The 57,671-nt window shown below is 69.8% G+C and carries 51 protein-coding genes and 1 pseudogene (2 of these 52 running past the window's edge); 25 read left to right on the top strand and 27 right to left on the bottom strand.

Annotated elements, in window-relative coordinates; translation table 11 throughout:
- Window positions 1-6,101: the 5' portion of a LamG-like jellyroll fold domain-containing protein gene (locus EDC02_RS35530; protein ID WP_148083768.1), read on the bottom strand. It extends 229 nt beyond the left edge of the window; only the first 6,101 of its 6,330 coding nucleotides appear in the window; its start codon is at window positions 6,099-6,101; its stop codon lies off the left edge, out of view.
- Between the two features lie 152 nt (window positions 6,102-6,253).
- Between EDC02_RS35530 and EDC02_RS35525 the strand changes: the two genes are divergently transcribed.
- Together EDC02_RS35525 and EDC02_RS35520 are read left to right on the top strand one after the other, a co-directional pair.
- Window positions 6,254-9,919, top strand: coding sequence for a helix-turn-helix domain-containing protein (locus EDC02_RS35525; RefSeq protein WP_123606495.1), 3,666 nt, complete (start codon window positions 6,254-6,256; stop codon window positions 9,917-9,919).
- A 182-nt stretch (window positions 9,920-10,101) separates the two neighbouring features.
- Complete coding sequence (locus EDC02_RS35520) at window positions 10,102-11,493, top strand: NAD(P)/FAD-dependent oxidoreductase (protein ID WP_123606494.1); 1,392 nt, start codon at window positions 10,102-10,104, stop codon at window positions 11,491-11,493.
- Between the two features lie 45 nt (window positions 11,494-11,538).
- Here EDC02_RS35520 and EDC02_RS35515 read toward each other — a convergent pair whose 3' ends face one another.
- A complete protein-coding gene (locus EDC02_RS35515; protein ID WP_199758040.1) occupies window positions 11,539-12,405 on the bottom strand; it encodes a S1 family peptidase in 867 nt (288 codons plus the stop codon).
- A 164-nt stretch (window positions 12,406-12,569) separates the two neighbouring features.
- The gene (locus EDC02_RS35510; protein ID WP_123606493.1) at window positions 12,570-13,115 is read right to left on the bottom strand and encodes a DinB family protein; all 546 of its coding nucleotides are present in this window, start codon (window positions 13,113-13,115) and stop codon (window positions 12,570-12,572) included.
- A 187-nt stretch (window positions 13,116-13,302) separates the two neighbouring features.
- On the opposite strand from EDC02_RS35510, the gene EDC02_RS35505 reads away from it, so the two are divergent.
- Complete coding sequence (locus tag EDC02_RS35505) at window positions 13,303-14,523, top strand: hypothetical protein (RefSeq protein WP_148083767.1); 1,221 nt, start codon at window positions 13,303-13,305, stop codon at window positions 14,521-14,523.
- 105 nt (window positions 14,524-14,628) lie between these two features.
- Here EDC02_RS35505 and EDC02_RS35500 read toward each other — a convergent pair whose 3' ends face one another.
- Complete coding sequence (locus tag EDC02_RS35500) at window positions 14,629-15,933, bottom strand: ABC transporter permease (RefSeq protein WP_123606491.1); 1,305 nt, start codon at window positions 15,931-15,933, stop codon at window positions 14,629-14,631.
- Window positions 15,930-16,628: an ABC transporter ATP-binding protein gene (locus EDC02_RS35495; RefSeq protein WP_123606490.1), complete on the bottom strand. Its 699-nt coding sequence runs from the start codon at window positions 16,626-16,628 to the stop codon at window positions 15,930-15,932. Before EDC02_RS35495 ends, EDC02_RS35500 begins: the two co-directional genes overlap by 4 nt.
- A 172-nt stretch (window positions 16,629-16,800) precedes the next feature.
- Between EDC02_RS35495 and EDC02_RS35490 the strand changes: the two genes are divergently transcribed.
- Genes EDC02_RS35490 through EDC02_RS42475 form a run of 3 tightly spaced genes read left to right on the top strand, consistent with a single transcriptional unit; the run spans window position 16,801 to window position 18,839 of the window.
- Entirely contained in the window at window positions 16,801-18,006 is a 1,206-nt protein-coding gene (locus EDC02_RS35490) for a sensor histidine kinase (protein WP_123606489.1), read from the top strand.
- Window positions 18,003-18,686 (top strand): response regulator transcription factor, encoded by a 684-nt coding sequence (locus EDC02_RS35485; RefSeq protein ID WP_123606488.1) that lies wholly within the window; start codon window positions 18,003-18,005, stop codon window positions 18,684-18,686. Before EDC02_RS35490 ends, EDC02_RS35485 begins: the two co-directional genes overlap by 4 nt.
- 30 nt (window positions 18,687-18,716) lie before the next feature.
- Window positions 18,717-18,839: a hypothetical protein gene (locus EDC02_RS42475; protein ID WP_255500618.1), complete on the top strand. Its 123-nt coding sequence runs from the start codon at window positions 18,717-18,719 to the stop codon at window positions 18,837-18,839.
- A 34-nt stretch (window positions 18,840-18,873) separates the two neighbouring features.
- Here EDC02_RS42475 and EDC02_RS35475 read toward each other — a convergent pair whose 3' ends face one another.
- From EDC02_RS35475 to EDC02_RS35460, 4 genes are all read right to left on the bottom strand, one after another.
- On the bottom strand, window positions 18,874-19,557 hold the full coding sequence (locus EDC02_RS35475) for a hypothetical protein (protein ID WP_148083766.1): 684 nt from the start codon (window positions 19,555-19,557) through the stop codon (window positions 18,874-18,876).
- Between the two features lie 286 nt (window positions 19,558-19,843).
- On the bottom strand, window positions 19,844-20,809 hold the full coding sequence (locus EDC02_RS35470; RefSeq protein WP_123606486.1) for a hypothetical protein: 966 nt from the start codon (window positions 20,807-20,809) through the stop codon (window positions 19,844-19,846).
- Window positions 20,806-21,798: a hypothetical protein gene (locus EDC02_RS35465; protein WP_123606485.1), complete on the bottom strand. Its 993-nt coding sequence runs from the start codon at window positions 21,796-21,798 to the stop codon at window positions 20,806-20,808. Before EDC02_RS35465 ends, EDC02_RS35470 begins: the two co-directional genes overlap by 4 nt.
- Complete coding sequence (locus tag EDC02_RS35460; RefSeq protein WP_123606484.1) at window positions 21,799-22,440, bottom strand: hypothetical protein; 642 nt, start codon at window positions 22,438-22,440, stop codon at window positions 21,799-21,801. It abuts the gene before it with no gap.
- A gap of 139 nt (window positions 22,441-22,579) precedes the next feature.
- On the opposite strand from EDC02_RS35460, the gene EDC02_RS35455 reads away from it, so the two are divergent.
- Window positions 22,580-23,968 carry an IS1380 family transposase gene (locus EDC02_RS35455; protein ID WP_199757464.1) on the top strand — a complete coding sequence of 463 codons (1,389 nt, stop codon included), beginning with the start codon at window positions 22,580-22,582 and terminating at the stop codon, window positions 23,966-23,968.
- A 141-nt stretch (window positions 23,969-24,109) separates the two neighbouring features.
- Here the strand turns inward: EDC02_RS35455 and EDC02_RS35450 are convergent, their stop codons facing one another.
- The 4 genes and pseudogenes from EDC02_RS35450 to EDC02_RS43005 all read right to left on the bottom strand — a co-directional run.
- Window positions 24,110-25,672 carry a GTPase domain-containing protein gene (locus EDC02_RS35450; protein ID WP_123606483.1) on the bottom strand — a complete coding sequence of 521 codons (1,563 nt, stop codon included), beginning with the start codon at window positions 25,670-25,672 and terminating at the stop codon, window positions 24,110-24,112.
- Between the two features lie 263 nt (window positions 25,673-25,935).
- The gene (locus EDC02_RS35445; RefSeq protein ID WP_233606608.1) at window positions 25,936-26,223 is read right to left on the bottom strand and encodes a UvrD-helicase domain-containing protein; all 288 of its coding nucleotides are present in this window, start codon (window positions 26,221-26,223) and stop codon (window positions 25,936-25,938) included.
- 124 nt (window positions 26,224-26,347) lie between these two features.
- Window positions 26,348-26,809 carry a PIN domain-containing protein gene (locus tag EDC02_RS43010; protein WP_370461598.1) on the bottom strand — a complete coding sequence of 154 codons (462 nt, stop codon included), beginning with the start codon at window positions 26,807-26,809 and terminating at the stop codon, window positions 26,348-26,350.
- Window positions 26,810-26,868: 59 nt separating this feature from the next.
- Window positions 26,869-26,988 (bottom strand): annotated as a pseudogene (locus EDC02_RS43005) (type II toxin-antitoxin system VapB family antitoxin); the annotation flags it as partial.
- A 299-nt stretch (window positions 26,989-27,287) separates the two neighbouring features.
- Between EDC02_RS43005 and EDC02_RS35425 the strand changes: the two are divergent.
- Entirely contained in the window at window positions 27,288-27,644 is a 357-nt protein-coding gene (locus EDC02_RS35425) for a PadR family transcriptional regulator (RefSeq protein WP_233606607.1), read from the top strand.
- A 355-nt stretch (window positions 27,645-27,999) separates the two neighbouring features.
- On the opposite strand, the gene EDC02_RS35420 is transcribed toward EDC02_RS35425, so the two are convergent.
- The 3 genes from EDC02_RS35420 to EDC02_RS35410 form a co-directional block, all read right to left on the bottom strand.
- On the bottom strand, window positions 28,000-29,487 hold the full coding sequence (locus EDC02_RS35420; protein WP_370461507.1) for an ISKra4 family transposase: 1,488 nt from the start codon (window positions 29,485-29,487) through the stop codon (window positions 28,000-28,002).
- An 860-nt stretch (window positions 29,488-30,347) separates the two neighbouring features.
- Window positions 30,348-30,554, bottom strand: coding sequence for a DUF397 domain-containing protein (locus EDC02_RS35415; RefSeq protein WP_123606481.1), 207 nt, complete (start codon window positions 30,552-30,554; stop codon window positions 30,348-30,350).
- On the bottom strand, window positions 30,551-31,474 hold the full coding sequence (locus EDC02_RS35410; RefSeq protein ID WP_199758037.1) for a helix-turn-helix transcriptional regulator: 924 nt from the start codon (window positions 31,472-31,474) through the stop codon (window positions 30,551-30,553). The genes EDC02_RS35415 and EDC02_RS35410 overlap by 4 nt, the downstream gene beginning before the upstream one ends.
- A gap of 109 nt (window positions 31,475-31,583) precedes the next feature.
- Here EDC02_RS35410 and EDC02_RS35405 point away from each other — a divergent pair, with 109 nt between their 5' ends.
- The 3 genes from EDC02_RS35405 to EDC02_RS35395 are packed head-to-tail and all read left to right on the top strand — an operon-like array spanning window position 31,584 to window position 33,291.
- Window positions 31,584-31,913 carry a hypothetical protein gene (locus tag EDC02_RS35405; protein WP_123606480.1) on the top strand — a complete coding sequence of 110 codons (330 nt, stop codon included), beginning with the start codon at window positions 31,584-31,586 and terminating at the stop codon, window positions 31,911-31,913.
- A 2-nt stretch (window positions 31,914-31,915) separates the two neighbouring features.
- The gene (locus EDC02_RS35400) at window positions 31,916-32,545 is read left to right on the top strand and encodes a hypothetical protein (RefSeq protein WP_123606479.1); all 630 of its coding nucleotides are present in this window, start codon (window positions 31,916-31,918) and stop codon (window positions 32,543-32,545) included.
- Window positions 32,476-33,291 (top strand): DNA-processing protein DprA, encoded by an 816-nt coding sequence (locus EDC02_RS35395; RefSeq protein ID WP_123606478.1) that lies wholly within the window; start codon window positions 32,476-32,478, stop codon window positions 33,289-33,291. Before EDC02_RS35400 ends, EDC02_RS35395 begins: the two co-directional genes overlap by 70 nt.
- A gap of 305 nt (window positions 33,292-33,596) precedes the next feature.
- Here the strand turns inward: EDC02_RS35395 and EDC02_RS43000 are convergent, their stop codons facing one another.
- The 6 genes from EDC02_RS43000 to EDC02_RS35365 form a co-directional block, all read right to left on the bottom strand.
- Window positions 33,597-33,962, bottom strand: coding sequence for a DUF5615 family PIN-like protein (locus EDC02_RS43000; RefSeq protein WP_123606477.1), 366 nt, complete (start codon window positions 33,960-33,962; stop codon window positions 33,597-33,599).
- Window positions 33,959-34,282 carry a DUF433 domain-containing protein gene (locus tag EDC02_RS35385; protein ID WP_199758036.1) on the bottom strand — a complete coding sequence of 108 codons (324 nt, stop codon included), beginning with the start codon at window positions 34,280-34,282 and terminating at the stop codon, window positions 33,959-33,961. The genes EDC02_RS43000 and EDC02_RS35385 overlap by 4 nt, the downstream gene beginning before the upstream one ends.
- Window positions 34,279-34,773: a hypothetical protein gene (locus EDC02_RS35380; RefSeq protein ID WP_148083765.1), complete on the bottom strand. Its 495-nt coding sequence runs from the start codon at window positions 34,771-34,773 to the stop codon at window positions 34,279-34,281. The genes EDC02_RS35385 and EDC02_RS35380 overlap by 4 nt, the downstream gene beginning before the upstream one ends.
- Window positions 34,770-35,117, bottom strand: coding sequence for an NUDIX domain-containing protein (locus tag EDC02_RS35375; protein ID WP_233606606.1), 348 nt, complete (start codon window positions 35,115-35,117; stop codon window positions 34,770-34,772). Before EDC02_RS35375 ends, EDC02_RS35380 begins: the two co-directional genes overlap by 4 nt.
- Window positions 35,118-35,142: 25 nt before the next feature.
- The gene (locus EDC02_RS35370; protein WP_158632423.1) at window positions 35,143-35,862 is read right to left on the bottom strand and encodes a hypothetical protein; all 720 of its coding nucleotides are present in this window, start codon (window positions 35,860-35,862) and stop codon (window positions 35,143-35,145) included.
- Between the two features lie 329 nt (window positions 35,863-36,191).
- Window positions 36,192-37,433, bottom strand: a complete 1,242-nt coding sequence (locus tag EDC02_RS35365; RefSeq protein ID WP_148083764.1) for a hypothetical protein — start codon at window positions 37,431-37,433, stop codon at window positions 36,192-36,194.
- Between the two features lie 277 nt (window positions 37,434-37,710).
- Between EDC02_RS35365 and EDC02_RS42605 the strand changes: the two genes are divergently transcribed.
- Together EDC02_RS42605 and EDC02_RS35355 are read left to right on the top strand one after the other, a co-directional pair.
- Window positions 37,711-38,967, top strand: a complete 1,257-nt coding sequence (locus EDC02_RS42605; protein ID WP_123606471.1) for an alpha/beta fold hydrolase — start codon at window positions 37,711-37,713, stop codon at window positions 38,965-38,967.
- 50 nt (window positions 38,968-39,017) lie between these two features.
- Window positions 39,018-39,941 carry an NAD(P)-dependent oxidoreductase gene (locus tag EDC02_RS35355; RefSeq protein ID WP_123606470.1) on the top strand — a complete coding sequence of 308 codons (924 nt, stop codon included), beginning with the start codon at window positions 39,018-39,020 and terminating at the stop codon, window positions 39,939-39,941.
- A 39-nt stretch (window positions 39,942-39,980) separates the two neighbouring features.
- On the opposite strand, the gene EDC02_RS35350 is transcribed toward EDC02_RS35355, so the two are convergent.
- On the bottom strand, window positions 39,981-40,604 hold the full coding sequence (locus EDC02_RS35350; protein WP_123606469.1) for a hypothetical protein: 624 nt from the start codon (window positions 40,602-40,604) through the stop codon (window positions 39,981-39,983).
- 257 nt (window positions 40,605-40,861) lie between these two features.
- Here EDC02_RS35350 and EDC02_RS35345 point away from each other — a divergent pair, with 257 nt between their 5' ends.
- The 12 genes from EDC02_RS35345 (at window position 40,862) to EDC02_RS35295 (ending at window position 54,712) form a co-directional block, all read left to right on the top strand.
- Entirely contained in the window at window positions 40,862-42,226 is a 1,365-nt protein-coding gene (locus EDC02_RS35345; RefSeq protein WP_158632422.1) for an efflux RND transporter periplasmic adaptor subunit, read from the top strand.
- Between the two features lie 80 nt (window positions 42,227-42,306).
- Complete coding sequence (locus EDC02_RS35340) at window positions 42,307-43,515, top strand: efflux RND transporter periplasmic adaptor subunit (RefSeq protein WP_123607404.1); 1,209 nt, start codon at window positions 42,307-42,309, stop codon at window positions 43,513-43,515.
- Complete coding sequence (locus tag EDC02_RS35335; protein WP_233606605.1) at window positions 43,512-44,270, top strand: ABC transporter ATP-binding protein; 759 nt, start codon at window positions 43,512-43,514, stop codon at window positions 44,268-44,270. The genes EDC02_RS35340 and EDC02_RS35335 overlap by 4 nt, the downstream gene beginning before the upstream one ends.
- Window positions 44,258-45,478 carry an ABC transporter permease gene (locus EDC02_RS35330; RefSeq protein WP_123606467.1) on the top strand — a complete coding sequence of 407 codons (1,221 nt, stop codon included), beginning with the start codon at window positions 44,258-44,260 and terminating at the stop codon, window positions 45,476-45,478. The genes EDC02_RS35335 and EDC02_RS35330 overlap by 13 nt, the downstream gene beginning before the upstream one ends.
- A gap of 32 nt (window positions 45,479-45,510) precedes the next feature.
- Window positions 45,511-46,002: a hypothetical protein gene (locus EDC02_RS35325; RefSeq protein ID WP_123606466.1), complete on the top strand. Its 492-nt coding sequence runs from the start codon at window positions 45,511-45,513 to the stop codon at window positions 46,000-46,002.
- Between the two features lie 106 nt (window positions 46,003-46,108).
- Entirely contained in the window at window positions 46,109-48,268 is a 2,160-nt protein-coding gene (locus EDC02_RS35320; protein ID WP_199758035.1) for a molybdopterin oxidoreductase family protein, read from the top strand.
- Window positions 48,269-48,282: 14 nt separating this feature from the next.
- Window positions 48,283-48,630, top strand: coding sequence for a molybdopterin oxidoreductase (locus EDC02_RS41110; protein WP_199758034.1), 348 nt, complete (start codon window positions 48,283-48,285; stop codon window positions 48,628-48,630).
- Between the two features lies 1 nt (window position 48,631).
- On the top strand, window positions 48,632-51,118 hold the full coding sequence (nirB, locus tag EDC02_RS35315; protein ID WP_123606465.1) for a nitrite reductase large subunit NirB: 2,487 nt from the start codon (window positions 48,632-48,634) through the stop codon (window positions 51,116-51,118).
- Window positions 51,115-51,549 carry a Rieske (2Fe-2S) protein gene (locus tag EDC02_RS35310; protein ID WP_233606604.1) on the top strand — a complete coding sequence of 145 codons (435 nt, stop codon included), beginning with the start codon at window positions 51,115-51,117 and terminating at the stop codon, window positions 51,547-51,549. The genes nirB and EDC02_RS35310 overlap by 4 nt, the downstream gene beginning before the upstream one ends.
- 202 nt (window positions 51,550-51,751) lie before the next feature.
- Window positions 51,752-53,116 carry a NarK family nitrate/nitrite MFS transporter gene (locus tag EDC02_RS35305; RefSeq protein WP_123606464.1) on the top strand — a complete coding sequence of 455 codons (1,365 nt, stop codon included), beginning with the start codon at window positions 51,752-51,754 and terminating at the stop codon, window positions 53,114-53,116.
- An 11-nt stretch (window positions 53,117-53,127) separates the two neighbouring features.
- The gene (gene purD, locus EDC02_RS35300; protein WP_123606463.1) at window positions 53,128-54,372 is read left to right on the top strand and encodes a phosphoribosylamine--glycine ligase; all 1,245 of its coding nucleotides are present in this window, start codon (window positions 53,128-53,130) and stop codon (window positions 54,370-54,372) included.
- Between the two features lie 64 nt (window positions 54,373-54,436).
- Entirely contained in the window at window positions 54,437-54,712 is a 276-nt protein-coding gene (locus EDC02_RS35295; protein WP_123606462.1) for a DUF2795 domain-containing protein, read from the top strand.
- Between the two features lie 30 nt (window positions 54,713-54,742).
- Here EDC02_RS35295 and EDC02_RS35290 read toward each other — a convergent pair whose 3' ends face one another.
- The 4 genes from EDC02_RS35290 to queE all read right to left on the bottom strand — a co-directional run.
- Window positions 54,743-56,323, bottom strand: a complete 1,581-nt coding sequence (locus EDC02_RS35290) for an AMP-binding protein (protein WP_123607401.1) — start codon at window positions 56,321-56,323, stop codon at window positions 54,743-54,745.
- Between the two features lie 96 nt (window positions 56,324-56,419).
- The gene (locus EDC02_RS35285) at window positions 56,420-56,872 is read right to left on the bottom strand and encodes an SCP2 sterol-binding domain-containing protein (protein WP_123606461.1); all 453 of its coding nucleotides are present in this window, start codon (window positions 56,870-56,872) and stop codon (window positions 56,420-56,422) included.
- A 309-nt stretch (window positions 56,873-57,181) separates the two neighbouring features.
- Entirely contained in the window at window positions 57,182-57,538 is a 357-nt protein-coding gene (gene queD, locus EDC02_RS35280; RefSeq protein WP_123606460.1) for a 6-carboxytetrahydropterin synthase QueD, read from the bottom strand.
- Window positions 57,538-57,671, bottom strand: the 3' portion of a protein-coding gene (gene queE, locus EDC02_RS35275) for a 7-carboxy-7-deazaguanine synthase (protein ID WP_123606459.1). Its footprint extends 514 nt past the window's final position; 134 of the gene's 648 nt are visible here — the last part of the coding sequence; the start codon falls outside the window, past its right edge; it ends in the stop codon at window positions 57,538-57,540. Before queE ends, queD begins: the two co-directional genes overlap by 1 nt.

Raw genomic sequence — 57,671 nt, 5'->3', positions numbered from 1 at the left:
TGCTCCATCGTCAGGGTGCCGACCCCGTCCCAGGCCACCGCGATCTCGCCGGTCTCGTGCAGGACGACCTGGAAGGAGGCACGCGGGTACGGATCGGCGTCCATCATCATGTCGCGCCACTCGACGACGAACTGCCGGTGCGGCGCGGTGCCGTGCAGGCCGGTCCGGATAGTGGCGCCCTGGATGGCCATCCACTGTGCCCAAAACGGGTAGATGGCGGCGTTGGTGGTGGCCCACCCGTCCGGTGACGGGATCGGCGTCACGTTGTCGATTTCGCCGACGGGCTCCTGGAAGGTCAGCACGCCGTCGATGTCCGCCCACGCGGTCTCGTAGGTCTCGCCGTACAGGGCGACCGGGAACGGCAGCGTCAGCTCGGTGTTGCCGTAGTAGCCGCTCAGTGGCACGACGTCAGGAGCGGGCAGGAAGGACCTGGGTCCCTCGACGCAGCCGGGCCGATCCGTACCGTCCTCGGGCGCGACGACCACGTCGGCCGTCGCCGAGCCGCCGCTGGCGACCTGGACGACCGCGCTGGCACCGGGGCCGGCGCATCGGCCGTCGAGGTCGGACGCGACCACCCCGTGGGTGCCCGCCGGGACGGCGGTGAACGCGTACCGACCGTCGTCGTCGGTGGCGGTGGTGAACCCGCCGGGGTTCAACCGGACCAGTGTGTCGGCCAGCGGTGCGCCCGCCGCGTCGGTCACCACGCCGGTGACCGCCCCTGGGTCCGGCGGAGTGAAGGTGACGCCCTGCCCGCTCGCGAGCGACGGGCTGAACTGTGAGTACGCCAACGCCTCGGTGCCGTCGACGTTCTCGATCCCGACCACGGCCCCGGTGCCACGCTCCACGGGCACCTTGGGGTCGATGTCGTCCCAGGCGAAGCTGATCTGCCCCGACTCGTGCAGCACCAGTTGGAAGGAGACCCGGATGGACGGGTCATGCGGTGTCGTCACCTGCCGCCACTCGATGACGAACCGCCGGTCGGGGACGGCACCGGTCAGCCCGGTACGTACGCTGGCCGCGCCGTCAACGTGCCAGTCGTACCAGAACGGGTAGACCGCCGCGTTGGCCATGCCCCAGTGGTACGGCGACGGAATCGGGTCGACCCAGTGCACGGACACCTCCGGCTCGATGAACGTCAACGCACCGTTGGTGTCGACCCACGCGGTGTCGTACCCCTGCCCGTACAGCCAGACGGGGAACGGCAGGTCGACCTGTGCCGTCTCGTCGTCGCCGCTGAGCGCCAGCACGTCCGTGGTCGGCGCGAACACCCGTTGCCCGGACCCGCAGGTGTGTCCGAAGGCGTCTTGCCCGCAGGTCGCGCCTGCCGGCGCGTACCGGGCGGTGTAGCTGGCTGCGGTCGGCGGTGCGGTGATGGTCCGGTCCGGGTCGGCGTCGTCGGCCCAGTTGAGGAAGTCGTGCCGGGTGCCCCCAGACTCCTGGGTCTCCGGCGCCCGCACCTCGACGCCGGTGCCCTGGATGACGGTGCGGGTGAACGGCGCCACCACGGACTCACCGCCGACGACCAGGGACAGCCCGGCTGGTTCGGTCCGGAAGGTGAGGTCGACGGTTGCCGGGTCGAGTTGGATTGTTTCGGTTGCTGGGAATCCGGTGCCTCGGTCGGCGGTGAGTTCGAGTTCGAGGTGTGCCGGGTAGGCGACGTCCGGTGTGACGAAGGTGCCGGTTGCCGTCTGGGACCAGTCGTCGAGTACCTCGGACTGGCAGGGTGCGACCGTGCAGTCGACCAGTCGTAGTTGCCAGTTGAGCGCGTCGGCCGGCAACGCACCCTGGTCGTCGGAGGCCGTGCCGGCGAACTCGATCTCCTCACCCGCGCTCCACCGCACGCCGGCCGCCGGGCTGTCGATCACCACTGTCGGCGTCTGCTCGGACTGCGGCAGGTAATGGGCGGTGTATCCGGTCGCCGTGTCCGGCGCGGTGATCTCATGGGTGCTGTCCCCGCCGTCGGACCAGGAGCCGAACACGTACGACGTACCGTCCGAGGACTGGTCGGTTGGTGCGTGCATCTCGACTCGTGAGCCGCGTATCACCCGCTGTTCGAAGGGCGCCACCCCCGTGTGTGGTCCCACCGACAGCGTCAGTCCGGCTGGTTCGGTCTGGAAGGTGAGGTCGACGGTTGCCGGGTGGAGTTGGATTGTTTCGGTTGCTGGGAATCCGGTGCCTCGGTCGGCGGTGAGTTCGAGTTCGAGGTGTGCCGGGTAGGCGACGTCCGGTGTGACGAAGGTGCCGGTTGCCGTCTGGGACCAGTCGTCGAGTACCTCGGACTGGCAGGGTGCGACCGTGCAGTCGACCAGTCGCAGTTGCCAGTTGAGCGCGTCGGCCGGCAGGGTGCCCTGGTCGTCAGTGGCCCCACCGGTGAAGGTGATCTCCTCGCCCGCGCTCCACCGCACGCCGGCCGCCGGGCTGTCGATCACCACCGTCGGCGTCTGGTCGAACTGGTCGGCGTACAGGTCGGCGACCTGGGCGCCGGTCATCGCTCCCTGGTACGCCCGGACCAGGTCGATCTCACCGGCGAAGTGGTCGGTGGAGATCCCGTCGGACTTCGTGTGGACGATCCGGCCGACGGTCATCGCCCCGTCCGCCCGCCACGGCGGATTGTTGTACTGGGCGGTGGCGGCCAGCTGCCCGTCGACGTACAGCCGGATCTGCAGTGCCGCCGCGTCGTAGACCCCGGCCAGGTGCGTCCAGCGGCCCACCTCGGGGGCGGGTCCGCAGGCCATGGTGCTCGCCGCGCCGATGGCGTCGCCGTGCCGCATCCGGAAACACCAGGCACCGGTGGACAGCGCGTACTCCAGGCGGAACGCGCTCATCAGCTCGCCGTCCTGGCCGAGCACCGCGTGCCAGCCGTCGCCGTCGGCGAGCCGGGCCCACGCCGACACGGTGAACGACTGGTCGGTGAGCAGCACCGGACCTTCGGTGTGCAGCTCCCCGGTCGACCCGTCGAAGGTGGCCGCCGTCGTGCCGCCGTACCCGTCCGGTGTCCAGCTCACCCCGCCGGAGAGCGTGGCGTGGCTGTTCAGCCCGGAACTGTCGGCCGCGCTGCTGCCGGTCCCCTCGTCGAGGTCCCATGCGCCGACCAGGACCGGCTCGGTGACCGGTGCGACGTCGGGGCAGGTACCGAACCGGCAGGACGCGTACATCTGCGCCACGTCGGATGCGGTCAGCGCCCGCTGGTAGGCGCGGACCTCGTCGATCCGGCCGGCGAACCATTCGGAATGGTCAGGGGTGCGGCGGCCGACGGTGAACCTCCCCGACGACGCCAACAGCGTGGGTGCGTCGGCCTCGTCGGTGCTGCCCTGACCGAACTCCGGGTCGATCATGTCCGGCCCACCGTTGACGTGCAGCCGGATCTTGCCGGCCGGGCGGTCGTAGACCGCGACCAGATGGGTCCAGACCCCGACCTGCGGGGGCCGGGCCGCGCAGACCGCTGAGTTGCCGGCGGTCGTGCTGTCGGCGTGCGGCATCCGGAAACACCACTGGTCCGTCTCGGGCTTGTAGTAGATCCGGTACGCGTACGTGTGCTCGCCGCCCTGGCCGACCACCGAGTGGTAGACGTCCAGCCGGTCGGGCCGTACCCACGCCGACACGCTGAACCCGGCCGCGTGGTTGGTGGCCAGCACCCGGGGCATCTCCACGTAGTCGTCGACCCCGTCGAAGGAGACCGCGGTACCGGACGCGGCCGGGTCGGTCAGCCCGAGCTGCGAGTCCTCCCACTGGGCGCCGCCGTGCAGGACGCCGGCGTACGCGGGGTCACCGGTAGCGGTCGTCGCCGTGCCGCCGCTGCCGTCGTCGAACTTCCAGTAGGCCACGTCCACCGGCTGCGGCCGGACATAGAACGGGTACGGCCGCCAGCCGGACGTGTTGCCGGCATGGTCGACGCTGCGTACCTCCAGCAGTTGCTCCAGGTCGCGTTGCGGAACGATGTCGCGGGCATGGCCGGCCCCGGCCGAGACGTGCACGGTGGACACCGATCCGCCGTTCGTTCGCCACTGGTAGGACACCACGTCGTCCGACCCGTTCGGGTCGAAGGTGAACGAGCCGGGCTGGCCCACCCCGCCGTTCCAGGTCCCGGAGTCCTTGTGCTGGTACGGATCCCCGGCCACCACCGGGGTGTTCGGAGCTTTGGTGTCGACGGTGAACTTGTAGTAGCCCGACCACGGCCCCCAGCCGACGTGATCCTTGGCGCGGACCCGGAAGTGGAACGTCGACTCCTGCGGCAACGTCGGGGTTCGCCAGGTCGGCGACGACCCCGACTTGACGTTGGTGACCTGCTCGGTCGAGGCGACCACGGACGACTTCGCGGAGTTGCGCACCTCGAAGCGCACCCGCATGGTGTCCTTGTTGGGGTCGGTCACCTTGGCCCGCAGGGTCGGCCGGCGGTTGCGCACCATCGCCGGCGACGAGCAGGCACCCGGGTAGCAGTCGCCGGTGATGGCGAGACTGGTCGGGGCCTTGGGCTTGAGGTTGTAGTCGGCGGTCAGCTTCGCCGTGCCCGGCTTGAACCGCTTCCACTGGTACTGGTCCGACTCGTTCGGCGCGCGCAGCCCGAAGGTGAAGGTGCTGTTCGACGTGTCCATCGCGGACTGGAGCCGGGATTTGATCTTCGAGTTGGAGAACTCGACGGACGCGTCCGGCTGCAGGCTGCCGCAGCCACCGGCGTCGTTGGCCCGGGCCGATTTCGTCTGCAACGGCCCGCCGTGCAGCCATTTGCTCTTCATCCCGTTCCAGGTCACGTTCCCCGACGAGCCGATGGTGTTGGTCCGCCACAGCTCGACCGGGGTGGAGTTGCACGAGGCGGAGTGGGCCAGCGTGATGATGAAGCTCGGGTTGCCGACCAGGTCCTGACCGGCCATCGCCGAGATGCTGAATCGCAGATGCGACCGGAACACCATGCTCGGCTGCCCCCAGGTCGCCCCGACCCGCACCCAGTCGCGGGGCCAGCCGGAGCCCGACGGGTAGGAACGGTTCGGGTCGGCCCGGTTCACCGGCGACCAGTTCGCCGCCTTCTTCGAGAACGACGGGTCGATCATGACCGGGAAGGTGGTGTCGGGGTGGCGCAGCATCTCCTGGTCGGGCCGCACCACGAGCCGCCCGTCAGCGAGCCGTACCGGCATCTCCCGGACGGTGCCGGGCGGCGCGTCCGCCGCCGGGCCGCCGGGCGGCGCGTCCGCCACCGGGCCGGTTCCTGCGCGGGCCGCACCCGGTGCCGCCGCTGGCGAGTCCCACATCAGCGACGGCGGCGCGGTGAACACCACCCGGCCGGCGTCGTCGACCACCTCGACCACGCCGCCGTCGCGGGTACGCAGGTCCAGACCGTCGGTCGTGACCTGCCAGCCGATTTCGGCCAGCCGTGGATGCGTCGCGGCCCGACGGTTGCGCACCACCAGCATCTGGGCGAACGACTCCGGCTCGGCCCGTACCAGCAGGTCCACGTCGGGCAGCACGTCAGGGTAGGTGGCGGTGTCGCCGCGCAGCACCGGTTCCGGCAGCGGGTCCGGCCACGACAGGGCCAGGCGCGCGGCACCGTCGGTCAGCTCCACCAGCGGCCCGGACCCGCCTGCGGAGAACGACATCCGCAGTACGGTCGCCTCCGGCACCACCCGGGTGCCGCCGCGGCGCAGTGTCGCGTCGACCGGCACCCAGCCGCTGTCCCGGCGTACCCGCTGCGGCACCACGTGCTGCTCGAAGGTCATCACGCCGTCCGGCTTCGCGAAGTGCCGGGTGTGCTCGTCGGTCAGGCCGGCGACGGCGACCCGTCGACCGCTGGCCCGGGCACCCGCCGTCGCGGTGTCGACGTCCGGTGCGGTCAACTCCCCGTCCACCCCGACCGTCACGCCGGCCGGCCACGACCCGGCCGGTCCTGCGCCGCCGGCCCCGGCGTGCCCGACCGTCGACCCGCTCTCCGGTGCGACCGCAGCGACAAGACCGGCGACCATGACGATCGCGAGCAGCCCGGGCAGCAGCCGCGTCCGGCGTCGCCGGACGGTCCGTCGGCCGGGGCCGGGGCCGGTGCGCAGGTTGTCGTTGCCGAGGTTGCCGTTGCGGAGGTCGTACGGCAGCGCCATGTCGGTGTCCTCCCGCGCCAAGCGGTCACAGTGGATCGGGCAAGCCGAGGAGCCATCTTCGTGTCGATGGCACCGGGTCCTGTGTAGCCGTCCGCGGGTTGTCAGGCATCCGATCTGTACACCGAACAATCAACGCCAGACAATGGGCGTGCCGACGACCCGGGGGTGAGGACATGGCACGGCCCGAACGCGCGCTGCGCGGCGACGGGGGGCCGATCGAACAGTTCGCCATCGACCTGCGGCAACTGCGGGAGGCAGCCGGTCACCCCGGCTACCGGGAGCTGGCGCGGAGGGCGCACTTCTCCCCGGCCACACTCTCCGAGGCCGCCGGCGGCCGGCGGTTCCCGACGCTGCCGGTCGCGCTCGCGTACGCCACGGCGTGCGGTGCCGATCCGGTGCAGTGGGAGGCCCGGTGGCGGGCTGCGGCGGCCCGACTGGCCGACGTCGGGTCCGACACGACCGGCGCCGACCCCGACGAGCCGCCGCCGTACCTCGGGTCGCGCGCCTACGACAGCACCGACGCCGAGTGGTTCTTCGGCCGGCGGCGGCTCGTCGCCGAACTCGTCGACCGCCTCGCGCACCGGCGTCTGCTGGCCGTCGTCGGCCCGTCCGGTGTCGGGAAGTCCTCACTGCTCCGCGCTGGTCTCGTGCCGGCGGTACGGGACACGTCGCCGTCCGCCGACGGGCCGGTCCGGGTGGCCGTGCTGACCCCGGGGCCCGAGCCGATGGCCAGGCTCGCCGAAGCGCGGCAGCCGCTGGCCGCTGCTCCGTCCGCTGCTCCGCGCCGGTCGCTGCTGGTCGTCGACCAGTTCGAGGAGATCTTCACCAGCTGCCCGGACGGTACCCAGCGGGACCGCTTGATCGCGACGCTGCTCGACCTCGCCGGCGCAGCCACCGACGAGGTCCGCATCGTGCTCGGGATCCGAGCCGACCAGTTGGCGCACTGTGTGGCTCATCCGGGGTTGGCGGCGGCGCTGGCGGATGCGGTGGTCCGGGTCGGTCCGATGACCGCGGTCGAGCTGCACGACGCGGTGACCGGGCCGGCGCACCGGGCCGGCCTGCGACTACAGCAGGAACTGGTCAGCACGATCGTGAGCGAAGGCGCCCGGCGGGCCGGTGCGCTGCCGCTCGTCTCGCAGGCCCTGCTGCAGACCTGGCAGCGGCGGCGGGGCAGCACCCTGAACCTGGCGGACTACCACGCCGACGGCGGGATCGGGCGGCTGGTTGCCCGGCAGGCGGAGGACCTCCACTGCGGGCTGGACCCCGACTCGCGGCGGCTGCTGCGCGACGTACTGCTGCGCCTGGTGGACCTGGACGACGTCGGTGAACCGGCTCCTCGCCGTGCCGAGCTGGCCGAATTCGGGCCGGACCGGCACCGGTCCATGGTGGACCTGTTGGCAGCCGCGCGGCTGGTGACTGTACACGAGCATACAGTCGAGCTGGCCAACGACGCGCTGCCGTACACCTGGCCGCGGCTCGCTCGGTGGCTGGCGGTGGATCGGGCCGGAATCCGCCTGCACCACCGGCTCGGTGCGGCGGCCCGCGAGTGGTCGACGTCGGGCCGCGACGGCGGCATGCTCCTTCGCGGGACCCGGTTGGCCGCTGCCCGGCAGTGGGCCGCCCAGCCGGCCCACGCGGCCCGGCTGAGCCGCGCCGAACAGGAATTCCTCACCGCCAGCATCGACCAGCAGCGCCGGGACCGCCGCCGGACCGTACGTGGTTCCCGGCTCTCCCACGCCCTGACCGCCAGCCTGCTCACCCTGCTGTTGGTGGCCACGTCGGTCAGCGTCTCCGCGTCGCTGCAACGCGACGAGGCGGTACGGGCACAACAGAGCGCCATTTCCCGGCTACTGGCCACGCAGGCGTTGTCGGTGGTCGATTCACAGCCGGACACCGGAGTACTGCTGAGCGTCGAGGCGTTCCGCGTGGCCCAGACGACCGAGGCCCGCAGCGCGTTGCTGAGCATGTCCGCCCACCAGGCTCACCTGGGCAGGCTCGGCGGGCATCAGGCGGCCGTCACCGACGTCGCGTTCGATCCCGACGGCGAAGTGCTCGCTACCAGTAGTCATGACCATACGGTCACTTTGTGGGACAACCGTCGGCGCGAGCCGCTGACCACGCTCACCGGACACACCGCACCGGTCAACGGCGTGGCGTTCAGCCCGGACGCGCGGCTGGTCGCCTCGGCCAGCGACGACCACACGGTGATCGTCTGGGACGTCGCCCGGCGTGCGCCGCTGACCACGCTGACCGGGCACAGCCAGCCGGTTCTCGACGTCGCCTTCAGCCCCGACGGGAGCCTGGCGGCCACCGCTGGCGCCGACGGCACGACCCGGCTGTGGGACACCGCCCGATGGACACCTCTTTCGGTCCTCGACGGGCACACAGATCGGGTCAACAAGGTGGCGTTCAGCCCGCAGGCGCAGCTGCTCGCCACCGCCAGCGACGACCACACGGTGATCGTCTGGGACGTCGCCCGGCGCGCGCCGCTGACCACGCTGACCGGGCACAGCCAGCCGGTCCTCGACATCGCCTTCAGCCCCGACGGCTACCACCTGACCACCGCGAGCCGGGATGGCACCGTCATCCTCTGGGACTGCTCCGGGAATACCCGGTGGACCTGGTCGGAGACGAACATCGGCCAGGTCACAGCGATCGCGTTCAGTCCGGACGGCAGCACCATCGTAGCGGCCGGCCGGGACCGGGTGGTGCGCCTGTGGGACACCGCGCACCAGACCGTCCGGGCCCGGATGGCCGGCCACGCCGACCGGATCAACGCAATGGCCGTCGACCCGCGTACCGGCATGATCGCCTCCGCCGGGGAGAGCCACACCACCCTGCTGTGGGACCCCACCGGGCCGTCGCTGGCCCTGCCCGAGCCGGCCGACCGGTACGACGACGTCGCGTACAGCCCGGACGGCCACGCACTCGCGACCGCGAACGGCACCTCGGTCATCGTCTGGGACGGGCGGCGACGCGTACGGGGTGTACTCGGCGGCCACCCAGGCCGGATCGACACGATCGCGTTCAGCCCGGACGGCCGGGTCCTCGCCGCCGGCGGCCGGGACGGCACGATCACCCTGTGGAACCCGACGAAGCGGATCCGGCTGGGCGCGCTCACCGGCCACGACGACCGGATCCTCGACGTCGCGTTCGCCCCCGACGGTCGTACGTTGGCGTCCGGTTCGGCCGACCGGACCGTACGCCTGTGGGACCTGACCGACCACCGCCCGCTGGCCACGCTCACCGGACATCAGGGTTCGGTCGACGACGTCGCGTTCCACCCGGACGAGCCGATTTTCGCGACCGCCGGTCACGACGCGACCGTCCGGCTGTGGAGCCTCACCACGCGCAGCCCGCTCGGCATACTGGCCGGTCACACCGGTGCCGTCAGTACGGTCGTGTTTAGTCCGGACGGTCGTACGTTGGCGTCCGGTTCGATCGACCGGACCGTACGCCTGTGGCAGACCGACAGCCGGGCCCTGCTGGCCACCCTGGCGGACCACAGCGGTGCGGCCAGCGGCACAGGCTTCAGCCCGGATGGTCGGCTCCTCGCTCACAGCACCACGGGCGGCGGCGTGCAACTCTGGGACGTCACGCAGGACGCCCCGGTGGCCAGCCTGACCGGTCACTCCGCGCCGGTCACCGCCATCGCCTTCAGCCCTGACGGTCGTACCCTCGCCTCGACCGGCCTCGACCAGAGAGTGATCCTCTGGGGCACGGACCCACAAGCTGCGGCCAGCCGGGCCTGCATGGCGCTGATCCGCAACCTGACCAGGGAGGAATGGCGGCAGTTCCTGCCCGGGATGGGATATCAGGAGACCTGCCGGCCCGGTTGACCCACCTCCGGCGGCGCGACCTCAGCCGATCCTCAGAAAATCCTCAACCCGCCGTCAAGCGGCGGCGCCGGCCTGGCCCGACGATCACCCGGTCGGGACTTGCCGACCTCCACTCACGGTGGGCGCAGCTTCGACGCGAGCGAGCGGAACCGGCTGTTGGCGACACCGGAGGTCGGGCGAGGATGAACGAAGCAGACGGCACCAACGCGATCGTGATCGGGGCGGGGATCGCAGGCCTGATCGCCGCCCGGGTGCTGAGCGACCACGTCGATCGGGTGACGGTCCTGGAACGGGACCGGCTGCCCGACGAGGCAGTGCCGCGCCGGGGCGTCCCGCAGGGCCGCCACGGCCACCTGCTGCTGGCGGCCGGTCGACGGCTCCTGGACGGCTGGTTCCCCGGGCTGACCGGGGAACTGGCCGCCGCCGGTGCCGTCCCGCTGCACGGCGCGGACCTGGTGCGGCATCAGGGCGGCGGCTACCGGGCCCGCCCCGACCTCGGCTTCCTCGCCATGTCGGCGAGCCGGCCGCTGCTGGAGGACACCGTCCGCCGGTGCCTGCTGCGGCAGCGGCGCAACGTCACCGTCGTCGACCAGACCGCGGTCGACGGCTTGGTGGTCGCGACCGACCGGATCGCCGGTACCCGGGTGGACGGGGTCGAGCACCGGGCCGACCTGGTCGTCGCCTGCACCGGTCGCAACACCCACTTTCTGGACCAGCTGGCCGAGTTGGGCTTCCCGGCACCGGAGGTCGCGGCGGTCCGAGTCGACGCGGCGTACGCGTCGCAACTGGTCCGGCGGGGTCCGGACGACCTCGACGGTGCCCTTGCGGTCGTGGTCGACGACCGGGCCGGCGGCCACCGGACCGGCACCATGGTGCCGGTGGAAGGCGACCGCTGGCTGATCACCATCGGCTCCCGGCACGGTGAGGTGCCGCCGAGTGACCCGACCGAGTTCGAGACCTTCGCTCGGGAGCTTCCATCGCCCACCATCGCCGACGTGCTGACCAAGGCCGAAGCGCTCAGCCCGGTGCTGACCCACCGAATCGCCACCGATCAGCGCCGGCAGGTGGAACGGCTGCGCCGTGCCCCGGCCGGATTCCTCGTCCTGGGCGACGCGATCTGCAGCCTCAACCCGATCCACGCGCAAGGCATGACGTCCGCCGCGCTGCAGGCCCTGGCGTTGGACCGGGCGCTGCGGCGGTACGGGCCGACCTCGCCACGGCTGCCCGGTGCCTTCTATCGTCGGGCCGGCCGGGCGGTCGACGTACTGTGGCGCACCGCCGTCGGAGCCGACTTCGCCGACCCCCGGACCACCGGCCGTCGGCCGGTCGGAACCGGCCTGGTCAACCGGTACCGGAACCTGGTGTCACGGGCCTGCCACACGTCGCCGGTGGTGGCCCGGCAGGCGCTGCTGGTGCAGCATCTGCTGGCCCGGCCGGTGTCGTTGGCGACTCCGGCGATGATGCTGCGGGTGCTGCTGGCCACCCGACGTCGGCCGGGCCACCCGACGTCGGCCGGGCCGGTCGCAGGAGAGCACACCCTCCGGCGACCGGCCCGGTCGCGGGTCGATCGGTAGCGGTGGCCGCCGGTCGCGATCAGCGGCGACGGCCACCCGGGCCGATCAGTAGATCGTCACGTCGTACTCGTCGACCGCCTCGCGGACCGGCTGGTAGAAGGTCGTGCCGCCGGTCCGGCAGTTGCCGCTGCCGCCCGAGGTGAGGCCCAGCGCGGTCGACCCGGAGTAGAGCGGGCCGCCGGAGTCGCCCGGCTCGGCGCAGACGTTGGTCCGGATCAGACCGCGGACTACTCCGCTGCCCAGGTAGCGGACCCGGGCGTTGAGCGCGGTGACCGTACCGCTGTGGGTGCCGGTCGTCGAACCGGTGCGGGTCACCGACTGCCCGACGAAGGCGTCGCCGACGCTGAAACCACCCGGGTGGCTCTGCGCCGGGTTGTCGTAGCGGACCAGCGCGTAGTCGTCGCCCGGGAAGCTGTAGTCGATGGTCGGGCCGATCAGGTTGGTCTGCGCGGAGTTGCTGTACCAGGTGCTGACCACCTCACCGCAGTGCCCGGCGGTGAGGAAGTAGTAGGTGCTGCCGCGGACGGCGTTGAAGCCGAGCGAGCACCGGCCGCCGCTGCCGTAGATCGGGTCGCCGGAGGAGACCAGCCGGGTGAAGACACCGGGCGTACGCTCCACCCGGATCGCGCCGGCCTTGCCGCGTGCGGTCAGCCGGATCTTGGCGATCTCGGCGCGGGAGACGCTGCTGTCGGCGGTCACCACGACGCGGCCGGAGGCGCTGTCGACGTGCCAGGCGATCCCTTCGACGCCGGAGGCTTCCACCAGGTCGCTGACCTGGGCGAGTTCGCTGGCGGTGTAGACCACTGGGGCGGCGGCCCCGGCGGATGGTAGGGCGAGCGCGCCGGCGGTGACCACGCCGACGGCGACGGCGAGCAGCCGGGTGGCCCGGCTGGTCGTGTGGCTGATCCGCACTGTTCCCTCCTGGATGGGACTGGGGATCTCAGGCTTACTGGATATTGACAGTTTTGTTGTCTGTCGATGTTGATGCAAGCGCTAACATGGCAAGATTACTTAGACAATAGCCAATATGAAAAACAATTCTGGCAGTTGTCTGGCTTGGCGGGGTCCCGCACCGGTCAGAAGGTGGTCCGGTCGAGGTCGCCATGCGCCGCCCGGAGCATCCGGAGCTGGCCGATCTCCGCAGCGTTCTTCATCAGTTCCGCGTTGACCCAGCTGCCCAGGTGGGCGAGGCTGAGCCCGGCTTCGGCGGGCCACGGATAGGCCGTCGGGCGGTCGAGGTCGGCGTCGGCGAGTCGGTCCAGCACGGTCGTCCAGGTGGTACGCAACGCCCGCAGCCAGCCGATGGTCGCCGCACCGCTGCCCGGCCAGCGGATGTCCGCGCGGTCGTGGGGCGTACGACCCTCGACGTGGTCGATGGCAACAGTCCACCACCAGCCGATGTGCCAGGTGAGCCAGGCGATCGTCGGCACCGGGACCGGATCCGGTTCGGTGTCTGCCCAGTCCGGCACCCAGCCGCCGTCGTCGGACGGTCGCAGTGTCCAGCACGCCGGTGCCGGCTCGGCGAGGAAGTCGTCGGGCTGTAGCCGCTCCAGGTGGTATTCGAACAGCGACCAGGTCAGATCGAACTGCCACCGCAGCAGTTCGGCACGGGAGGACGGCATCGGACGATCATGTCACCCGCTGGTCTGGTGTCCAATGAATTACTGACACTGCCCGTCTCTTGCTTGAGACTCGCGGCCATTCTACAACTGCGGATCCTGGTAGCGTTTCCGAGTCGACGCAGATAGATGCATTTCGATCATGAAGTGCATTGTGTCGATCCAGTTCTTCGTCGAGAGGATCTCACGGATGTCCCGTCCTGCCCACCTGACCCGGCGCGCCCTCGTCGCAGCGGTCGCCGGTGCCCTCGTCGCCACCCTCGCCCCCGGAACCCCGGTCTCGGCCGCCGACCGACCCTTCACCTACCAGGTGACCCCCGGCACCGCGCAGTGGCGCGCGTTCAGCGGCCACCAGGAGATGGTCGACGCCGTACAGATGCCGGACAAGACCGCCGCCGCCCTGCGGACCCCGCTGCTCGTCGACGCCGTCCTGGCGTACCCGCTGCTGCCCGACGCCCTGGCCTTCAACAGCGTCCAACAAGGTTTCGAGACCGTCACCGCCCGCTTCACCGGACTCCAGGAACTGCTCCGCCGCCCCGACGCCGGCCAGGAACTGCTGAAGCGCTACCGGACTCTCAACGTTGCGGCCCGCCACGGGGAGACGCTCGATGAAGCAGCTGACCGGGTCATGACCGCCTGGAAACTGGAAACCGTCCTCGCCCAGCCGCAGGTGCTGGGCACCCTGACCACGGCGCAGTCCGAGGAGCTGCTGCACGTCGGACTTGCCGTACACCGGGCCAAGCAGGCCGACGCCGCGACGTACGGCCAGGCCAGCCTGGAACCGACAGCGGTGCTGCTGGGCCGCACGCTCGCGATCCGGGAGAACTGGGACTGGTCCCGCTCGGAGCTGCTGCGGGAGGGCCTGCAACTGCGGCCGGGCGCGGTGGAGACCACCGTCGCGGCCGTACGGGCACACCTCGCCGACCCCAGCGTCGACCATCCGGTCAGCGACGACGTCGGGACGCTGGACTACTACAGCACCGTCTACACCCCCAACGGCACCCCGGTCACGGTGATCACCAGGACGTACGAGCTGACCAGCGCCGAGATCACCGGAGCCAACAACTTCGTGGCCGACGCCTATCCGTCGGCCACCCGGGAACGCAACGCCTCGCGCAAGTACAACTGCCACTCGTACGCCTGGTACAGCACCTCCACCGCGAACAACCGGTGGATGAACAGCCCCGGTGACGACCAGTACTGGCTGGACGGCAGCTACATCCGCTGGCAGATCCCGTACCAGGTGTTCCCCAACATGAAGCTGTCGTACTCAAGTGACGATCACTCCGGCATCTGGGTCGGCACCGGCCGCTACGTACGGTCAAAGTGGGGCCAGCTTCCCCTGATGTATCACTACTGGAGCTACTCCCCGTACGTAAGCACGACCACCGAATCGTACTTTCCGTCCTGAACCATCGTCGGCCTGGCCGACTCCTTCGCACGGCGACGTGCCTGGCGGGAACGGATGCCCGCCAGGCACGTGGTGCATGCCGGCCGCCTACCGGTCGACCGCTGCCTACTCGTAGCGCAGCGAGTCGACCGGGTCGGCCCGGGCCGCCCGCGACGCGGGCAACGTGCCGGCCAGGAACGCGATCGCCATCACCAGGCCGATGATCACCGCGATGGAGATTGGCTCGAAGGCGATCAGCGTGAGCCCCGGCAGGTCCGACAGGAAACCGCCGGACAGCGCACTGCTGATCGCGGTACCCGCCGCGATCGCCAGCACCGCGCCGATCGCGCTGCCGAGGAAACCGATGACGGTGGCTTCCAGGCTGAACAGGCCGAACACCTTGCCGGAGCCCATGCCCATCGCCTTCATCAGGCCGATCTCGCGGGTGCGCTCCTGCACCGACATGAACAGCGTGTTGACGATCCCGAAACTCGCCGCCAGCAGGGCGATCACCGCGAAGGCGTTGAGCACCCAGACGATGCCGTCGATGACGGTCCGGAACGCCCCGAGCTGGTCGGCGACCGTACTCCCGGTGTAGCCGGCGTCGGCCAGCCGATCCTTCAGCGCGCTGATCTGCCCGTCGGTCGCGGCCGGGTCGAACCAGATGCTCGCCTGGGCGTACCGCTGCGCCTCGGCGGCCGGGACACCGGTGTTCTGCGCGTCGAACAGCGCGTCGGTCAACGCGTCGTTGGGCACGACGCCGCCCCCGGTCGCCAGCGTCTCCTCGGCCACCCCGACGATCGTCGCCTCGATCACCTGCTGGGTCCGCTGCGCGTCGGTGACCGCGATCGAGACGGTCTGCCCGACCGCCGCCGCGTCGTCAGCGAAGCCGAGGGGCTCGACGTACGACGTCGGGAGCGCGAGCTGCAGCTGCGACGACGCGTCGTCCGGCTCGGCCCCGGCGGCCAGCGGGGTCCGCTGCCCGGCGACCAGCCCGCCGACGTCGACGACGTACCGCGTACCGTCGCCGACCTGGATGTAGTCGGCGCTGATCGACCTGGTGGCCTGCACGTCGAGGACGCCGTCGATGTCGGCCAGCGTGTCGAGGTCGGCCGGGGTGAGCGCGACGACCGTCTGCCCGGGTGGCCCGTCCTGCCCGCTCGACACTGTGTCCGGGTCGTACTCGGCCGGTCCGGCATCGGCGGCACCGAACCCGTCGTCGGTGTCCGGGGTCTTGATGACCGTCATGACGTCGGACGCGCCGATCGCCGTCACCGTATCGTCGATGTACGCGTTGATGCCGGTGCCCAGCCCGCTGGTCAGCGTCAAGGTGAACGCGCCGATGAAGATCGCCAGAATCGTCAGCAGCGTACGGGTCTTCGATCGGAACGTGTTCGCGGTGGCCGAACCGACCAGGTCGGAGATCTTCATGCTGGCACCGCCACCGAGTCGCTGACCAGCTGGCCGTCCCGGACCAGGATGCGACGGTCACAGCGCGACGCGAGCTCCTCGTCGTGAGTGACGACGATCAAGGTGATGCCGTTCTGCCGGTTGAGTCCGAAGAGAATGTCCTCCACGACGGCGCCGGTGGCGGAGTCGAGGTTGCCGGTCGGCTCGTCGGCGAAGATGATGCGCGGGTTGTTCACCAGCGCCCGCGCGATCACGACGCGTTGTTTCTGCCCACCGGAGAGGTTCGCGGCCTTGTTCTTCGCCTTGTCGGCCAGCTCCAGTTGCTCCAGGGCTGCCATGCCGCGCCGTCTACGCTCGGCGCGCCCCACGCCGGCGATTTTCATCGGCAGTACGACGTTGTCGAGCACCGAGGTGTTCGGGGTGAGGAAGAACTGCTGGAAGACGAACCCGAACGTCTTGTTCCGGGTCTGGTTGAGCCGGCTGCCGCGCAGCGTACGGGTGTCGACCCCGCCCAGCGTGATCGTGCCCGACGTCGGGGCGTCCAGCAGCGCGAGGATGTGCATCAGGGTCGACTTGCCGGATCCGCTCTTGCCGAGGATCGCGACACTCTCTCCGTCATGAATTTCGAAGTTGACGCCTTTCAGCGCGTCGAAGCTGTTCGTGCCCCGACCGTACGTCTTTCGTACGTCGACAGCCGAGATGACAGGGCTTTCCATCGGACTCCTCGTGTTCGGGGGCAGGCCGCTTTCCGGCCAGTGTCTCCATCGTTGCCGGCCGCCTGGTCCGGCGCGTCACTCTGTTGCAGGAACCCGCGTACCGCGTTCGCGGTACGGGGGATTACCGCGCCAGGTGGACCTGCCTGGTCACGGCGGCCGGCAGACTGGGGCCATGACGACCACTGCGGCCGTGCCGGCGGACCCGAGGCACCGGCGTCCGCGCGTACCGCCGTGGGTCGGTGACCTCGTCGCAGCGGTGATCATCGTCGCGATGGCGCTCACCCCGTTCAAGGTTCCCGAGCACGAGCAGGCCGGGCCCGTCACCGTCGCCCTGGCGATCGTCCCGGCCGTGCTGCTGCCGCTGCGGCGGCGCTGGCCGCTGCCGGTGCTCGCCGGCTGTATCGCGATCTACGGTCTGGTGGCGGCCACCGGGGCGCTGGAGCCGGGCGTGGTGCTCGCCGTGTTGATCGCCATGTTCGGGGCGGCGAACCGCACGGACCGGCGGACCACGCTCACCACGGCCTGCGCCGCCGTCTTCGCGACGACCCTGCTGAACCTCCTGACCGCGATCGGTAGCGTGTTCGATCCCCGGGCCTTCCAGGTCACCGTCCTGGTCGCGTTCGCGGCTGCCGTCGGCGACGGACACCGGTCCCGGCGGGAATACCTGCGCGCCATCATCGAACGCGCCGAACGCGCCGAGCAGACCCGCGAATCGGAGGCACGCAGACAGGTCACCGAGGAGCGGCTGCGGATCGCCCGTGACCTGCACGACGTCGTCGCCCACCAGATCTCCGTGATCAGCCTCAACGCGGGGGTGGCGTCGTCGGCGCTGCAGACCCGCCCGGAGCGGGCCCAACAGGCCCTCGGTGCCATCCGTGGGGCCTCCCGGACGGTGCTCACCGAGATCGGCGACCTGCTGCGGGTGCTGCGTACCGAGGACGACGACCCCGTCAACGGGGCGGCGACCGCCCCGCAGCCCGGTCTGCACCGGCTCGACCAGCTGGTCGCTGGCTTCACCGGGGCCGGCCTTCACGTGTCGCTGCGTATCGACGGGGATCTGGCGGCGGTCACCGGCGCGGTCGACGTGGTCGCGTACCGGGTCGTCCAGGAAGGTCTCACCAACGCCCACAAGCACGGTGCCGAGCATCGCGCCCACGTCCTGATCGAGGTTGACGCCGATCGGATCCACGTAGTGGTCACGAACCCGGTGTCCGGCCGACCGGCCGACGACCGGCCCGAGATGCCCAGCGGCGGGCACGGCCTGGTCGGCCTGCGGGAACGGGTCGCCTCGGTCCGGGGCATCGTCGAAACTGGCCTGTCCCCGGGCGGCCACCGTCTTGCCGCCACCCTGCCACTGCCCAAGGAGGATCCCCGGTGACCAGCGTGCTCGTCGTCGACGACCAGTCACTGATCCGGCAGGCCGTGACCGACATCCTCGCCGACGACGGCGGGATCAGCGTCGTCGGCGAAGCCGTCAACGGTACGCAGGCCGTCGGGCTCGCCGGGTCGCTGCGCCCCGACGTCGTCCTGATGGACATCCGGATGCCGGAACTCGACGGCATCGGCGCGACGGCTGCCATCTGCGCCGATCCGGCGCTGGCCGGGACCCGGGTGTTGATCCTCACCACGTTCGAGGAGGACGAGTACCTGGTGGCGGCGCTGCGGGCCGGTGCGAGCGGCTTCATCGGCAAAGGGGCGGAGCCGGAGGAGATCGTCCGGGCGGTGCGAGCGGTGCACGCCGGCGACGCGCTGCTGTCACCCGCCGCGACCCGCAGCCTCATCGAGCGGTACGTCCTACCGGGCTCGGGTCCGGGCACCGCCGGCGGCTCGCTTGCGGTCCCCGAGAGCTTCGGGCAGCTGACCGACCGGGAACGCGAGGTGCTGTTGCTGGTGGCCCGCGGCCGGTCGAACCAGCAGATCGCCCAGGACCTCGTGATATCGCCGCACACGGCGAAGACCCACGTCAACCGCATCATGACCAAGCTGTACGCGCACGACCGCGCCCAACTGGTCATCCTCGCCTACGAAAGCGGCCTGCTCACTCCCGGCCAGACCTGATCAGCCGTGCATCGATAGAGTTTGATGATAATGGTTGACGGGGTTATCCGGAGCTGGAACGTCGACGAGGGCTGGGGCGTCATCGACTCGGCAGAGACCCCCGGCGACTGCTGGGCACACTTCAGCGCTGCGGCGGGCGCCGAGCGAGTGTGACCTCGAGTACTAGAACGGCAGGGGAAGTCTCACGTCAACTGGACCCGCCCTGCCGGCCAGGCTGCCCGAGAGCCTTCTTCATCAGGCTCTTCCATAGGCGCCCCGAGCGTATCTCGGCGGTCCGTCGCAGCAGCGCGGCCAACCAGACGACCACCAGTTCCGAGGTCACTGCCTCATCCGGAGGGCCGCCGAATCGGTCAGGCAGTGGGCCGGCGAGTTCCCGGTGCAGGGCTCTCAGCTGGAGGTATCCATCGACCAACTGGTTCGCCGTGAGCTCGCCGCCGTAACCGTGCAGCACATGCCAACCATCGAGGTACTTGTCGTCATCGAGGCTGTCGGGGCTCGGACGCGCAATCTTTGAACGGCGGCGTTTCGCCTTTTGGGACAGCATGATCCATCGCTCGCCGGGCGCTGCTGCGGTGATCTCCTTCACCCGTCGACCGCCGCGAATTCCCGGCGGGTTGACTATCGTTTGATGCACCTGGTCCGGGTATGGTGCCGGCTCCGCTTCGCGTAGCGGTCCACCCCAGAGGTGACGTCCGTCGCCCAACTGCTCTGCCAAGCCGGCAGGCAGCATCGACTCTGGCCCGGTCACCGGGATCACCGTACGCCCGTCGAGGTCCCGGCGCAGCCGGCGCAGTTGAGTGGAACCCGTAGTCTCGGCCGGCCAGATCCAGATCCGCACCGGGACGCCGCCGGTGTTGATCGCGGCACCCACCACCGGTCCACCTGCGGATGCCCCGGTCCGGATGATGCTGACCAGGAGTGTTCCGGCCGTCGGCCGGTCGGTCAGGGCCTGCAGACGCTTGCGCACCGCGCTCATGTCGGCCTCGGGCAACTGGTCGAGCCAGGTCGGCCCGGCGGCGCCCAACTTGTTGGCGACCTCGGCGAGAATCAGCCCGTCCGGTTGGCGGTCGTGTCCGCCGCCCGGAGTCGGCCAGCGTGGTGCAGCGCCGAGCCCGCACTCCTGCCAGAGGTCGGCCAGCAGCGGCCAGATGCGGGGTTCAGCCGGACGCGACGTCCCCGTGGTGGTGCCCCGATCCGGGCTGGAGTCGGCATTGCGCTGCTTCGGGTCGCCCATCGTCGGCCCGGGCGACTCCGACTCCGATCCCGTCCGGTACGGCTGGGTAGTCGACGCACTCGATCGGGGCGGCCCGGCTGCCGGCGGGTTCGGCGATGATGCCGCCGTTTCGGAGGACGGCCCAGACGAGGACGACGAGCCCGAGCCCGGCCAGGATAAGGAGAAAGGTAACGAGAAGGACGAGTGCCCTTTTGTCCTCCTTGAACTCTTGCGCCCGGGCCAACTGCGACGAGGCCGCCCGCCACGGCCGCCGCTCGGCGATCTGGTCGATGGGCAACAGTTCGTTGACCAGTATCAGGAGCCGGTCGGCCGGAAACCGGTGCAGGTCATCCCTTGACACGGCGGCTAGGTCGCGAGCAATCCGTGCGCGCTCTCCCAGCGGCAGTCCGACGCTGCCCTTCACATCCGCCCGGTCGCGCACGGATGCCAGGGCTGGTGGGGTCCATGGCATGGATCGCGGGTCCACGACCGGTGCGGAGTCCACCCAGCGCAGCGGCAGCCTGGCTACCAGATCATCGTTGACCGCTGCGGCTGCGGCGGCCAGCAGAGGGCGCGGATCCGCCCCACTCGGCGCATAGCCCAGCAGGGTTGTGCTGATGGGTCGCCCCTGGTAGTCACCTTCTGCCGGGGCCTGGGGATGGCGTAATCCGTCCACACAGAGCAGGTACGACCGGTCAGCCCGGCGGCCGAGCACCACCGACGGTGCGCGCTCGGAGAGGAACTCGACCAGCCGCCGACCACCTACCGGCTGGTACGTCAGGGTCTTGGGCAGGGCCTCGTCGCCAGCACCATCCAGGGAGAGCCAGCGGTATCCCTGGTCCTGGCCGACCCCGGCGGTTTGCACGAACCATTGGACGCCAGCTTGTGCGGTGGAGGTCGGGGTGTTCACGGCAGCTCCAAATAGGGGTGGTTGACCAGGATCTCGAAGCCGTCTTCCCGTTTGCAGTCGGCGCTGAACTGGCGCATCGCGGCGTTGAGCGTGAGGTCGGTGTCGTTCCACCAGTCGATGAACTTTTCGCCGAACGTCTTGTCGCGCTTCTTGTAGGCGTTGACCGCGAAGCGCAGCATCCAGCGCACCGGCTGGTCGTTGTCCTTCGGGGCGTAGCTGGCCCCGATCCGGGTCGGCCGGAAGATCTCGCGGAACTGACCCACGTGGTCCGGATCGGGCTCGAATCGAGAGAAGCGCATCGATCCGACCGTCTGTACTGTGGTGAGCACCGCGCCGCACGGCACTGCAGCCTTCGTGATCGTCTGGAGCAGCGGCTGGTAGGCGTCCCGGACGGCGGCCGAGAGCTCGCGGACCCCGTTCGGCGCGGCAACGTACTTCTCGCACTTGAGTGGTACGAAGACCACCAGACGGTTACCGCTGACCTTCAGCGCATCCCTGACGAACTCGGAGACGTGCACCGGCTTGTTGGTTTCCTCGTTGTACCGGCCGCTCCGCTCCATCAAGGCCGGGCTGTCGATGGCCAGGAAGATCACGGAACTCTGGGCCAGCGCCCGATCGAGCATGACCCGTTCCGTGTCGGCGACGGCAGCGTTCAGTATTTCGCCGGGGATGTCAGTGAACCGGAGGGTCATCTGCGGTTTCGGTCGCCCTCTGGTACCCAGTCCGAACAGATGGCTGCGGACCAGTTGAGTAGCGGCTACTCCACTGTCGCGGCCGATGCCCTTGGCGAACCGGCGCAGATCCTCCCGGTAGCCCTGCAACGTCGCCCGCGTCGCCGGGTCGGTGACCGACATCTCCAGCTGGCTGGTACCGACCACGTCTTGAAACTGATCATAGAGGGAGACCAGCAGCGAGGTCTTACCCACCCCGCGCGGACCGAGCATGGTGATGTCCATGACCCGCCCGAGGGCGTCATCCTTGATGAACACTCAGATCACCGTCTCCTGGCCGGCTCCGGCGTCGGTACGGGCGACAGCAGCGATCTTCTCCACTGCCCGAATCCAACGGTTAAACGTTTCGGTCTTCTCTGTCAGGGCCGCGAACTCGTCCGACCAGACGTCGTCGCGGAGCGCTTCGTAGATGGTCCGCCACTCGTCCTGAGCACCCTGGGACCGCAGCACGCGGTCACGGAACTCCTCGGCCACGGCGAAGACCGCCTCGTGCGGCTCGTACAGCGTCCCGGACAGCTCGGTCTCGATGTCGAAGAGCGTCTCGCTGAGCAGCTCCTCCAGAATGTAGCGAATCTCCGTCGGCCCAGTGTCGGCCGGGAACGAAATGGTGTCCGGTGCGAGCTTGTCCAGCACCCGCCTGACCCGGTGCTGGATCAGCCCTCGGTAGTTGAGCCGGAAATCGATGAGGAACGCAAGTGCGTAGCGCACCTCGGAGGCGCTGCTGCCCTGTGGCAGCCGCTCGACGAGCAGCACCAAGAAGTCCAGGCCCCGCGCGGCGTCGAACAGGTCGAGGCGTCCGGCAACGGTCAGCACCTCGGCGATGTCCCGGTGCATGCCGTCCACCACGTCCCGCAGCGCGCCGTCCAGCTCCAGGAACTGACGGGAGATTCGGGTACGCAACTCGTCGACCAGCTTGCTGAGCCTCGATCCACCGATGAAGGTTTGACCGGCAGGACTCCGGCTACAGAAAGTGCCCTCTGAACTGGAAGGATAGGAGTTCTGACGCTTCTATCACTCGGTTCGAGAGGGCACCTCGCAGGTGAGAATACGCCAGGACGCGCCGGTGGTGCGCGCGACGTTCGACGATCCGAATCTGGTGTCGTGTGCCGGTCTCGTTCCGGTGATGCGCCTTGCCGAGCAGGCCGGTCTGCACGACGCGGTCGCAGACCGGGTCAGGCTACCGACGGACAAGGGCGCGAACCCGGCCGGCAAGGTCGCCACGATCGTGGCCGGGATGCTCGCGGGCGCGGACAGCATCGACGACCTCGACATCGCCCGGCACGGCGGCATGCGGTCGCTGTTCGGCGGCGTGTACGCGCCGTCGACACTCGGGTCGTTCCTGCGTACGTTCACCCACGGGCACGTACGGCAGTTACAGGCCGCCGCCCGCGACACCCTGATCGGTCTGACCGGCCGGGCACCGATCCTGACCGGCGCCGACACCCTGTGCTTCGTGGACATCGACTCCATGCTGCGGCGGGTGTACGGCAAGCAGAAGCAGGGCATCGGGTTCGGCCACGCCAAGGTCGGCGGCTACAACGTCTACCTGCGCGGCTACAACCCCCTGGTCGCGACGCTGTCCACCCCGCTGTCCGCGCCGGTGATCGCCGCCACGAGGCTGCGGTCGGGTAACGCCGGCTCGGCCCGGGGCGCCGCCACCATGATCGCCGAGGCCATCACGACCGCCCGGGCATGCGGCGCTTCGGGGGAGATCATGGTGCGAGCGGACTCGGCGTTCTACGCCAAGACGGTGATCAGCGGCTGCCGGCGTCGTGGCGTGCGGTTCTCGGTCACCTGCCGCATCGACCCGAAGATCCGCGCCGCGTGCGACGGCATCGCCGCCGACCAGTGGGTCGACATCACCTATCCGCAGGCCGTCTGGGACGAAGACGCCGGCCGGTGGATCTCCGACGCGCAGATCGCCGAAACCACGTACACCGCGTTCGCCGGCACCCGACACGAGGCGACCGCCCGGCTGATCGTGCGCCGCGTCCGCCGCGACGACCCGCAACAGATCCCCGGCCAGGACGAACTCCTGCCGACCTACCGGTACCACGCCGTGTTCACCGACAGCCCGTACACCCTCGTCCAGGCCGAAGCCCAGCACCGGCAACACGCGATCATCGAGCACGTCAACGCCGACCTGATCACCGGGCCCCTCGCCCACCTGCCCTCCGGACACTTCAGCGCCAACGACGCCTGGCTGACCTGCGCCGCGATCACGCACAACCTCACCCGCGCCGCCGGACACCTCGCCGCGGGCACCTGGTCGACCGCCAGACCCGCCACCATCCGGACCCGGATCATCACCGTCGCGGCCCGCCTCGCCCACCGGGCCCGCACCATCCACCTACACCTGCCCGAGTACTGGCCCTGGCAGGCGGCGTTCGACAACCTGTTCACCGCCGTCCAGCCGGCACCCGGCTGACCACACCCCACCAGCCGAAACCAGGCGGCCCGACCACAGGCCACAATCCCCGTTCCACCTCGAACCCTCACCCTCGGAGCAAGCCGATCACGTGATCGGCGACTCCCTCACGCCCGCCCCACCACCCCAATACAGAAATGTTCAACCAACATTTAGCGGCAACCGCGTCGGTGGATCGAGGCTGAGTGCCGCCGCGTAGCTCCCCTCCACCGCACGCCGGGTCTTGATCTCCTCGATACTCGGCGCAACGATCGTTGTCCGAGCCTGTCCGATCGCGGCCTCGATTTCGGCGGCCAGCCGGGGGGCGCTTTCGGTAGTACGCTCACACAACTCATCGACGAGCTCGTCGAGGGCAACGGCCAACTGCTCGTAGGTGTGGTTGAACAGCTCCTGGAACCTGAGGAACCAGGAGCCGCTGGGCACCGCTCGGCCGGTGACCGCCCTGGCCTCGCTGACCAGCAGCACCGCTTCGGCCAGCAGCGCGGTCACATCCTGGCGGCGCCGGGCGATCAGCGTCCGGTCCAACTCGTCGACCACCCGTACGGCCTGTCCGACGATGGTGTCGAAGGTGGCCGCGACCTCCTGCGGGCTCGCGCAGTTGGCTTCCGCCACGTCGATTACCCGCAGCCCGGAACGGCGCAACACCCCCGCGTAGCGCGCCAATCCGGCGGCATTGTCGCCGTCAGGACCGTCCACCCGATTGAGTACGAAGAAGGACCGCTGCTCGATCGGTAGCTCCGGTAAGGCCGAGCGGGCGACGTCGTAGAGGGCGACGTCGTAGTCGTGCACATCGTCGCGGATCGGGTCTGGTCGCCGGATGAAGAGCACTACGTCGACTTCACCGTCGAGCGCCTGCCGCAGCAGGTGTTCGTCATGCAGGTTGGTGTCACCGAGGCCAGGCAGGTCGATGACCGCAAGACTCTCGAGATCCTGCTGGGGAAACGGGGCGGTGACACGTACCCGCCGTACCGCGCGGAAGTCGTGGCTCGGCTTGCCTGCCTGGTCGTGCTGCGCGACGTAGCGCAGGATCTCGTCCGGCGCGATCGGTACTATCCGGGTCGGCGATTCCAGGTGCTGGCGGTACTCAGGTAGATGTTCGTGATAGCTACGCAGGTGGGCGTAAGCGTGGCTGTGCCGGTTGCTGGCGTCGGCGGCCAGTGCCGGCAGCGGGTTACGGGCGAACGCGTCGAGCGAATCGGGCCGGGTACCCAGCCCGAGCTCGGCATAGTAGGGCGAGAGCACGTCGCTGATGAACGACGTCTCATCGTGCAACTCCACCTCGGCAACGGTCGGTCCGGTTGCCGGTCGGATGATGCTCGGCACACCGGTCATGAAGCCCCCACGTGCGGCAGGGATCTCCTGATCGGTAAGGCCCGTGAGGCTTTGCAGGAAGCGGCTCTTACCCTGGCCACTGCGACCCACCGCGCCGATGGTGATGTAGGGACGCCGGAAGCGGGCGTCCGTGCGGGCGTTATCGCGCCGGGCAGCGTCGACCCGGCGCAGCAGATCACCGGTGGCACCGGCGATCTGCTCCAGCAGGAGACCCGTCTCCGGATCGACCCGGGACCGGATGGTCGCCTGCAGCGTGTCCAGTTCGGTGAGGCCCTCCCGAAGGCGAGCCACCGTGTCGTCAAGTCCGTCCAGCTCATCCGCACGGTCGCGGCGTTGCTCCAGAATCCGACTGATTACCTGTGCCCGATTCACAAGGTTTCTCCTGCTGATCCACAGTCCTACGCCAATGGCTACCCCTGCCATGGCTACCTGACGGACAGCCGGCATCAGCCTATGGAGAGAACCTCGCCCTCACGGCGAGTGACAAGTGGGTGTCCAACAGTCCGGTGAGGACTATGCCGCGAAGGTCCTCTGTCCGACCTGGGTGTAGCATGCCGGTTCGCATGTGCCTTATGTCCAAGAAGGACCTATTTGGTCGGTAGAGTCGATCACGATCCCGTGCTCGGCCGGTGTGATCAACGGGTGGGCTGGTCGTCCAGCCCGGTCGGCTGCACGCCGGTGAGTAGCCGCACCGACCAGGCGAGGATCTCCTGGGTGGTGCGGTAGTTGATGGTCAGCTTGCGGCTGCGGCCGCGGATCCCGACGCCGAGGCTGCCCAGCGACACATGGTTGTCATAGATGCGCTGGTGCGGGTCGGCGACGATGAACAGGTCGTCGGGGCCGGCGGCGACGGCGGCCCGCAGCAGCCGCCACTGCGCCGGGTGCAGATCCTGGCCTTCGTCGACGACGGCTGGGGTCGGCAAGACCTCGCTGGCTGTTCGCTGGGCGCACCGGGTCAAGGCGCGATACCCGGAGGGACAGCTCTATGTGAGCCTGCGTGGATACGATCCAGGACCGCCGGTCGAGCCGGCCAAGCGCTGCCGCAGTTCACCCCGCCGCTGGATGTACATGCACCCGTCGTTCGGCGAGATCTGGAAGGTGCCGTGCCGCAGTGACGAAGTCGTTGTCATCGTGCAGGATCACCAGTCCGTTGACAGCGGCACATGCGCACACCAAAAGATCCACGCAGGACAGGGCGCGGTGTACGCCGGCCCGTAGCAGCCGGTACTGAGCTGTTTCCACCCACCGCCATGCTGCCTTTGGGACAACAACATCGGGGTACAAATCGGCGAACATGTCATTCATTTGGTCATACTCGTCCAGATTGCGAGCGGAACGCCGAAACTCTGTGCGCTGTGGCTGGCATGAGCCGATCGCATGATCGGAGATGACGCTAGCCCATGCGGCTCGCGCGGCAGGCTCACGTAGTAGGCGCCAGAGCGCCGAGGAATCGACCAGGTACCGGATCGCGCGGCTGGTGCCTTGCCTGCTGCGTGGAGGTCCTGCCAACCCTCGTAGTCCCAGCCCTGTGCGACTGTGGCGTGGTGATCGAGTGCCGCGATGCGTCGATGCCGTGCAGCGTACTCGCGCAACGCGAGGTTCACGGTTTCCTTCTTGCTCCTGGCCCCGGACAGGCGCATCGCCTCGGCCAACGCCTCGTCGTCAAGGTCGATCTGCGTGACGGTCATCGCTGCCCCCATCATGTATGAGCCTTCCCAACATCACCAACATACCCTGGTTCAGGCGGCCGTGGGTGCCGCTAGACCACCGGCAGCGCGCCGATCCCGGAGCCAGACGGGTACGAAGTACTGAACTGCCGGAGGGTGCTGTCCCCTCAACCTGAGAGACGGCCGAGCCTGTCCGGGCATCGGCCACGTCGTCCGGCGGAAATCCGCCCCGCACCACAGGCGCGTCAACGGCGACGAGGACTGGCAGTGGCGCGGTAGGCTAGGTTGTGTGCCTAACTAGTTAGCGATACAGTTGTCCAGTGGACGGCAACAGGCAGTGGCCGACAGAGTGGATGCGTGGTGCGCTTGCGCTCTGCGTGCTCACGATGGTCGCGGAGGGGGAGATCTACGGCTACGCGATTGCACAGCGTCTGCAGGGCGCTGGTCTGGGAGCTGTGAAAGGAGGGACGCTTTATCCCGTTCTTGCGCGCTTGGAGGTCGATGGCCTAGTGATCTCATCCTGGCGTGCGGGTGAGGCAGGTCCAGGGCGCAAGTTCTTCGCAATCACCGACGCTGGCCTCGAAGAGTTGCGAGCGCGAATTGCCGATTGGCGAACATTTACTGACAGGGTGGCTTCGGTAATCAAAAAACTCGATGCACATTCTGTCGACGATTGAAGCTTGTGGCGAAGGGAGCAACGTCGGATGGTAAGTCGCCCTCTGGTTAATCCTCAGTAAGATCGGCGGTCTGACGGGACAGTGATGCATCAGATTGTGAATCTCAAATTTGAGAGATACCAGCAGGAGTTATTGCTGGCGCTGCGGATGTGTAAGCTACCTGCGCCACGTATAGCAGAGGCGCTCGCTGAGGTGGAGAGCCATGTCATCGAGAGCGGCGAGGACCCTCGGCTTGCGTTCGGTGAGCCGGCCGAGTACGCAAGTGAACTGGCTCGAGTGCTCGGTCGTCGGCGGGGCGGATGGAGGACTTCCTTTGAGTCGCCAACGGGTGCGGCTCTTTTGGAGTGATGGCTGGTCATCCGGCGAGGGTGTAGCCCTCCCGTTGTTGCTGGTATCTGTTCTGGTGTATGCGTTGGTGTTCTTGTTGCAGGTGGAAGGCCCAGTAGGCGTTGAAGTCGCCGTTGGCGGATACGGCGCGTAGCTTGAGGATGGCTTCGGCGGTGTCCAGTCCCCAGCGGGCGCCGGTGATGTCCATGCGGTCCTTGACCAGATGCCGGCAGGCGCCCTCGATCACGCCGGTGGCGATCGGCCACCCCGCAGCCAACGCGGTGTGGTAGTCCAGGTAGGGCTGGTGGCGGGTCAGGTAGTCGGCGCACTCGTCGGCGCCGGCGCGTTCCCTGGCCGAGTATCCGTACCGGGTGGCCCGCCGACGGATCCCGGCCGCGACCTGCCCGGCCTTGCCGGACAGGATCTTGACCGCCTGCTCGCCGACCCACGCCTCGGCGGCGGGGTCACCGGTGTAGAAGAACGCCCACGCCGCTTTCCACACGTACTCGAGCACGTGGACGAAGTCCAGCACGATGTGGACCTTCACCTGGCGGCGGTCCGCCTCGGCCCGGACCGCGTCGATCTGGGCACGGTTACCGTCAACGAGCACGACCCAGGTCCGCGCCTGCCGCGGGTCACGGCGACACGCCTCGTCGAACCCGGCGGCGACGACCGGGGCGATGTCGTCGACCACGGACGCCGTCAACCACCTGGCCTGGGCGACCGGACCCCGCCGACGCCGGCCGTCGTCACCGGTGATGATCTCGGACGGGGTACGCGGCACCGGCGCCGCGTCGTAGACCACCGCCAACTCCGCCATCCGTTTACGGCCACGTTTCTCTCCCGGCGACAGCCGGGTGGTCAACCTACGGCCTGTCCGGGCGGCGGCCTTCGCGGTGGCGTCCCGTAACGCGGACGGGATCATCACGACACCCTTACCGTCGAACGACAGCACCAGCAGCCAGCCATCGCCGACCGGCCGGTGCGATCGGGTGTCGTAGAACGCGGCCACGTCCACAGCGGCGGCCACCGCCAACTCCTGCACCTGCCGTTTCCCCACACCCACCCCGCACGACCGGTCGATCGCGGCGACCGCGTCGTCGAACGATCCCCGTACCGACTCCACCGCCGCCAACCGGCGCAGCCCGTGCGAATGCCTCTCCACCGGCAGGTTCAACACCGCGTCCGCCGGATACAGGTTGGCCACTCCCGACGCCCGGTACGCCATCCTGGTCACCGTCACCGCACCGAACACCGTGCCCAGCCCCCGACCATGCCCCACCTCCACCCGGGAACGGACCACCTCATCGGCACCGACCACCCGTTCCCGGCGCACCTCCCGCGCCGCCCGCAGATCCACATGGTCCTGCAACAACAACCGCAGCAGCTCACGACCCCGCACCGCGAGGCGGTCCTCCAACTCGGCGTGCGTCAACCCGTCACTGTCCGAGCCGGCCAACCCCTCCACCAACTCCTCGAAACACTCCCGCGACCGGTCGAACGCCCCCGCCACCACGTACCCTGACACCCGGGCTCCTTCTTCGGTTGTGGATCTAGACCACCCATCAACCTACGAGAAGGAGCCCTTCAACCTTCCAACCGACCCAAACACCCCCGCGACCACTCCCCGCAACCACTCCGCGACCATAGGCAATCACCGCCTCACTCCAGAAGAGCCGCACCCGTCGCCAACTCGGAGCGCGATCGCTGCTGCGGTGCTGTTTGCTGCCGCTGTGGCGCTCTTGGTCCGAGGTCTTTATCATCTGCTGACTGGACAATCTGAGGTCGTTGGATCTCCTGAGCTTCTTTCGGTGATACTGGGCCAGGTCACTCTGCTGTCTGTCGCAATGTGGTTGATAGTGCGGAGGCGCAAAAAGAGCGATCGAGTCATCGATCCACGGACTGGCACGGAGATGGCGCCGCCTGTGCCGCAGTCTGCAATCGCTATTATTGCTGCCGGTCCACTCGTCCTGGTCTTAGTGGCGCTCTTTCTGGTCGCTTCGAATGCCTAATTTACCTGAAATCCATTTTTGAAACGTCAGGGCGTAGTTGCATTCTACTCGGATGCGTTGGTGGTACCAGCGGGTGCGGGTGGTACTGCCGTGCTAGGTGAGATGCTGATACACATCGCTGTACAGTTTCGAGCGACTCGGCGTCGGTGCGTCCTTGGTACGGGTGTGTCCATCTGACCGCTAGCGAACCTCGCCGGGGGCGAGTTGGGCGACGACGTGAACCGTTCCTAGTCTCAACTGGTCATCCCGATCTCCTCAACGACTCAGCTGAGTAGTGCTAAACGGGGGTTGGGTGGGCTGACCCGGGTTTCCGGACCAGCCCTTGCGGTTGACATCGGGGGAGCCAGCGGAGCAGGGCGAGTCGTCAGGGCTGGGTGGGGGTGTGCTTGAGGCCGGTGACGAAGCTGGTCCAGGTGGTGGCATCGAAGGCGAGCGTCGGGCCGGTGCGGTCCTTGGTGTCGCGTACGTCCACCTGGCCACCACCGAAGCGGACCTCGACACAGAGAGCGTTGTCGGAGCTGCGCGACGACGTGAACCAGTCCCGGTCCGGGGTGCTACTCTGAGGGGTCATCTCATCTCCATGGCGATCTCGCGGATCAGAGCAAGTGAGTCCTGCGAGCTTAACGCGCGCTCACGAGCTTCCGCGAAGGTCACCACGTAGTCGTTCACCTGCACCGACTGGTCGACGATGTCGATGAAGGTCAGGATCTCCTGCCAGACCAGGTCCGACAGCCGGGGCGAGGCGAAGGACAGGATCTGGTACGGGCCGCCGAATGCCGGGTGCGCACCGGCAGTGAACGGCATCACCCGGATCTCGATCTGCTCCGGCCGCTCAGTCATCAGGGTGACGAGGTGGTTGAGCTGGTCGCGCATCACCGCTGGGCCGCCAACCTGTTGACGCAGCGCGCCTTCGTTGATCACCGTGCTGAGCCGGATCGGATCGTCGCCACCGAGCCGGATCTGGCGAGCCATCCGTACGGCGACTCGCCGCTCGACCTCGGTGAGACGCACAAGAGTGTTGCCGCCACGGATGACCGCGCGGGCGTACTCCTCGGTCTGCAACAGGCCGTGGATGGCCTCGGAGTGCAAGCTGCGGATCTGCGACGCGCCAGCCTCGTAGCCGAGAAAGCGCAGGAACTCGTTCGGGAAGAGCTTGGCGTAGTCCTGCCACCAGCCGCGACGCGCGGCGCCCACTCGTAGCGCCTCCAACTCGGCGGCGTCGTCCGGCTCCAGCTCGTAGATGTCGATCAGCTGCGCCAGCCGCTTCGCCGGCAACTTGACTCGGCCGGCCTCCACGCCGGACACGTACGCCTGGATGATGCCGGCGGCCTTGCCGGCCGCAGCGGCGGTCATGCCGATCTCCTCGCGGCGCTGCCGTAACCGCAGGCCCAGCTCCCATGCCTGCACGACCGGCGAGCCCTCGGTCAACGGATCGGCCTTGCGCTCCCGGGTGGTCCCCTTTGGTGGCACCGGTGTCAGCTCCTCTGCCATCAGCCAATGTGGTCCCGTTCTGAAGTAAACACCCTCGGCTACTTGATATCAACCTCGCCGGCCCTCATCCTTGGGGAAATCCGAGTAGGACCGATGCCAGGAGGTTCCCGTGTACCGATTCGGAAAGTTGATCTACCAGCAGGAAGAAGGGGAGCGGTGCGGCTTCTCACTGTGCCGCATCGACAACGCCGGCACGCGCGACCAGACGTACGACCTGCTCGGAGTCATCCGGGTCGCCGTCGACCCGCGTCAGCCGGAGAAGTTGGGGGAGAACCTGCGCGGCTGGGCGATCGCGACCCTGACCGCCGGCGGCCACGGGTTCGGCTGCTACCACGCCGCCTTCAGCACCCTCGACGAAGACGACCAACCCGAGAGCGACCTCGGCAACCTCGACATCAACTGGTCCGGCTCGGAAGTCCTCGTACCCGCCGCCGAATAGCCGTGTTCACCGAAGCGGCAGCGGCCCGGCTGCTCCGCGTACCGCCATCGACCTTGCGCCGCCGGCTGGCCGTCACCGACGGCCGCCAGCGGCGGTCCGGGCCGTCCGGCAGCCGGACCGGCGCGCCCGGCCGGCGGGTGCTCGACTGGGCCGAGTTCGTCGAAGCGGCCTACCTGCGGGAACACCGACAAGCGCATCGTGTGCCGATGACCGGGCTGCCGGTCTTCCTCGCGTTGCTCCGGGACCACTTCGGCGTGCCGCACCCGATCGCCGGCCGGCGCGTCTTCACCGATGGACGCGAGGTAGTCCGGGATGTCCAGGCCGCTGCCGGCCTGCATCCGCGATGGTGGCTGGTCACGACCACCGGCGACCGGCTGACGCTGACCCCGCCGGCCGCGGCCTTCCACCGGCGCATCGGCTGGGTCGGCGACTCCGCGGTCAGCTACCGACCCGACCCCGAGACGATCGCCGAGATGTACGCCCTGACGCCGAGCGACGTTGCCTGGGCGCTGGCCTACGAGTCCGGCACCCGCCCGGCCGTTGACTGGATGTGGGAGGTTCGATGCCCGACCGGGTGCTGCGTCAGCCCGAGACACTGTTTCCGGTCGCCACCGGCTCTGCTGCTGAGCTGATCTCAGCCGCTGCCTACGAGATCGCCGGATGGCGGGCGGACGGGATCGGCGTATACGCATTCTCCGACGACAGCTACCCCGCCCAGTTGCGTGGCATCAAAGAGGCACCTCCGCTGCTGTTCACCCGTGGCGAGCTGCGGGCCAACGACCAGGCCGTAGCCATCATCGGCAGCCGCAAGTCGTCAGCGCGCGGACTCGGCATCGCGCGATCGGTGGCCGAGTCGCTGGCCAACCGGGGAGTGACCGTCGCCAGCGGGCTGGCTCACGGCATCGACACCGCTGCGCACACCGCAGCCCTCGACGCTGGTGGCCGGACCGTCGCGGTCATCGGCACCGGCATCCGCAACTACTATCCACCTGGCAACCGGCGTCTGCAGGACCACATCGCCGACGTCGGCCTTGTCGTCAGCCAGTTCTGGCCCGATTCCGGTCCCACCAGGCGGAGCTTTCCGATGCGCAACGCGGTGATGAGCGGCTACGCGGCGGCGACCCTCGTCGTCGAAGCCGGCGAGACCAGCGGTGCCCGAATCCAGGCACGCCTTGCCCTCGGGCACGGCCGGCCGGTGATCCTGACCAGCCATGCCCTGCAAAGCCGGTGGGCGCAAGCCCTGGCCACCAAGCCGGGCGTCCACGTCGTACGCGGCACGGCAGAGCTGATCGAAGCCGTCGACGGTATCCTCAGCCGACTGCCCGCCGAACCCGGCGGGGAGGGCGCTACGACTCCGCGAGCGCAAGCCACGTGGTAACGATGGCAATGACCAAGACCCAGCCGCCGACCCATCCGGTGACCAGCCCTCGCTGGGGCTGGACGCGCCGAGCGCCCTGACCGGGATCGTCAGAGCGGCGACGGCCAGTGCGTGACCCAGCGCGGCAACGCCAAAGCCGCCAGCCAACGGCCACCAGCCCTTGCCGCTACCCGCACCGGTCGCGCGGCCCCGCTCCGGCATCTCGACCATCCCAACGCAGTGGCACCCGACGAAGGGCGCCAGCAGTGTATGACTTCAAGCGCTGGGCGTGGTCGGGACAGCTGGCTCGGTGCTGTAGAGGCTGGCTACCTGAATGGGAGAGGGCGAATTCGCAACCGTTCCTCGCCGAGAACCACGAACGCGCCTTTTTCGAGGTCAGCTGCAATCTCGGTAAGATTTGCAAGAAGAACGGACGTCAGTGACGTGGCCGAACGATCGGAGCGCCGGAATAGGATCACGCTTGGTGTGCCTGCGCCGGACCGTGCGACAATCTCGCCAAAATCCGTGTCTGCCGATAGAAGAACGCGCCCATCTGTGACAGCCTTGCTCAGGACACGTTGATCCGGCTCGCCAGCCAACCCGCAGTCGTTGACGTGGAGCGCATCATACCCGGAGTCTGCCAGCAGGTGGGCAACCTTGATAGACAGGCACTCGTCAATCAAGAACCTCATGCGGACAGCCGCAACGGAAGCTCCCGCTCGTCGACCGCTCGCGCGGCGAAACGCAAGCCTGCGAGGATGTCCTCCTTAGTTAGAGTTGGGTATTCCTCAATCACCTCGCTGACGCTGTAACCCTGACCTAGCAGTCCGATCACCGTTGCGACAGGGATACGCGTTCCCGCGATGCAGGGCACCCCGCCCATGATCCGATGGTCGATTGAAATTCCGTCGTTCATCCCTTCATGATGTCCTGTAGACCAGTCGAACGCCAGCAGGTGACGTGTCAGCCCGGTGCTGTCGAGGCCGGGCTTGGCCCGATCTGCTGTGCTCACGTAGGCGGGGTGACGCTGGTCATGGTGTGCAACATGGCGAGCTCGCCGCCGCCGGTCAGGCAGTCGGGGGATACGTCGGGCAGGTCGAGGTTGCTGGTTGACGGGTCGGCGTAGCCGCCACCACCGATGACCCGGCTGCCGATCGCGATCGGTTCCCGGCCGGGCACGTCGACCCCGGCGACCTGCCCACCGTCCCGCCACACCTTCGTGCCGGGCGGCCAAACGGCGACGTTGCGCATCCCGTCCGGCCCGGTCGTCGCGTCCGGTTCGAGGACGAAGCAGTCCGCGTCGGCGAGATGACGCAGGTATCCGTCGATCTGCGCGTCGTCGCCCCCACGGCGGACGTCGTGAACGAGCAGCGTCGGGTCCGTTTCGGCGACGGAGACCGGCGGACTCGACGTGCAGCCGAGACACACTGCGACCGACAGCGCGGCGAGGAACACCCGAGCGGGCCTGCCGCCCGCACGGCGGTAGCACTTCCGCCGGGTCACGGCGACACGTCCAGCGTCGAGCTGCGAACGAGGTCGCGCCAACGTGCGATCGTCGCCTTGTACGGTGCCGGCATGTGCAGGTCGGGCACCTCGTCGTAGCCGAAGACCCCAAGCTTCCCGTGCTCGTCGGTGTAGGTCAGTTCCTCGGCGACCTCGCGGCAGGCGCCCTGCTCCGGGGACTCGCCGACCTCCAGCTTGCCGCCGGGCAGCTCCCACTCGTCGCGTTCGTTCTTCAGCAGCGGCACCCGACCGTGGTGGTCGACGACCAGCTTCACCGAGATCGGCAACTGGTACTCGAAGTAGCCCGGGTTGCGTTCGACGAGGTACGGCGGCCGGTCGGACACGGCAGGTGCTCCCATCCGTACGGCCTCAGCTTGCGGAGATCAGGACGGCGGCGACATCGTCGGCGCGTTTGAAACGGTCACCGCCGACGGCCGGGTCGCTCTCCGTCTGTCGGATCAGCTTCTCCAGGTACGCCACCCCACGCTCCCGGGCCTCGGCGACGACCTCGGACCATCCCGGATAGAGCTGATAGTCGTTGACCAGCCGGGCGAAGCCGTCCGTGCAGAGCAGGATGTGAGCGGTGCCCGTCCAGTTCGCTGCGATCCGGTGCGGGACGAGGCGGCGCTGCGGGTGGCCGGAGAAGACCGACTCGACGTCACCGGAGGTCATGGTGTGTCGGCGTCGCTGCTGCATGGCCGCGACGACCTTTGCCGGGTCGCGTTCGCGGGCCCGTACCGCCGCCGCCTCCCGCCCGTCGAAGTAGCTGGTCGAGAGGACGCGGGTGGCGTCGCCGATGCGGGTCAGCTCGAAGCCGTCGCCCTGGTCGATGCAGAGGCCGATCGAGCAGGCCGGCGGCATCCGGTCCGGTGGGAAGCCATACGACTCCTGTCGTCGTTGCACCTCGACGGCGATCCGCTCCAACAGGTCGGCGCCGTTGCCCTGATAGCCGTCCGTCCCGGCATCTGTGAGCAGCGATCCGACCAGGTCGACCAGCCACACCACGTCACGCTCTGCGGGCAGGGCGGTGTCGTCGTACAGGTCGGTGACACCGTCGATCACCCAGGCCAGCGGTCCCGCGTGGCCCACTCGGTCCTCGTTCGACCTGGACCCGCCGGCTGTGGTGACCGAATCCCGAACCTTCATGGGTCCTTCCTGCCACCGTGGCTGGCAGCTTTCTTGCACTTTAGTTTCGGCAGTGTGTGATCGACGTGTTGATAGTCCTCGCGGGACGCGATACCACAGGTGCATCAAGATGCACCTGTGGCATCAAGCTCAACCGGCACCCCGACCCAGCGGGGTGACGCTGCGTACAAGGATGGGGATAGCGTATCGGCGGGTCTGGAGCTCCAGATCGGCCGACCAACTATCCAACGGCCCTGGTAGGCATGGGAGCCGGCCGTAATGACTGGCAGGGATCAGCTTTCGGTGGCCGGCGTGCTACTGGCGAGCTCCCGGCGGGTCTCGAAGCGGGTCGGCGCGGCGGCGGCCCGGCGGGCCGGGTCGGTGCAGAGCTCAGCGATCTGGGCCTCGGTCATCGGGCCGCCCCGGGACCGGGTGACGCCCAGGTGGTCGGGGACCTCGACGGTCGCCTCGAAGTCCCAGATGTACCACTCCTTGCGGCCCCAGGCCTTGTTCTTCAGCTTGATCTCGATCGTGCCCTGGGCGGTCTGCAGCTTGGGGCTGCGGTCCAGCGCGGCCCAGCCCATCGGGCCGGCGTTGAGCGACGTGGTCCGGGAGACCGTCGACTCCCAGTTCCACTGCCGGCCGATGCTCTGGCTGATGCTCGCCGACACGTTGCTCAGCGCGCTGGAGCCGAAGGTGGTCGCGGGCACCTTGGCGGTCATGCTGATCGACCCACCGGTGGTGTCGGACCATTCGACCGACAGGCTGTTGTCGTACGGGGTGCAGTTGAAGTGCGAGGCGACCTCGTGGAAGCCGGCGGTGGTCTCGGTCACCGGCGTTCCCGCAACGAACTGGCAGGACACGGCCCGGCTGTCGCAGTGCTCGAAGAGCTCCGCGCGGGACGGGCCGTCCCAGAACCTGACCGAGCTGTACTGGTTGTCGGCGGGCACCCGCGCGAGCTGGTCGTGCGAGTACCACATGTGGGGGGTGCCGGACTGGTTGGTGTTGACGTAATAGTTGCTGGCGCAGTCGGTGACGTTCTTGTATGAGCTGATCACGTCGCTCCAGCCGGCGCCGGCGCCGGCGAGGTTGTTGAAGTAGAAGTACTTGCCGCCGCTGCAGGTGCCGGATTGCGAGATCATGCTCAGCGAGCCGCCCAAGAAGTTGGCGTCCCGGTACGCGATCCCGAGCACCACCTGGGCGGCTGCGGCCCTACCCGATGCCATGGCGCGGGTGGCGGTCTCGCCGGCGGCGGCGATCCGCTCGGTGGTCGCGGCGTCGAGTCGGCTGCCGTCGCGCGGCGCGTCGGTGACCGCCCCGCCGGTCGCCACCTTCATGGCGGTCCGGAAGTCGCGGTAGCAGGCCAGCTCCTCGGACGATTCGTAGAGCAGGCAGTCGGCCATCTCCGCGGTGGGCACGGTGGAGGAGGCGGCGGCCGGCGTGCTGACGGCGAGCATCGGACCCAGCATCAGTACGGACAGGACGGTCGCGGTGCGGGCGTGTCGGAACATCCGACGGCGTTGCAGGAATGTCATGAGCACCAAGCCTTGCAGCGCGGAACCGCGCGGACTTGGTGGCGATCAAAGGATTCACTGAGGAAAATGTGAGGAAGGATTGCGGTCGGTGACCCGTACAGTGGATTTATGTGATCACCGCAACGCCAATTCTGACCGGAATGATACACCATTTCTGTCGGGTCTCAAACAGTCCGACCGTAAGAGGTGCCGCTGACCTGCGTATCCAGGTCGGCGCCAGCCGGGAGTCAAGATCGTCCGCCGGGGGCCGGGGCGAACCGGACGGTACGCTCACCCGATGGCCGGCTACACCTACAGCTTCGGCGAGTACGAACTGGATATGGCCCGTTACCAGCTGCGGCGGTCCGGTGAGCCGGTCCACGTGGAGCCCCGGGCGCTCGACCTCCTGCAGTACCTGATCGAGCACCGGGACCGGGTGGTGACGAAGAACGAGCTGCTCGACAAGGTGTGGGGCGACCGTTTCGTCAGCGAGGCGGCGCTGACCACCGGGCTGCGTACCGCCCGGATCGCCGTCGGTGACACCGGCCGTCACCAGCGGCTGATCCGGACCGTCCACCGGCGGGGCTACCAGTTCGCGGCATCGGTGACGGTGACCCGGGCCGGTGACCCGGCCGACCCTGGGCCGGAGCCCGCCGCGTACCCGATCCGACCGGCACCGGCCCGGTCGGTCGTCGCCGGGGAGACCGGCGGTGCGGACCGCCAGGTCGTCCGGTTCTGCCGAGCCGACGACGGCACCCGGATCGCCTACGCCACCGTCGGATCCGGTCCGCCGCTGCTCAAGGCGGCCAACTGGATGACCCATCTCGATCTGGAGTGGACCACCCCGGTGTGGTCGCACTGGCTCAACGGGCTGGCCCGGGACCGCCAGTTGGTCCGCTACGACGAGCGGGGGTGCGGGCTGTCGGACTGGGATGTGCCGAGTTTCTCCTTCGACGACTGGGTCGACGACCTGGACACCGTGGTCGAGGCGGTAGGGCTGGACCGGTTTCCGCTGCTCGGCGTCTCCCAGGGCGGTGCGGTGGCGGTCGCCTACGCCGTCCGCCGACCGGAGCGGGTCAGCCGGCTGATTCTCGCTGGCGCGTACGCCCGGGGCCGCCAGGTCCGGGCCCGCAACCAGGCCGAGCAGGACGAGGCGGCCCTGGACCTTAACCTGGCCCGGGTCGGCTGGGCGCACCAGGACCCGAGTTTCCTCGGCGTCTTCGCTTCCCAGTTTCTGCCCGAGGGCACCCCGGAGGAGCTGGAGGACTTCATCAGCTTCCAGCGGCGGACCACCTCGGCGGCCAACGGGGTCCGGTTCCTGGAGGAGTTCGCCCGGATCGACGTCTCGGACATCGCCCACCGGGTGCAGTGCCCGACGTTGATCCTGCACTGCCGCGACGACATGCGGGTGCCGACCTCGCAGGCCAGCGAGCTGGCCACCCTCATCCCGGACAGTCAACTGGTCCTGCTGGACAGCCGCAACCATCTGCTCACCGCGTCGGAGCCGGCGTGGCCCGAGTTCCTGGCCCAGATCGATGCCTTCCTGGCCGAGTGAGACGCGCGGACGATGCCGCACTGCCCGGACGACCGCAGCGGAGAGGCGACATGAAGATCCTGGTGGTGGGCGGTACCGGTCTGATCGGTGCCCATGTCGTGCAGCGGTTGCGCGGGCGGGGGCACTCCGTGACCTCGGTGGCGCGTACCGACCGTCCGGGTGTCGACCAGGTGCTCGATGTCGAGGCAGCCTCGGTCGACGAACTACGGCAGCTGCTCGCCGGTCACGATGGCGTCGTGTACGGCACCCGCGCCGATGAGCAACGGGTGCTCCGGAAGCCGATCCATCCCGTGCTCCGCTGCGAAATCGTCGATCCGGTGGTACGCGTGTTCACCGCCGCCCGCCACGAGGGTCTGACCCGTGGCGTGATTCTCGGCTCGTACTACACCTACTACGAGCGGCTACGTCCGCAGTGGCGCCTGGCGGACCGGCATGTGTACGTCCGCTGCCGGCTGGAGCAGGCCAGCGAGGGGCGGGCGGCCGCCGGCTCCGAGCTGCCGGTCGCGGTGCTGGAGTTGCCGTTCGTCTTCGGTCGGGTCGGCGACCGGCTGCCGAACTGGGCCGGCCCGCTGGACCGGTGGGCAAGGTCTCGTGCACCCATGTTCATGCCGGTCGGCGGGACCGCCGCTGCCTCGGCGAGCAGCGTCGCCGAGGCAGCGGTCGATGCGCTGGAGCAAGCCAGCGGTACGGACATTCCGGTCGCGGACGAGAACCTCACCTGGGCCGAGATGATCGCGCGGATCGCCGATGTGGTCGGCCGACCTCGACCGGTCAACCGGCTGCCGGCCAGCGCGGTGCGTGCATCCTTGCGACTCGGTGGCGGGTTGCGGGCGCTTGCCGGCAAAGAGTCCGGCCTCAACCCGGCCAACCTTGCCGATGTTCTCCTCGCTGAGCTGTTCATCGAGCCGGTGACCGGCCGGTCGCTCGAACCGGCGCTTCGTGAGACCTTCGCCGCGTCGCCGACCGACCGGTAGCCAGGCCGGCCCGACCAGCCCGGCCGGCGGGTCACCCGGTCACTCGGCGGGTTGCAGCGGCTCGCACGCTTCCAGCGCCTCGGCGATCACCGGATCCGACTCGTCCAGATCGGCGGCCCACTCGACGTCCCGTTCGGCCAGACAGTTGCGGTACGCCGCGTCGTCGCTGTCATCGGCTCCAGTGCCGGCGTCACCGCGAGGGCCACCGGCACCGCCGGTCGGCAGTTCGGACTGGCACGCCTCCTGCGCCGCTGCCCAGGTCTCGTCGTCTACGCCGTCGGGCCGCAGCATGTCGGCGAATCCGCCGCCCATCCGGCCACCACCCGGCCCAGCCCCGCCCGGCCCGCCGGACGGGAAATCAGACGGCGCTCCGGACGGGAAGCCATCCGGAGCTCCCGACGGGAACCCGGACGGTCGGTCACCGGGCTGCCCCGACTGCATCCCACCCGGGCCGCCACCGGGGAATCCACCTCCGGTCTCGGGAACCTCGGCGTCGGCGATCCCGTTCTCCTGGAGGCACTCGACGTACGCGGTCATGGCGTTGGCGCCACCGGCAGCAGCGTCACCACCGGAGTCCGGGTCGGACTCTCCGCAGGCGGCGAGCAGCAGCAGACAGATGCCCCCGGCCGCGCCCCATACCGAACGACTGAGCGCGATGCGCACGGTGAAAACCCTCCCATCAGGAGCGCCCGCGACGGTCGTCGCCGGTGCGGGGGCCAGCAGACCTGGCGAACCTCCGCACAACGTCAGGGTTTGCTGTGACCGCGCTGGGTGTCGCGGTCGTCAACTGTGGCTCACAGGAAACCCCGAGGTGGCGCCGAGCCGGTCCTGAGCCGACCCCGGAACACTGCCGCCTCATGGAACTCGGCCCCAGGTGGTCGCCGCTCAGGCGACTGCCCACAACCCGCCGGCTCGTCGCCGTGGCAGCGGGCGCGACGCTGGTCACGGCGGGCGCCGTCGCCTACGCCTTCGCCGGCCCGACCAGCGCCGACGACGCCGTCCCGGTAGCCACCGTGCAGGTCGACCGGGGGACGGTGACCGTGGCGGTCGCCGCCACCGGTGCCGTCGAGCCGGCCGAGGACCGCCAGCTCGGCTTCGGGGTGGCGGGCACGGTGACCCGGCTCGACGTACGGCTCGGCCAGGATGTCGCCGCCGGCGACGTGCTCGCCGTCATCGACGACAGCGACGCGACGGAAGCTGTCGAACAGGCGCAGGAGGCGTTGACCGCGGCGCAGGACGCCCTGGTCACCGCGCAGACGGACGCAGAGACGGACGACACGGAGACGGACGCTGGAGCCGGCTCCGGGTGCACGACGGCCGCCCTCGCGGCCTGGACCGCGCCCGACCCCACCACCAGCCCGACGCCGGACGCGACCGGATCGGCCACCCCCGATCCGTCCCGGACGCCCGGCACGACGCCGACGCCGTCCCCCACCGCGTCCGTACCGACCGGATCCCCGACCCCGACCCCGACTCAGCCGACGCCGACCAGTGCGCCAGCGAGCCTGCCAGCCAGCGTGCCGACCGCGCCCACGACCGGCTCGGGTGGGCAGCCCGGCACCGATACCGGCTGCGGCGAAGCACCGGACGGAAGCGGGACCGGAGGTGAAAGCGGAAGTGGGACCGGAACTGGGAGCGGGCCGGGCGACGCGGCCGGCGGCGGGTCCGGTGGCGACCCGGTGCTGCGGGCCCGGCAGCAGGTCACCGCGGCAAAGCTGCGGCTCGCCGCCGCCGAGGACGACCTCGCCGGTACGGTGATCACCGCCCCGATCGACGGCAAGGCGCTCGGCGTCTCGGGCGCCATCGGCAGCACGGTACGGGCCGGCGGCACCTTCATCGAGCTCGGCGCGGTCGCGCAGATGCAGGTGACGGCGAGCTTCCCCGAAGCCGACGCCGCACGGTTGGTGGCTGGCCAGTCGGCCGTCGTCACCGTGGCGACCCGGCCGGGTGAGGAGTTCCCCGCCCGCCTCAGCCAGGTCGACCCGGTGGGCGGCGTCGACGGCCAGCTGGTGCGCTACGGGGTGATCGTCGACTTCGACGACATCCCGGACGGACTGCTGGTCGGCCAGAGCGCCGGCGTACGGATCGTCGTCGACGAGGTGGCGGACGCGGTACGGGTTCCGATCACCGCGGTCGGCCAAAGCAGCGACGGCGCGGACATCGTCGTCGTACCGGACGGGGCCGGGGCCCGGCAGGAACGGGTGGTGACCGTCGGCATCCGTGGTGACCAGTACGTCGAGGTGACCGACGGGCTGGTCGTCGGCGACGAAGTGGTCGGTGGCTGATGGAACCCACCAGTGAATTGCCAGCTTTCACCGAGCCGGCACCGAGGTCACGTCGAGGCGGCCACCAGAAGCTGTCCGCCATGCCTGTGCGCCACCTCGCCGGCCTTCGCCGGCCGCTGATCATCAACGCCGTACTCGCCGTGGCGGTGCTCGGCACGCTCGGCTGGACCTACTACGCAGTGGTCGGCACCGACACCGCCGCCGCCGACCTGTCGGACACCGCGACCGTCACCGTCGGGCAGGCCACGGTGACCGCGACGGTCACCGCCTCCGGCTCGGTACGCAGCGCGAAGACGGCGGTCGCCGACTTCGTCACCAGCGGCACGGTGACCGAGATCCTGGTGGCCGTCGGAGACCAGGTCGACGAGGGTACGGTCCTCGCCCGGGTCGACGACGCCGTGGCCCAGCGGGAACTGGACGCCGCGCAGGCCAACCTCGACGCCGCGCGGGACGCCCTCGACACCGCCGAGACCGCCGGTGAGTCCACGGCCGACGCCGACGCCGAGGTGGCCGACGCGGAACTCGCGGTCACCGAGGCGCAGGCGGCCGTCGACGGCACGACGCTGGTGGCCCCGATGGCCGGTACGGTCGTCGCGGTCAACGGCAGCGTCGGTGCGTCGTCCGGCGGCGGCACCGGCACGTCGTCATCTGGTGGCGGTACCGGGTCGGCCGGCTCAGGCGCGGAGACGACCGGATCGTCGTCGTCGGCCAGCGGGTTCGTCGATCTCGCCGACCTGACCAGCCTGGAGGTCACCGCCTCGGTGTCGGAAACCGACGCGGTGCAGCTTGAGGTCGGCCAGCCGGCGACCGTCCAGTGGAACGCGCTTGCCGACGCCGAGGCCACCGCGACCGTCGGGGTCATCGATCCGAATGCGACCACCACCAACGGGGTGGTCAGCTATCCGATCACCCTCGACCTGGACTCGGTGCCCGACGGCGTCCGGCCCGGGCAGACCGTGGAGGCGACCGTGGTCGTGGGCGAGGCGGTGGACGTGCTGACCGTCAGCCCGGCGGCGTTGACCGGCACCGGCACCCGGGCATCGGTCACCGTTCTTGTCGACGGTGCGCAGGTCAGCCGTACCGTCGAAGTCGGCCTGCGGGGCGCCGACGCGGTGGAGATCGTCTCCGGGCTGACCGCCGGCGAACAGGTGGTGATCACCATTCCCACCGAGTCGGAGAGCGGGACCGGCGGCTTCCCCGGCGGCAGCGGCTTCCCCGGCGGGGGCGGGTTGACCGGCGGGGGTGGATTCCCTGGCGGCGGCGGGTTGACCGGCGGCGGCGGCCGGTGAACCCCGTCCTGGACGTGCGGGACGTGACCAAGGTGTACGGCGTCGGCGAGTCGGCGGTCGCCGCCCTGCGCGGAGTGTCCCTGCAGGTCGACCGGGGTGATTTCGTCGCCGTGATGGGCTCGTCCGGCTCCGGCAAGTCGACGTTGATGAACATCCTCGGCTGCCTGGACGTGCCGAGCACCGGCCAGTACCTGATCGACGGGTTGGACGTCAGCCGGCTCACCGAACGGCAACTGGCCATGGTCCGCAACCGACGCATCGGCTTCGTCTTCCAGTCGTTCAACCTGATCCCCCGGACCACCGCCGTGGCGAACGTCGAACTGCCGCTGGCGTACGCCGGAGTTCGCCCGGCGGCTCGGCGCCGCCGGGCGTTGGCCGCCCTCGACCTGGTCGGGCTCGCCGACCGGGCCGGGCACCTGCCGAATCAGCTCTCCGGCGGCCAGCAGCAGCGGGTCGCGGTCGCCCGCGCGCTGGTCACCGAACCGGCGCTGGTGCTGGCCGACGAACCGACCGGAAACCTGGACACCGGCTCCACGGAGGAAGTGCTGTCCATCTTCGACCGACTCAACGCGGACGGCCGCACCATCCTGCTGATCACCCACGAGCCGGAGGTGGCCGACCGGACCCGCCGGCTGCTGCGGGTACGCGACGGGCAGATCGTCTCCGACGACCGGCGAGCCGCGATCGGTCAGCCAACTGCCGGTCAGCCAACTGTGGGCATGCCGTACCGGGAGGTTGCCCCGTGGGGCCGGTAGAGATCGTCCGATCCGCGTTTCGCGGCGTCGGAGCGAACAAGCTGCGGTCGGCGTTGACCACACTCGGCGTCCTGATCGGCGTGGCGGCGGTGATCCTGCTCGTCGCGGTGGGCAACGGCTCGGCGCAGTCGATCAGCGACCGGATCGAGGCGCTCGGCACCAACACCATCACCGTGTCGGCGTCCGGCGGCGGCAGCACCGGCCTGACCGTCGAGGTCGCCGAGGCGCTGCACGATCCGGTGCTCGCCCCGGACGTCCGTTCGGTGTCGCCGGTGGTCAGCACCTCGGCGACGCTCACCTACGGCGACGCCGACCACTCCGTCGGCCAGTTCGTCGGCAGCTACCCGAGCTACCTGGCCGCGTCGAACACGCAGGTCGACGAGGGTGCCGCGTTCACCGACGCCGACGTCGCCCAGGGCCGGCGGGTGGCGCTGGTCGGGCAGACCGTCGTCGACGAACTCTTCGCCGGGGCGGATCCGCTGGGCAGCCAGTTGATGGTCGACGGTGCCCTGTTCACCGTGGTCGGCGTACTCGCCGAGAAGACCTCCTCCGGCGGCCTGCAGGACGCCAACGACCTGGTGGTGGCCCCGCTGAGCGCGGTGCGTCAGGCGCTGACCGGGTACGGCTCGATTAGCTCGGTGCTGGTGGAGGCGACCGGACCGGACCGGGTCGACGCCGCGCAGGCGCAGGTCAGCGCGATCCTGGACCGCAGGCTCGCGAGCGACAGCGCTGGCGGCGCTGGCGGCACCGGGGTCGGCGGCACCAGCCAGGCGTACCGGATTCAGAACGCGTCGCAGCTACTCGAAACCCAGGCGTCGACGGCGGAGACGTTCACCGTTCTGCTCGGCGCGGTCGCGGCGATCAGCCTGCTGGTCGGCGGGATCGGCATCACCAACATCATGCTGGTGACGGTGACCGAACGGACCCGTGAGATCGGTATCCGCAAGGCGCTGGGTGCCCCACCGGGCACGATCATGACCCAGTTCCTCGTCGAGGCGACGCTGCTCAGCGCGATCGGCGGCGCGGCGGGGGTCGCGGTCGCGGTGATCGGTAGCCGGTTCACCATCGTCGGGGTGGAGCCGGTGATCGTGCCGAGTTCGGTGTTGCTGGCGCTGGGTGTGTCGGTGGCGATCGGGCTCTTCTTCGGCAGCGTTCCCGCTCGCCGGGCGGCGAATCTGCGACCCATCGACGCCCTGCGGTACGAGTAGGCGGCCGATCGATGACGACTGGTGGAGATGACGTGCGCGACGACGAAATCGAATGGCTGGCCGCTGCGACGCCTCGGCCGTGGACCAACCGGCTCACTCCGTGGCTGTTCGCCGTGCTGCTGCTCGTCGCCGGGTTCGCCGTCGGCGTGGCGGTGCCGTCGGACGACGGAACCGGCGCGGGGACCGGGCCCGGACTGCGCGGGGCCGGCGCCGGGCAGTTCCAGCCGGGGGCGGGGCAGTTTCAGCCGGGCGGTACGGCCGCCACGACGGGCCAGGAAGGGACCGGTGAGGGAGGGACCGGTCAGGAACCGGCAGCGGTCGGCACGGTGAAGTTGGTCGACGGCGACACGGTGTACGTGGAGACCGACGCCGGGGAGGTGGTGATCGTGCACACCGATGACGGGACGGCGGTCCGGGTGCCCGGTGACCTCGACGGGTTGGCTGTTGGCGCACCGGTGTCGGTGGACGGCGAGACGGCGACCGACGGCACCGTAAGCGCCGAATCGATCGTCGCCGGTGACTGACAACTGACTCTGATCACATCCAGATCGACAAGATCAACAGTAGTTGGCAACACCGATGTGACGCGGGCAACACGATAGCGCAACGTCGATTTCCCACTCTTGGGCGATGGGCGACCACGGCAGTCCCGACCTGGGCGGAAGCGTGCCGACCCACTGCCCGTACTGCTCGCTGCAGTGCGGCGTACGGATGTGGCCGGCACCGCCCCGACCACCGGTTGTCGAACCGACCGACTTCCCCACCAACCGGGGCGGGCTGTGCGCCAAGGGCTGGAGCGCGCCCGAACTGCTCGACCACCCGGACCGGCTGCTCACCCCGCTGGTACGCACCGACCCGGTCGACCGGCGCAGCCCGCTGCGCCCGGCCAGCTGGGACGAGGCCCTCGACCGGATCACCGCCGCCATACAGGCCAGCCAGCACCGGTACGGACCGGCCAGCGTCGGCCTGTTCGGCGGCGGCGGGCTGACCAACGAGAAGGCGTACCAGCTCGGCAAGTTCGCCCGGGTCGGGCTGCGCACCCCGCACATCGACTACAACGGCCGGTTCTGCATGTCGTCGTCGGCCACCGCCGGCAACCGGGCCTTCGGTATCGACCGGGGCCTGCCGTTCCCGCTGGCCGACATCGCCGACGCCCGCGCTGTGCTGGTCGTCGGCGGCAACCCGGCCGACACCATGCCACCAGCGATGCAGTACTTCGACGCCGGCCGGGCCGCCGGCGCGGTCCACATCGTTGCCGACCCGCGCCGTACGGCGACCGCCCGGGGCGCCGGGATCCACCTGCCGGTGGCGCCCGGCGCCGACCTGGCGCTGGCCAACGGGCTGCTGCACATCGCCATCCGGGCCGGCTACGTCGACCAGGCGTACGTGCGGGAGCGCACCACCGGGTTCGACGCGGTCCGCACCGCCGTCGCCGGCTACTGGCCGGACCGGGTGGAGCGGATCACCGGCGTGTCCGAGGAGTTGCTGCAGCGTACGGTGCAGGCCCTCGCCACCGCGCCGACCGCGATGATCCTCACCGCCCGCGGTGCCGAGCAGCACAGCAGCGGTACGGACACCGCGCAGGCGTACATCAATCTGGCCCTCGCCCTCGGTCTGCCCGGCCGGCCCGGCAGCGGCTACGGCACGATCACCGGGCAGGGCAACGGCCAGGGCGGCCGCGAACACGGCCAGAAGGCCGACCAGCTGCCCGGCTACCGGCGTCTCGACGACCCGGCGGCCCGCGCCCATGTCGCCGCCGTGTGGGGCGTCGACCCGGCCGAACTGCCCGGCCCGGGGGTCTCCGCCACCGAGATGATCGACCGGATCGGCAGCCCCGGCGGGGTGCGCGCGATGCTGGTGTTCGCCTCCAACATCCTGGTCTCCGCGCCGGACCGGGACCGGGTCGCCGACCGGCTGGCCGCGCTGGACTTCCTCGCCGTGTCGGACATCTTCCGGTCCGAGACGGCCGCCGTCGCCGACGTGGTGCTGCCCACCGCCCAATGGGCCGAGGAGGAGGGCACCATGACCAACCTGGAGGGCCGGGTGCTGCGCCGCCGCCGGGTGCTGCCGCCACCGGACGGGGTACGCGACGACCTGAGCGTGCTGGCCGCGCTCGCCGACCGGCTCGGCCGGGGCAGGTACTTCTCCGCCGACCCGCAGACCGTCTACGACGAACTGCGCCGGGCCAGCGCCGGCGGGATCGCCGACTACGCCGGCATCAGCTACCAGCGGATCGAGGCCGAGGACGGGGTGTTCTGGCCGTGCCCGGCCGACGACCATCCGGGTACGCCGCGACTGTTCACCGAGCGGTTCGCCACGCCCGACGGGCGGGCCCGGTTCATCCGGGTGGAGCACCGGGATCCGGCCGAACTGCCCGACCGCAGCTACCCGTACCTGCTCACCACCGGCCGGATCATGGGCCAGTACCAGAGCGGCAACCAGACCCGCCGATCGCCGTCGCTGAGCAGCACGGCCAGCGATCCGAAGGCGGAGATCCACCCCGACCTGGCCCGCCGGCTCGGCATCGGCACCGCCGACCTGGTCGAGTTGACCACCCGCCGGGGCCGGGCGGTGTTCCGGGCGTACCTGACCGAGCACATCCGCCCGGACACCATCTTCGTGCCGTTCCACTGGGGCGGCCTGGCCAGCGCCAACGCGCTGACCGATCCGACCCTGGACCGGCATTCCCGGATGCCGGCGTTCAAGGTCTGCGCGGTCGCGGTCCGCCGCCTCGCCGGACCCGCCGGAGCCGGCCGGAGCAGCGCCGCCCCGGACGATCCCGCCACCTGACGAAGGGACCCACGATGCAGTCGACCCCACGTTTCCTGCAAGGAGTGTTCGCGTTCGACGGCAAAGGGTTGGAGACGCCGCTGCCGCTGGACGGCAGCCTGCGCTACACGGTGCCGGACGGGCTGGTCGCGCAGACCGTCTACTTCCGGGGCGGCAACAGCAGCGGCGAGCTGGTCTACGTCCTGCTGCTGCGCGACGGCGACCCGATGCGCTACTTCCCGATCGGCGCCCGCGACGCGGTGCACGTACCGCTGCGGGTGGTCGAGGACCTGGCCGCCGGCACCGTGGTGGAGCTGCAGGTCGCCGCGCCGGCCGGCACCGCCGGCACGGTCGTGCTCGATCTCGGCCTGGTGGAGGTGTGAGTTGACGCAGCGACGACCGAGGCTGGTGGTGGTCGGCAACGGCATGGCCGGTGCCCGTACCGTCGAGGAGATCATCGACCGGGTCGGCCCGGACCGCTACGAGATCACCATGTTCGGCGCCGAACCGTACGGCAACTACAACCGGATTCTGCTGTCCAACGTGCTCTCCGGCGTCGAGGCCGAGGACGGCATCTTCCTCAACAGCCTGCCCTGGTACGAGGAGAACGGCATCACCCTGCGGGCCGGGGTGGAGGTCACCCGGATCGACCGGTTCGCCAGGGCGGTGCACGCCGTCGACGGCACCACCACCCCGTACGACAAGTTGGTGATCGCCACCGGCAGCGTGCCGTTCGTGCCGCCGATCGACGGCGCCCACCACCCACGACGCGGCTTCCACCAGGGAGTTTTCACCTTCCGCACACTCGACGACACCCGGGCGATGATTCGCTACGCCCGCGACCACCAGCGGGCGGTGGTGATCGGCGGCGGCCTGCTCGGCCTGGAGGCCGCCCGCGGCCTGCAGCAGTACGGCGTGTCGGTGGCCCTGCTGCACGCCGCCGGGCACCTGATGAACGCGCAGCTCGACGCCACCGGCGGCGACATCCTGCGGCGCAGCGTCGAACGACTCGGCATCGACGTCGTCACGCAGGCCCGCACCGAACGGATCCTCGGCCGGGACGCCGTCGAAGGGGGCCGGCTCGCCGACGGACGCACGTTCGCCGCTGACATGGTGGTGATCGCCGCCGGGATCCGGCCCAACACCACGCTCGCACAGGTCAGCGGGCTGCCGGTGGAGCGGGGAATCGTCGTCGACGACCACCTGCGGGTGCTCGACGAGCCGGACATCTACGCGGTCGGTGAGTGCGTGCAGCACCGTGGCCAGACGTACGGCCTGGTCGCGCCGCTGTGGGACCAGGCGAAGGTGCTCGCCGGGCAGCTCACCGGCACCGACCCGACGGCGGCGTACCACGGCTCGCGGACCGCGACCAAGCTGAAGGTCGCCGGGGTCGACGTGGCCGCCATGGGGGTGACCGCGCCGGAACGCGACGACGACGAGTTCGTGGTCTTCGCCGAACCCCGGCGCGGCGTCTACAAGAGCGTGGTGGTCCGCGACGACCGGCTGATCGGTGCCACCCTGGTCGGGGACGTGAGCAAGGTCGGCTTCCTGATGCAGGCGTTCGACCGGGGTTCGCCGCTGCCGGAGGAGCGGGTCCGGCTGCTGTTCGACCTCGGCGGGCCGCCGGCCGAGGTGTCCGCCGCCGAACTCGACGACGACACCCAGGTGTGCAACTGCAACGGGGTCAGCAAGGGCGCGCTGGTCGCCACCGTCGCCGGCGGGGTCCGCACGGTGAGCGGGGTGATGGACGCCACCCGGGCCGGCAAAGGCTGCGGCTCGTGCAAGAGCCTGGTCGGCCAGATCGTCGAGTGGGCCGCCGGCGGCGAGGTCGCGGAGGACCCAGCGGCGAACTGGTATGTGCCCGGGGTGCCGATGGACAAGCCGACCCTGATGGCCGAGATCCGCGCCTGCGGACTGCGCAGCGTGTCGGCGGTGTTCGCCGCGCTCGCCGACGGGCGCGAGGACGCCAAGAGCAAGATGGGGCTGGTGTCGCTGCTGCGGATGATGTGGGGCGAAGAGTACGTCGACGAGCGCGGCGCCCGGTTCATCAACGACCGGGTGCACGCCAACATCCAACGCGACGGCACCTTCTCCGTGGTGCCGCAGATGAAAGGCGGCTGCACCACCCCGGCCCAGCTGCGCCGGATCGCCGACGTGGCCGAGAAGCACCAGGTGCCGCTGGTCAAGCTGACCGGCGGGCAACGCATCGACCTGCTCGGCATCCGCAAGGAGGACCTGCCGAAGGTCTGGGCCGACCTGGACATGCCGTCCGGGTACGCGTACGGCAAGAGCTTTCGGACCGTGAAGACCTGCGTGGGCAGCGACTTCTGCCGGTTCGGCCTGGGTGACTCGACCGCGCTCGGCATCGCGATCGAGGAACGGTTCCAGGGGCTGGAGGCGCCGGGCAAACTCAAGCTGGCGGTCACCGGCTGCCCGCGTAACTGCGCCGAGGCGTACGTCAAGGACCTCGGGGTGGTCGCGATCGAGGGCGGCCGGTGGGAGATCTACGTCGGCGGCGCGGCCGGCGCCCACGTGCGCAAGGGCGACCTGCTGGCCACCGTCGACACGCCCGACGAGGTGATGGCGGTGACCGGCCGGTTCCTGCAGTACTACCGGGAGAACGCGAACTGGCTGGAACGCACCTACGCGTTCGTGCCCCGGGTCGGCGTCGACCGGCTGCGGGAACTGATCGTCGACGATGTCGACGGGCTCGGCGCCGGACTCGACGAACGGATGGCCACGGCGGTGGCCGGCTACCGGGACCCGTGGCGGGAACGGGACGCCCCGGCGACACCGGGCCAGTTCCGCACCGCGTTGCCGCTGGTGCCGCTGCCGGCGGTGCCGGTCCGCGCCGAGGGCAGCTGGTCGTGACCGCCGTGAACGGTGGCCGACCGACCGCTGACGGGCCGGTCGACGGCGGTCCGACCGTGACCGCCGTCGACGACGGCCGGCTGGTCGAGCACCGGATCGGACCCGGCGACGACATCCCGCACGGCGAGGGCCGGGCCTACCCGGTCGCCGGTGACCTGGTGGCGGTGTTCCGGCTGACGTCGGGGCAGTTGCGGGCGGTGTCGGCGGTCTGCCCGCACGCCGGTGGCCCGCTCGCCGACGGGCTGATCGACGCCGAGGTGGTGATCTGCCCGCTGCACCAGCACGTCTTCGAGTTGGCGACCGGATGCTCGCGCACCGGGCAGCCGGCACTGCGCAGCTACCCGGTCCGGCAGGACCCGACCGGCACGGTGTGGGTCTCGGCACCGGCGGCACGGGCCTCGGCACCGCCTGCCGGTGGCGACGGCCGGTAGATCTCACAACGTCGGGGCCGGGCCGGTGCGAACCATGACCACGCCCCGACATCACCATTTTCCACGTCAGGAAACATTCAGTTCATAGCCTGACTCCCCAATGCCACCCCGGCAGACGCCCGATCATCGCCGATCCGGAAACGTCGCTCGGCAGCATCTCGATCGCCACCCTACGGCACCCGATGGCTAAGGAGCCAACCTGATGGCCAACGAGACAGTCAACGCGGAGACCATCGAGACCCGCCCGCAGGAGAACCGGAAACGGTGGATCGCCCACTGGGAGCCGGAGGACCCCACCTTCTGGCGCACGGTCGGCCGGCCGGTGGCCCGGCGTAACCTCATCTTCTCCATCTTCGCCGAACACATCGGCTTCTCGGTGTGGCTGCTCTGGAGCATCGTGGTGGTCCGGCTGAGCAGCGCCGGGTGGGACCTCAGCGTCAGCCAGACGCTCTGGCTGACCGCCGTACCCAGCGGCGTCGGGGCGTTCCTGCGGCTGCCGTACACCTTCGCGGTGCCGATCTTCGGTGGCCGGAACTGGACAGTCGTCTCCGCCCTGCTGCTGATCATCCCGTCCGCCGGTCTCGCCTGGGCGGTCAACAATCCAGAAATCGGGTACGGCGCACTTTTGGTGATCGCCGCGACAGCCGGATTCGGCGGCGGAAACTTCGCGTCCAGCATGGCCAACATCTCGTTCTTCTACCCGGAACGCGAAAAGGGCTGGGCGCTCGGTCTGAACGCCGCCGGCGGTAACATCGGCGTCGCGGTGGTGCAGTTCCTGGTGCCGAAGGTGATCGTGCTCGGCGGCGGGCTGGCGTTGTCCCGGGCCGGCCTGATGTACATCCCGCTGGCCGTCATCGCGGCCGTCTGCGCCTACCTCTACATGGACAACCTGGTCGAGGCCAAAGCGGACGTCGAACCGGTCTGGTCGTCGCTGCGCCACCCCGACACCTGGATCATGTCGCTGCTCTACATTGGCACGTTCGGCTCGTTCATCGGCTACTCGGCGGCGTTCCCGACCCTGCTCAACGCGGTGTTCAACCGGCCGGACATCGCGCTCGGCTGGGCGTTCCTCGGCGCCGGGATCGGCTCGGTCGCCCGGCCGCTCGGCGGTCGGCTCTCCGACCGGATGGGCGGTGCCCGGGTGACCGCGGCCAGCTTCGTCGCCCTCGCCGTCGGCGCCTACGCGGCCCTGTGGGCGGTGCAGCAGCAGAACCTGGGCGCCTTCTTCGTCAGCTTCATGGTGCTGTTCGTCGCCACCGGCGTCGGCAACGGGTCGACGTACCGGATGATCTCGAAGATCTTCCGGGTGAAGGGCGAGGACCGGGGCGGCTCCCCGGAGACGATGCTGCGGATGCGCCGGGAGGCGGCCGGCGCGCTCGGCATCATCTCGTCGGTCGGCGCGTTCGGCGGCTTCCTGGTGCCGATCTGTTACGCCTGGGCCAAGTCGACGTACGGCAACATCGAGCCGGCGCTGCGCTTCTACGTCGTGCTGTTCGTGGTGATGCTGGCCGTCACCTGGTTCGCCTATCTGCGGCGGGGTTCCCGGATGGCGCAGGCCGGCGTCTAGGATCGGCCGTTGTGCGCGTACTTCTCATCGGTAGTGGCGGACGCGAGCACGCGCTCGCGTCCAGCCTGGCCGCCGACCCCGCCGTCGACCAGTTGATCGCCGCTCCGGGCAATCCGGGCATCGCGGCGGTGGCCGAGCTGCGCCCGGTCACCGCCACCGACCCGCAGGCGGTCGCCGCGCTCGCCGTCGAGGTGGCGGCCGACCTGGTCGTGGTCGGCCCGGAGGCGCCGCTGGTCGCCGGGGTCGCCGACGCGGTACGCGCCAAGGGCATCGCCTGCTTCGGGCCGTCCGGCGCGGCCGCCGTCCTGGAAGGCTCCAAGAGCTTCGCCAAGGACGTGATGGCAGCCGCCGGGGTGCCGACCGCCCGCGCCGTGACCTGCCGGAGCGCCGACGAGGTGGCCGCCGCGCTGGACGCCTTCGGCACCCCGTACGTGGTGAAGAACGACGGGCTGGCGGCCGGCAAGGGGGTGGTGGTGACCGACGACCGGGCCGCCGCCGTCGCCCACGCCGAATCCTGCGGGCAGGTGGTGGTCGAGGAGTACCTGGCCGGGCCGGAGGTGTCGTTGTTCGTCGTCACCGACGGCTCGGCGGCGGTGCCGCTGCTGCCCGCCCAGGACTTCAAGCGGGTGGGCGTCGGCGACACCGGCCCGAACACCGGCGGCATGGGTGCGTACGCGCCGCTGCCGTGGGCGCCGCCGGACCTGGTCAACCAGGTGATGGCCGAGGTAGTGCACCCGACGCTGGCCGAGATGCGCCTCCGGGGCACCCCGTTCGCCGGGCTGCTCTACGTCGGGCTGGCGGTCACCGCCGCCGGCCCCCGGGTGATCGAGTTCAACGCCCGGTTCGGTGACCCGGAGACCCAGGTGGTGCTGGCGCTGCTGGAGACCCCGCTGGCCGGCCTGCTGCACGCGGCGGCGACCGGCACGCTCGCCGACCACCCGCCGCTGCGCTGGCGGGACGGGGCAGCGGTGACCGTGGTACTCGCGTCGGCCGGCTACCCGGTGGCGGCCCGCACCGGCGACGTGATCACCGGTGCCGGGCAGGCCGGGATCAGCCACGCCGGCACCGCCCGCGACGCCACGGGGCAGCTCGTCTCGGCCGGTGGCCGGGTGCTCAGCGCCACCGGAGTCGGCGCCGACCTGACCGGCGCGCGGGACGCCGCGTACCGGCTGCTGGCCGGGGTCGACCTGCCCGGCGGGCACTTCCGGGCGGACATCGCCCTGGCCGCAGCCGAGGGCCGGATCACCCTGCCCTGACCCGGGGTCCGGATCACCCCGTGCCGGCCGCCTACCGGCCCGCCCGGCGGGTACGCCCCGGCGCATGGGGACGAGCTACCAGGACGTACTGGACAGCCTGAACGAGCTGGACTTTCCCGCCGACAAGGAACAGATCGTCGCGGAGGCGCGGCGGGTCGGCGCCAGCCCCGGCGTGGTACGCGCGTTGCGCGGCCTGCCGCCGGTCGAGTACGCCAACCGCACGGAAGCGGCCCGCTCGGCGCACATCGACGCCGCGCCGGAGCAGGACCCGGCCCAGCGGGCGGCGCGGGCGCGGTTCCGGGACCACCAGCGGGTGGCCCAGCATCTGCGCCAGCCCTGAGCGCCGGGCGTCCACCGGGCCCCGGCCGGGTCAGCTGCCCGGCGGCCGGGGCAGGTCCCGGGTGACCACCTTGCCGGCGGCGTTGCGCGGCAGCGCCGACAGGAAGATCACATGCCGGGGTACGGCGAACCGGGCGCGGTAGCGGCGCACGTACTCCCGGACCGCCTCGGCGTCGAGCGTCTCCTCCGGATGCAGCACCAGGTACGCGGCGAGCCGCTGGCCGTACTCCGCGTCCGGTAGGCCGACCACCGCGGCCTCGCGTACCTGCGGTAGCTGGGCCAGCAGGTCGGCGACGTCGGACGGGAAGACGTTCTCCCCGCCGGAGACGATCATGTCGTCGGCCCGGCCGCCGACGAAGAGCAGCCCGTCGGCGTCGACGTGGCCGAGGTCGCCGGTGCCGAGCAGCCCGTGCCGGCGGTCGGCGGTACCGTCGTCGCTGGTGGTGTAGCCGTCGAAGAGCAGCTCGTTACCGACGAAGATCTGCCCGACCTGTCCGGTCGGCACCGGTTCGCCATCCGGCCCGAGCACCGCCAGCCGGGTGCCGTACGGCGGCCGGCCGGCCGTGTTCGGTGCCCGGCGCAGGTCGGCCGGGGTGGCGATGGCCGCCCAGGAGACCTCGGTCGACCCGTACAGGTTGTAGAGCACGTCGCCGTACCGGTCCATGAACCGGGTGGCGATGCCGCCGCCGAGCGCCGAACCGCTGACCGCGACCACCCGCAGCCCGGTCGGCTGCCGCTGCGGTGCGGGTACGTCGTGCAGCAGCCGTTGCAGCATCACCGGTACGGCGAACAGCGCGGTGCAGTCGTGCCGGTCGACGGCGGCCAGCGCGGCGGCCGGCTCGAAGCGTCGGTGCAGCACCACCGTGGCCCGCAGCGCGAACGCGATCTGCAGGGCGGCGTACCCCCAGGTGTGGAAGACCGGTGTGGCGATCATGATCCGGTCGTGGACCCGCAGCGGGATCCGGTCGATGATCGACGCCAGCGGTCCGAAGCCGGTCGGAGTGCGTCGCCGGGCACCCTTCGGGGTGCCGGTGGTGCCCGAGGTGAGCACGATGGTGCGGCCGTCGCGGCGCGGCGGCTCCAGCCGGATGTCCGTCGGTGCGTCGCGCAGCAGCTGCGCCGCCCGGGTCTCGTCGACTCGGACCACCCCGGTGTCGACCTCGACCACCTGTTCGCCGAACTCGCGGTCGTGCAGCAGCACCCGCAGCCGCTGTTCGTCGGCGACGGCGGCGAGCTGCGGCCCGGCCAGCCCGGTGTGCAGCAGTACGGTGTCCGCGCCGAGTAGCCCGGCGGCGACCATCGCGGCCACCATGTCTGGGTGGTTGCGGCAGAGCAGGCCGATCCGGTCACCGGCGGAAACATCCAGTGCGGTACGTAGCGCGCCGGCCAGCCGCTCGGCGCGGTCCAGCAGCTCCCGGTAGGTCAGCTGTTGTTCGCCGTCGTCGATCAGCGCGACCCGGTTCGGGTCGCGGGCGGCGGCCTGGCGCAGTTCGCCGACGAGGGTGAACCCCCAGCGGCGCAGCGCGGCGAGTTGGGCGACGGTCCGCACCGGCGAGCCAGGGGTGAGCACCCCGCGTCGGGTCAGCGTGGAAATCAGGAACGGCAGGTCCACCGGCACAAACACCCCCAGCTGCGGGCGTGACCGGTCGGAGGGATGGTCGACCCCGCTGATAAAGGACACGTATCAGGCGGGGCTACGGATCGGCGGTCAGCTCTTGGGGATGTCGAACAGGTTGGGGATCTGGGCGGCGAGTCCGAGATCGCCCTTTGCCTTGAGTTTGCCGGTCATGAACATCATCATCGGGTTCCCGGTGCCGGCGACGACCTTGAGGAAGTCGACCGGCCCGAGGGTCAGGCTCAGCCGCGGTTCGCGCTCGGCGGTCGGGGAGACCACGCAGGTGCCGTTGTCGACGACGATCTCGTAGGTGTCGGTGCCGCCGTCCGGACGGCCGGTGATGTTCCAGTGGATCACCGCGCTGGTGGCGCCGGCCTTCTCCGGACGGAACAGGGTGGGCATCCGGTTGAACACCTCGTCGAGGACCTTGCCGCGCAGGTCGCCCTGCATCACCTCGGCGATCTTGGAATCCGGGGTGGTCTTGACCAGCTTGCTGAACTCCTTGGCGTCGATGGACGCGAAGTTGGCCGGGTCGAACTCGGTCATCGCATACCCTCCAGATCGGAACGTCGGGCCTACTTTAGCGTAATGTTACGCGTCGGTAGGTTTGGCCGGTGGCCTTGACGCAGATCGGGCAGGTCAGCGCGCCAGCGGCTGGTCGGTCACACCGAGCAGCGATCGGCTGCAGACTCTCGGCCTGCGTCTGACGCATCCGATGAGGAGCAGGCTGCCGGATTCGCCGCTGATCAAGGGGATCGGACGAGCGGGTCCCGGGTATGAACCTACGGGGAGGTGGTCGGGCCGGTATCTGCGGCGCCTCTGCGGTGTCTTGACCGCCCGTAGAGTCCGGCCCGCTCAGTCCTCGCCTCGGTAGACGCAGCCGGAGGTGCAGGTTTCCCGAACCGCCACCGCCGACAACGGCAACTGACCGGCAAGTCGCTGCCAGATCCATCGGGCCAGCACTTCGCTCGTCGGATTCTCCAGTCCGGCGATTTCGTTGAGGTAGTGGTGGTCGAGTTGGTCGCGGACCGGTGCGAACGCCTGCTTGAGGTCGCCGAAGTCGATCACCCAACCGGTTCGCGCTCCGACCTGGCCACTGACGTGCACGGTGACCCGGTACGAATGTCCGTGCAGGCGGGCGCACTTGTGGCCTTCGGGTACGTGCGGCAGCCGGTGCGCGGCCTCGAAGGTGAACTCCCGGAAGATCTCCATCAGGCAATCCCAATGTATTTGTGAGTCTGTAAACTCAGACGCCACTGTGGATTCTCTAGGCAGTACCGCACCGCAGCCGCAGTATTGGCGACTCGATCCGGCCCGTCCATCGGCTGCAGCAGAAAATGGCCGA

Source organism: Micromonospora sp. Llam0, from assembly GCF_003751085.1.
Lineage (GTDB): Bacteria > Actinomycetota > Actinomycetes > Mycobacteriales > Micromonosporaceae > Micromonospora_E.
This window is presented reverse-complemented; position numbering and strand designations above follow the sequence as displayed.

Excerpts from the sequence above, each read along its gene's own strand:
- EDC02_RS35525 (WP_123606495.1), top strand. The coding sequence starts at position 6,254 with ATGGCACGGCCCGAACGCGCGCTGCGCGGCGACGGGGGGCCGATCGAA.
- EDC02_RS35520 (WP_123606494.1), top strand. The coding sequence starts at position 10,102 with ATGAACGAAGCAGACGGCACCAACGCGATCGTGATCGGGGCGGGGATC.
- EDC02_RS35510 (WP_123606493.1), bottom strand. The coding sequence starts at position 13,115 with ATGCCGTCCTCCCGTGCCGAACTGCTGCGGTGGCAGTTCGATCTGACC.
- EDC02_RS35505 (WP_148083767.1), top strand. The coding sequence starts at position 13,303 with ATGTCCCGTCCTGCCCACCTGACCCGGCGCGCCCTCGTCGCAGCGGTC.
- EDC02_RS35500 (WP_123606491.1), bottom strand. The coding sequence starts at position 15,933 with ATGAAGATCTCCGACCTGGTCGGTTCGGCCACCGCGAACACGTTCCGA.
- EDC02_RS35495 (WP_123606490.1), bottom strand. The coding sequence starts at position 16,628 with ATGGAAAGCCCTGTCATCTCGGCTGTCGACGTACGAAAGACGTACGGT.
- EDC02_RS35490 (WP_123606489.1), top strand. The coding sequence starts at position 16,801 with ATGACGACCACTGCGGCCGTGCCGGCGGACCCGAGGCACCGGCGTCCG.
- EDC02_RS42475 (WP_255500618.1), top strand. The coding sequence starts at position 18,717 with ATGGTTGACGGGGTTATCCGGAGCTGGAACGTCGACGAGGGCTGGGGC.
- EDC02_RS35415 (WP_123606481.1), bottom strand. The coding sequence starts at position 30,554 with ATGACCCCTCAGAGTAGCACCCCGGACCGGGACTGGTTCACGTCGTCG.
- EDC02_RS35410 (WP_199758037.1), bottom strand. The coding sequence starts at position 31,474 with ATGGCAGAGGAGCTGACACCGGTGCCACCAAAGGGGACCACCCGGGAG.
- EDC02_RS35395 (WP_123606478.1), top strand. The coding sequence starts at position 32,476 with ATGCCCGACCGGGTGCTGCGTCAGCCCGAGACACTGTTTCCGGTCGCC.
- EDC02_RS43000 (WP_123606477.1), bottom strand. The coding sequence starts at position 33,962 with ATGAGGTTCTTGATTGACGAGTGCCTGTCTATCAAGGTTGCCCACCTG.
- EDC02_RS35365 (WP_148083764.1), bottom strand. The coding sequence starts at position 37,433 with ATGACATTCCTGCAACGCCGTCGGATGTTCCGACACGCCCGCACCGCG.
- EDC02_RS42605 (WP_123606471.1), top strand. The coding sequence starts at position 37,711 with ATGGCCGGCTACACCTACAGCTTCGGCGAGTACGAACTGGATATGGCC.
- EDC02_RS35355 (WP_123606470.1), top strand. The coding sequence starts at position 39,018 with ATGAAGATCCTGGTGGTGGGCGGTACCGGTCTGATCGGTGCCCATGTC.
- EDC02_RS35340 (WP_123607404.1), top strand. The coding sequence starts at position 42,307 with ATGCCTGTGCGCCACCTCGCCGGCCTTCGCCGGCCGCTGATCATCAAC.
- EDC02_RS35320 (WP_199758035.1), top strand. The coding sequence starts at position 46,109 with ATGGGCGACCACGGCAGTCCCGACCTGGGCGGAAGCGTGCCGACCCAC.
- EDC02_RS41110 (WP_199758034.1), top strand. The coding sequence starts at position 48,283 with ATGCAGTCGACCCCACGTTTCCTGCAAGGAGTGTTCGCGTTCGACGGC.
- EDC02_RS35305 (WP_123606464.1), top strand. The coding sequence starts at position 51,752 with ATGGCCAACGAGACAGTCAACGCGGAGACCATCGAGACCCGCCCGCAG.
- EDC02_RS35295 (WP_123606462.1), top strand. The coding sequence starts at position 54,437 with ATGGGGACGAGCTACCAGGACGTACTGGACAGCCTGAACGAGCTGGAC.
- EDC02_RS35285 (WP_123606461.1), bottom strand. The coding sequence starts at position 56,872 with ATGACCGAGTTCGACCCGGCCAACTTCGCGTCCATCGACGCCAAGGAG.
- queD (WP_123606460.1), bottom strand. The coding sequence starts at position 57,538 with ATGGAGATCTTCCGGGAGTTCACCTTCGAGGCCGCGCACCGGCTGCCG.